The following is a 54,433-nucleotide window of genomic DNA, read 5'->3' as shown; positions in this document are numbered from 1 at the left end:
CCCGATGACGTCCTGACCCATCCGGGCCAGGTCACCCAGCATGGACAGGCCGGCGGAGATGAACTCCTGCAACCGGCCGTCGTCCGCTGCGGCGTTGATGAACGACGCCGCGCTGTCGGCGGCCTCGGCGAGACCGCTGGCCAAGCCGGGCAGGAAATTCGACCCGACCTCGGCGATCCGCAGCAGCATCTCGACGATCGGGCCCAGCGCGCCGGAGAGGTGCCCGGCCGCGCCGGCCGAGTTGAACAGCAGCGTGACCAGCGATATCCGGTTCGCCTCGGTGTCGAGGCGAGACAGCGCCCCGTAGAGGCCACCGCTGACCTGCGACGCGATCTCACCGAGACCGTCACGCAGCGACGGCAGGTACCTGGTGGCCAGCGAGCCCACCGCACCGGCCAAGCCGACGAAGAACTTCTCCTGCACGCCCAGGCGCAGGTTGTTGAGCGCGGGGGCGACCTTCGCCAGTTCCAAGACGAACGCGCGGGCGCTGGGCGACAGCTTCGACAGCGCCTCGTTGAGCTTCTCCTGCTCGGCGGCGGTGAGTGTCCCGCCGGCGGCGAGCTTCGAGTAGGCGCCGAACGTCTCCGAGATGGCGTCGCCGACCCCGGACAGGGCCAGCTTGAGCGCGGCGAGGATGCCGATGCCGGCGCCGACGGCGGCGGGCAGCAGGCCCGCCGACTGGGCGGCGGTAGCCGCGGCGGCGGCGAACCCGAGCACGTTGGTAGCGGCGGCCGCCGCCCCCGCCGACACGACGGCCAGGCCGAGGCCCTTGATCAGCGCGCCGCCGAGCGACGCGGCTGCGGAGACTGCCTTTCGCAGGCTCCGGGTCAGCGAGCCGGTGTGGACGTTGATGTTGACGCGTGTGCTCTTCAGGCCGTCGATGGCCCGGCGAGCAGGTTTGGTGTCCGCGTCGACGCGGATCTTCGGCCGAGCCTTCTCGGCGGCCTCGTTCACCGACCGGCGTAGCTGCGTCGCAGACACGGCTACGGCGATCTTGACCTTGGCTCGGGCCTTCTCGGCGGCCTCCTTCACCGCCCGGCGCAGTTCCGTGGCGGTGACCTTGACCCCGACGGAGGCGACCACCTTGCTCTTGGCGGCCGCCTCCTTCACGGCCTTGCGCAGCTCAGTCCGCAGCCCGGTCGTTTTGACCTGGACCCCGATCTTGGCCTTGACCTTCTCCGCGGCCGCGTTGACCTTGGTGCGCAGGTCCTTGACGAAGCCGCGCAGGTCAGCGACTACCTGGACGTCAAGCTGTCCGGCGTCCTCACCCTGCCCCGGCTGCGTCACCTTCTCCGACCACCCTCACCCTGCCGGCAGCGGCCATTCGACGGGCCATCTGCGCGATACCGACCGAGCCCGGGGGGTGCTGGTTCCTACGCGCGTCGTGCGGTCTGGGGACGGTGATCGGCTTCTTCCTGCGGTGATCACTGGCCAGGACGGACATCTCCTCCAGGAGGAGAGCCAACAACTCCTCGTGCGCCGACCACGGCTGTCGACCCTCGCGGGGCTGCTTACACGCCGCGTCGGCGGGAAGGCTCCGTAGGAGCACCCGGACGCGGCGGAGTCCGATCAGGCGCGGGTGGTGCGCTGGGAGCCAGATGCGGCGCGCGTCGATGCCCTTGGCGTGGCCGGCGAAGTCCGCTTCGACGTCGTCCCACCGGCGGTGGAGGAAGAGGACCAGCCCAATGCTTCCCCCAGGCTCACCCCGTACTCCGCGAACGCGGTCTTCGCGAGGAGCAGGTACGCGCCGAGGCCGGGCCGGGCCTGGATCCACCGCTGCCACTGCTCCTCACCGAGCAGCTTCTCGAAGGCGCTCCGCAGTGCCCGGAGCGTCGCGGACACCAACTGCGGGTTGGTGGAGATGCGCTTCACCAGCGCACCAAGATCGACGTCGTCGGACTTGAGGCCGTTGCCGCCTTCCTCGCCGAGGAGGTCGACGATCAACGCGATCAGGTCGTCGAGCTCACCGTCGAACAGCGGGTCGAGGACGTCGGCGGGCAGCTCGCCGGGCAGCGTCCACTCCTGCCGCATCAGGATGAGCGGGATCGGCTCGGGCTCGCGCCGGGCTGCGTCGAGGTCGATGACTCTGGTGGCCACGGGTTTGCTCCTTCGTCGTAGGTCGTGGGCGTGGATCAGGGAGTGACCGGCGGGGCGAAGGCGCTGTCGTTGGTGATCATGTACCAGGCGTCGACCTCGTCACCGCCCAAGATCGTCAACCGCAGCGGCAGCTTCGTCTCGGGCGTCTTGTTCAACTCCAACTCGACCTCGGACTGGTTGAAGACCCGAGGCGCGATGAACCGGTACTGCTTGCCGCCGTCGAAGACGTCGAGGATCGCCAGGACCTCGTCCCTGTTGCCAAAGCCGGGCGGCGTGAACTTGTAGAGGTTCGGCGTGCCGCTGATCGACGCGATCTGCCCGCCGCCGTACACCGACTTGAAGTTCGCGCCGGTCCACTCCAGCAGGTCAACGTCCATGCCGGCGGCGTCGCCGGTCTGCAGGATCTTGACCGGGAAGTCCGACTGGTGGGCGTTGACCGGCTCGAATTCAGGGCTGGTCCGGAACCGGCACGACTCCGGGTTGGTCAGGCCCACCGGCAGGATGCCGTTCGTGGGCGCCTCCAGGCCGGTGGGCACGGTCGAGCCGGTCGGCCCCAGCCACAGCTTGACCCGCTTCGCCTGGACGATGTTGTTGGGACTGGTCACCGCTGCCTCCACCGACTGGGTTTGGTCGAGCGCACGGTAGGAGCGCTGGGAGGCTTACGTCTCGCGACCTCAGCTCAGCCCGAGGTGTTGTCCGGGTGAGCCACGATGAACAGCCGGTGCGTCCAGCACGGCTGCTGCGAGGCCCTGTCGGGCGCCCACCTGGCGGTGCCGACGGTGTACGCGTCGACGACCACCGGTCGGCCCGGGACGTGGTCGTCGTCGGCGAGCCGGGCCAGCACGATCATCGCGCCGTACAACAGCCGGTGGAGGGCGGCCTTGCCCGGCCGGCCGTCGGGATGCCCCCACGCCTCCACCTGCAGCTCGCGGCGGACGGTCCACAGCAGCCGGCCGTCGTCCCCGCCGGGCAGGGAAATCACCCGCAGGTGCGGGAACGGCGGTTCGTTGAGCCCCGACACGTGGTCCGGGCCACCGAATCCCTCGGCCACCACTGCGGAGTGCTTCAGCACGTCGATGGCCAGGGCGACGGCGTCGACGTCCGCGACCGACATGCCGCTCACCGCTTCGCGTGTCCTGCCCACCGCAGCGCGGAGGCCCGCTCGGCGGTCACCTGAATTGTGGCCCCGGGCAGGTATTCCTGACCGTTGTGCGTGTGGTGCGTGGTCAGCTCGACCTCGACCAGGTCGGCGTTCTCCGCCGGCTCGGCCGCCCGCGCGACGGCGGCGGGTCCGCTGGTCGGCTCAACCTCTGCGGTGGGCGTGGTCGGGTTGGTGGCTACGGCCAGGTCAGCCGCCGCGGCCACGGTCTTGTCGATGCTGCGGGTCATGGTGCACCTCCGTCGCAGGGTGGACGGCGCGCACAGTAGGCCCTCGGACGCTCTTACGTCCGGCGGCGGCCGGCAACGCTGTCGTGCAGCTGGCACAGCGCGGCGACCAGGATCATGTCGGACGAGTAGGCACGGTAGGCCGGCCGCGAAGGCTTCCGGTCAGGCTCGCTGAGCGCGTCGACGAGCCCGTTCGCGTACGCGGTGATGCGGATCAGCGGCAGTCCCGGGCGGTCCGGGCCCAAGATTCGCTCCTCAAGCACCGCCGTGGTCTGGTCGAGGATGTGGGCGAGCCGCGGGTCGCGGCGAGCGTCATCAAGGACCCCTTGGCCGTACTCGGCGCGCAGCTCGTCGATCGGCAGTAGCGGCCGGCCGCCGGAGCGGGGGGACCATTTCTTGCGCGACACCATCCGGGTGGCGACGAAGGCGAGGAAGCGGCCGCCGTCACCGCGGCGGGCGCCGAGGTGCATGTCCCACTCGATGGCCAGCATCAGGACGAGTCCACCCGCCAGAGCGAGCAGGAACCAGCTGCCGATCCACGTCGCGCCGGCGATGAGGACCAGCGCCCCGAGGGATGGCAGCAGCAGCCACGCGGTCAGCCACCGGGAGGCCCGCCACCGGTCGTGGCTGAGAACCAGGAGGGTCGGCGTGCTGAGTGCCCCGATGCTCGCCGTGAGCAGGAACAGGTCCGTGAGGGCGTGATCCCGATCCATCCCGCGACGATAGTGGTACGGGTCGAGGCTCGCAGGTGCCCGTTACCGGGCACGGAGTCGAGCGGCGACGTCCTGCACCGCTCGGCCCATGTACCGGGCCGGATCGTCCCGGTCGGTGCCGAATTCGGCGTCGACGACTCGGGGGCCGACGGAGGTGACGTGCCCAACCACCACCGCGCCGTGCACCTCGACCAGGTGCGCCTCGATCCCGCGGGCGATGCCCTCTGGGTCCTCGGACTCCGTGCAGCGGCACTGCGCGGTCAGCCCTGGTGTGGCGTCGCGATCGCGGGGGTGGCGCAGCTGCTGCCTCGCCGGCGCCCCGTAGTGCGTACGGTCGTAGTCCGGGCTGTCGAGCACGTACCGCAGGTTCGCGGGCACCTCTTGCCCGTGAGCGGCGCGATGCTCGGGGCGGACCTCGTCGTCGGCGCTGCTGCGCCAAGTCTTCGTCGGCGGGGCGTGTTCCTTGGCGGTGTCCGCGACCTGGTGAGTGATGGCCTGCACCCGGCGGGCGACCATCCGCGCCACTACCTGATCGAGGCCTTCACGCGGTCGGAACCGGGTACCCACGGTCCACCTCCGGAGGGACGGCGACGGCCTGCACGTCGATGAAGTCGACGTCGGGCACGCCGGGCACCATGTGCAGCCGGGGTTCGCCGGTGACGGTCCACGTCAGGTCTTCGGCGGGCTTGCCGACGGTGTCCCCGGAGTGCACCGGCCACACTGCTGGGTCGAGCCGCAACTTCCACGACCCGTCGGGCTGCTCGACCGCTGCGCCGTCGACCAAGTCCGTGACCGTGTCGTCGGCGCCGGGGATCGGGATGCCGTGGGCGTCGCGCGCGGCCGGGTGAGGTCGCCTGCGTACCAGGTAGAAGCCGTCCGCGAGCTGGACCGCCATCGGATCCACCCCCCCCTCGTCCCGGTGACCGGGGCGGCAGGCCCCGTGATGCCTGCCGCCCCGGCTACCCGCTCGCGCGCCTGCCGACTGGCGGCTGCGGGCTCGACCCCCCCGGGTCGGCGCGAACAGTAGGGGAGCCCGACCGGTTGTGTCTCGCTGGCCGCGCCCGCGCCCCGGATCGCAGCGCTGCCGGATCGTCCCGGGGGGCTCAAAGGGTGCGGTCGCTGCCGCCTCGTCGGCCGGGCCGCCACGGTGGACGGGTGTACCAGCGCAGGCTCGAAGGGCTCCAGCGAGGGCCTGCTCGGCCGTGATCTCCGTGTCACGGCACTCACGCTGTGGCGGCACGTGGACGCATTTCAGTGACCCGGGTCGACGCACACCCGAAGTCGGCTAAGTCACCGGATGCACCCAAGGAACAGCCTCTACCTGCGGAAACGTCCACAGGGGCAGGTGGGTCAGGACGCGTCCGCAGAGAGCGACGGCACACCACGCAGAACGACCAGTAGGATGCTGTTTCGGCAGACGTTCCTCCCAAGCCGCGGGAGCAGATCGGGTCGTCCTCAGGGATCCCGGGTGCGAACCGAGACCCCGGGAGATGGAGGTACGTCATGTCGAACCGGACCAGGGTTCGCCGGCAGTCACGCCGGAGCGCCCCCAGGCCCAACCGCTTCCCCCGTCCACGGGTGAAGTGGAAGAGCGTCGCTAACTCGGTCTCGCTGGTTCTCAACCTCGCGGCCCAGGCGGTGAAGCTCTACCGGTCCTGGAAAGGCCTGTAGCCGCGCCTGATGGCACGGCTACAGGACCGGTGAGGGACGCTCCACTCGACGCTTCGCGGGCTGAGGGTGGGGCGTTCTTCGTTGTGCGCCGCACGTCGTAGCGGTCTACTTCTGCGACGTGTCACCGCTTCCGCAGTGTGTCATAAACACCTGATTAGAAGTAGAGAACCCGTGTACCCAACTTCCAAGCCGAAGTGTTATGCGATACAGTCCCGGCCGCTCTGACGTGCGGATTCGCCGGTTGTAACAGTAGCTCGGAGTTCAGTGCGTCTTCTGACACACCGGCCGCTCGTCTCATCCGCAGCCACCCGAACGGGCCAATCCTGCGCAAGCCCTCCGACCAGGGTTTTCGTACAGGCGTTTTCCTAGGATGGGATACGCAGCGTGCGGTGCGCCGCTCAGTACGGGCGAGGGACGGTCCAGCCGGGCCGGGTGTAGACCCGCCTGCCAGCCAGCCGCCACCGGTCCATCGTCGACATCGGCGGCACTCCGGCCGTCGGTGCGCCGGCTGTCGGGGGCGACGACTCGTAGCTCACCGACTGGCCCTCGGCCGACACCGACTTCACCCGCCGGCGCTGGCCGCCCGCATCGGCCAGCAGCCGAACGCTGGGGTGGGCGTAGGCCGCCGACGCGGTGATCCACCGGCGGATCGGCCCGTACTCCGGCTCCCGGGAGTCTCGACCCCACAGGTACTCCACCGTGTAGAGGCCGGTCGGCTGCAGGTGCGCGTCGAGCTCGGCCGTCACCTGCACGATCGACGCGACCGGATCCTCACCGAGGGGCCAGGTGCCGTCCCAGCCCGGCTCCAGGCCGGTCTCGGTCCGGCTGAGCGGGACGAGCGGGTAGCCCAGGTACGCCTCGGCGTCCGCCGTGGCGTCGCGGATCGCGTCCGTCACCGCCGCCACGACGTTGTCGTCGTCCGGGGCGAGCCCGGCCCGTCGGGCGACCTCGCCGACGTCGACGACGAGCGCCGGCTCGCTGGGTGCGGTCACGGCGGGAACGGTAAGGGCCGGGGACAGCTTGTGTCCCCGGCCCCAGATGCCGTCCGCTACTCGCGCTCGGCTTCGCCCTCTACGGCCTTCTCCTCGGCGACCAGCGCGGTGGCCACCGCGCGGTGCACCTCGGCGCCCGCCGGGTAGAGCAGCGACTGAAGCACCGTGGTGATGCCCGGCCGGCGGAACCGCACGTGTACGCGCCGCTTCGCGACGACCACCAGCTTGTCGCCGGTCAGGTCGAACACGTCGGCGATGCGGACCTGGTGGCCCTCGTCGTCGACGTAGCCGAGCGTCTCACCGGCCGGGGCCGGGGGCTGCGGCGCCGGCCTCGGCAGCTCGGGCGGCCCGGCGGGCGGGTCGAGCGGCGCGACGGGCGAGTCCAGCACCTGCCGACTCCCCGCCGGCGGTTCGATGTGCGCCGGCGGCTCCAACGGCGACGGTGACTCGACCGCCGGCGCGCTGGTCTGCTCGTCGGTGGCCGGGGGTGTCAGCGGCGATGGGACCAGATGCCCGGCGGGCGCCGGGGCCTGCTCGGCCTGCTGCTCCGCCGAGGGCTCCAGCGGCCCGACCGCCGTCGACGTGCCGGCCAGCGCCACGCTGGCCGGCTCCCCGGCCGCCGCGGCGGTGGCCTCCACGGCGGCGGACCGCTCCTCGGCTGACGGGGTGGCGGCCGGCGCCGGCTTCGCCTCGGTGGTTTTCCTGCGCTGCGGTGGCATGGCGATCTCCTCCTGGTGGCTGCCCGGGCACCGTAGGCAGCCGCGCCGGCTTACGTCCCCCACGCACACGTCGGGCCCGGCAGGATCGCTCCTGCCGGGCCCGAACGGTCCCCGCTGCCCCCCAGCGGCGGTGGATTACTCAGCGACGTACAGCGTCCCCGTGACGAAGGCCTCCGGCCGGTCGACGGTCAGCGCCAGCCGCTCGCTCGCCCGGACGGTGAGCGCGCCCCGCTCGAACTGGTCGCGGTTCTCGGTGCTGATCTCGATCGCCAGCTCACGCCGGTCGAACAGCTGGCAGCCGAGGCCGAACGCTCCGAGCAGGTACCGGCCCTGCGGGATCGCGGTGGTCGCGACGACCGGGAGCCGCCACACGCGGGTGTCCGCGCCGAGAGCGATGGAGGTGACCAGGGTCAGGCGACCGGTGTTGTCCTCCTCCAGCTCCATGTCCTCCCAGTCGAGCGGGTTGACCACGACGCCGGTGGCGTCCATCTCGGCCAGCTGCACCCGGGTGATCGCTCGGCGCAGCGTGGTGGTCTTCACCTCCGTCGGCGCGGCCGGCGTGCCGTCGGTGGGCTGGTTGTACGTCTGCACACCGGTGGTCTGCAGGATGCCCCGCATGTTCGGGTTGGCGCCGTCGCCATTGAGGATCTGGTCGTCCTCGGACTTGCGCACACCCTCGCGCATGTTCCGGTCGACCACCCCGCGCAGCCGCGGCTCGTCTTCGAGGACGGTCTTGTGGATGTAGTCGACGTGCGCGACCTCGGCCATCGGGTAGACGACGGTCTCGAAGGTGATCTTCGACTTCGGGGCGAGGCCGAAGGTGTCGGTGTCGTTGCCGACCGGCGCGCTGACGCCGTCGGCCGCCGACCGTTCCCGCACCGGCCGCGCCGCGTTGACGAAGCCCGTCTGCCGGATGCCGTAGATCATCGCTGCGGTCGTGGTCTCCGGCGGGAACAGGTCCCGCAGGTGGGTGCGCCGGGGCAGCTTCTCCACCAGGGGGCGCTGCTGCTGCGAACCGAAGCCCTGGGCGGTGTAGGTGCCCGCGCTGAGCGACCAGACGTCCTTCTGGCCCGGCTCCTGGTCGATGTCGCTCCACCACGAGCCCTCGCCCCTGTAGGTGAAGCCGTGCGGCGACGGCGCGGACTTGTAGCTGGTCCACGAGTCGGAGTCCAGCATCCGCTGGCCGACGCTCTTGTACTCCGGGCCGGGCTGGTTGGCGCTGCGGGCGGCCGGCTCACCGTCCATGCCGTTGAGGTAGGCGTCGATGTTCGTGAAGCCGGTCTTCGCCTGGATGATCTGCTGGATCTGCTGGGCCTCGGTGAAGGCCTGGAGGAACGCGGCGTTCTTCGCCTCGTCGACGACGATGGTGCCGTCGCTCTTGACCTCGAACGCGTCGGTGATCTGGTCCGCGACGGCCTTCTTCTCCTTGAGCGCGCGGTGCAGGGCCTTGATCTCGTCCTTGTCGATGGTGTCGGTACGCATGATCGGTTTGCTCCTCGGGGCACGGTCCGCGCAGGGATGCGCGGGAGTGTGGTCTCGTGCGCCCGGGTTGCGGTTTCGCGTCGGCCCGGCCATCGCCGGGACGCGCCCGCAGGCCACAGCCCTAGGCTGCGGCACACCGTAGGGACCGATCGGGGTTAGCGTCTCGCGCAGCGGAAAGCCGGGCCCACCTCGCGGTGGGCCCGGCTTCTTTGAGCAGGTCAGCCGATGGTGGCGAGCATCCGCTTGATCTCGTCCGGGTCGATGGCAACCTTCCGCTCCACGTCCTGCGGAACCCCGGTTTCACCCGTCGTGGCGTCCACCTCGGCGGTCTTGGTGTCCGTCTCGCCGGTCGTCTGCGCCTCGCCCTCGGCAGCCGGCGACTCGGTGGTCTTGCCGCCGGCGTCGAGCGGCGCCCCGTGCACCAGCGCACCGATCCGGTCGAGGGTGCCGGCGAGAAGTTCGTCCTCCTCGGACCAGGTGCCGTCACTCTTCGTGCCGACGGTGTCGAGGGCGAGCACCCGAGCCGCGTCGTCCAGCACCAGGGCGGCGACGGACTTCACGCCGGTCGACCCGGCCGGCTGGATGGTGGCGACGATCTCCACCTCCTCCGGTGTGCCCATCTCCACCTCGCCGTCGCGGATGGTGTACGGGATCTCGAAGGTCTTGGGGTCGCTGTCGCCGCCGTGCCGGGTCGCGACGACCCGGTCGTTCCAGGTGCCGACGATGTATACCCACACGTCGTCGCCACCGCGACGGGCGCCCAGCAGCGCCTCAGCCGCCGAGCGCAGCCGATCGCGGCGCTCCTCGAAGGACCCTGCCAGCACGTCCATCACCTTTACTTCCACGTCGTCGACCGACCCGCCGGCGGCGGGCTCAACCGAGGCGAACAGCTCCTCGTCAGCGGTGTCACCGTCGTCCAGGCCGACCATGTCGTCGTCCCAGCCCAGGGACTTACCACCGGTGTTCTTGTCCTTCTGGGCGGCCTTACGGCGCCGCTGCTCCGCGTTCCACTTCCGCCGGCGGGACCGTTCCTCGTCGCGGGCGCCGTCGAACGTCTCTTGCCAGGCGCGGCGCCGATCACCCTCGGCCAGCTGGAGCTGCCGCCGCTCGTCGCCGGACGCCTTCTGGACCTGCGCGTCGGCGGCTGCGCGGCGCTTGCGTTCGGCAGCCTGCTCGTCCTGCAACGCTTGGTCGACGCGGTCACGTCGCTCCTGCTCGGCGGCGCGCTCCTTCTCCAGCGCCGTCGCGCCCTCAGGCGGCTTCTTCTTGCCACCCCCACCCCCGCCGCCGGACGGCTTGACGTACTTCGGGTCTCCGGCGAGGACGCGGGACAGCCAGTTCGGGGGAAGGCCCTCGGCGGTGCCGCCCGGGCCGGCCGGCGCGGCCCCGCCGCTGCCGGTGGCGGTCCACTGCCCGTCGGATGCCCGGGGCTGGGTCGGGTCGAACTTGAACCCCAGTTCGTCGTCGACGAAACCGGCCGGCTCGTCCTGGTCGACGTCGGTCATCCCACCGGCGGTCTTCACCCCGAGGGTCGTCGACAGTGGCGCGGCGCCGTGCAGCACGTCGGACCACTCGAACAGGTCCACCTCGGTGAGCAACCGCTTGCCGCTCTTCTGGTCACGCCGCGCGCCACCCCTCGCCGGCCGGTACCCGATGGACCACTGCCCGTCGGGGCCGAAGAACTTCGCCGTCTCGTAGGCGTCCCGACCATCCTGCACGGCCAGGTTGTACTGGCCTTTCACGTACAGGGCGCCGGCCGCAGCCGGCCACGGGTCACCGTTGGGCAGGGTCGCCGGCAGGCGTTCGTCGCCAGGCGGCCATTCCTCCTGCACGAGAGTCTTCGCCACCGGGCGGGCCCAGTCGTGGAACCGGACACCCTTCATCTTCCGCTTGGCGAGGGTCTTCGCGTACGCCCCGGGAACGACGATGTCGTCCTGCTCGTCGGCGATGCCGGTGATCGACACCAGCGCCTCGACGATGCCCTTCTCGTCGTCGTGCCCCAGCAGCGAGCCGGTGACGGCGGACTTGTACTCGAGCTGCTGCATGGGTGCCCTCCGGGTAACACGCTCGTGGTCGTGGGCATCGTGGCCGACCAGCTCGGCTACCGTCTCGGACCGGTCTGCACCTGGTACGTCGGCTCGTCAGGCGGGCACCGCCGGCGCTGGGGTGAACCGGCGAGCAGACCACCGTGACTGGCAGCGGCAGCCGATGACCTCCTGAGCCGGGCCGAGCGGATCGCGGGGGAACCGCAACGCGGCGTCGCCGACGGCGAAGGTCTGCCCCACCTTGCGGACCTGCCCGTCGACGTCCGCGTGGCTGGAGCGCACCAGGTTGTCAGCGCGGGTACGCCAGGTAGCCACCACCTCCCAGCCGAGCTGGGCGAGCAGCTTGCCCGCGGCGTACCGGCCGGCCTCCAGCGCGGCCGGCGCGGCCGTGGCGGCGAGCCGCCGCGCCCACCCCGCTACGTCCCAGCCACGCACCTGAGCCACCATGTCGTCGAGCGTCAGCCCATCCGCGTCGAACTGGCTGATCCTGGCGGCCAGCTGCGCGGCCGCGTTCCCGGCGGCGACACCGACGGCGGCGGCCACGGTGCTCACCGCCGCGGCGGTCGCAGACGTCACCGCGCCGGCGGCGAGGACCGCGCCGGTCCCGCCCGACGGTTCGTCTACGGGTGCCTGTCCGGTCAGCGTGACGCCCATCGCGCCGGCGGCGGCCGCCCCAGCGCTGGCGAGTAGCGGCCCCACTGCCGCCTCGGCCTCCCGCCGCCACGTGTCCGGGTCGACGGCCTGCTCCGCGTTGAGAGCCTTCCTCCCCACTCGGGTATCCGCCGGCATGGTCGGGTCCGGCTGCCAGTGGCGGGTGCCCTTACGGGTCTTCGGTGACTGGAGCCGGGCCACCGTGCGCTCCACCCACCTGGTGGCCAGCCCGGCGAGCGCCGCCGCGACCAGCGCCTCCGCCTGGTCCTGCGCTGACCCGTCCACGTCGGAGTGCGACCAGTCCAACAGCGCGTCTGCGGCGGCCTTCACCTGCCGCACGTCGACCGGGTGGCGGCGGGTGGGAGGCAGCCCTTTGCGTCGGATGGTGTACGGGGCGCGGACCTTGCTCTGCGGGCCCGCCGGCGACTCCCCGCCGCCGTCGGCGGTCCTCGCGGTCGCGGCGGTGGGCTTCGCCGGCCCTGTGGGCTTCGGTGGCGCGGGAGGCTTCCCGGCGCCCGGTTGGCTCTGCCCGGGAACTGGTTTGCCAGGTTGCCCTCGCTGCGGTTCCCCGTCCGTCTCGCCGCCCTCGGCGGCCTCCTGCGGGGCGGCCTGCTCCTCAGTCGGCGCGGCCGGCAGCTGCACCCGCTTCGCGGCGCCGGGGCTCTGATCCAGCGGCGTCTTACCCTGCGGGAGCCACAACGCCTCGGTCTCCGGGGTGGACACCACAGTGATCCCCGCCAGCTCCGCGTACGACTTGATCGACCGCAGGCCGGCGGCGACCTCCTCGCGGGCCTCCAACCGGCGGGTGCGCTGGGGGAGTTGGAGTTCCGGGACGTCCTCGGTGTTGAACCACGGTTCGAGGTCCTCGTCCTCCGGGTCGTAGAACGCCACTGCGATCAGCCGCAGGATGCTGGCCATGGTGATCGACCAGAACATGTAGCCCTCGGCCTCGGCGTTGGCGTACGTCCGCTCGGCCGCGTTGCCCAGCTGCGACTCGGGGACGCCCAGGGCGGCGAGGGTTTCGATTTTGGCGTTCTTCGCCAAGTTCTCGTACTGCATGTCGCGGGGGTGAGCGGACAGGTCGATGTACGCCAGGCCGTCAGCTGTGACGACGGAGACCTTCCCGGCGTCGACCGGGCCGCTGCCGAAGCGGCGCTCGAGCTTGCCGCTGTCGGTGTTGTTCATGTCGCCCTTGACGGCGATGATCGCGCGGGTCTGCCCGTCGTTGCTCATCCACGTCACGTTGACGAGGCGGCCCAGGTCGTCCATCTCCACGGACAGGCCGGCGGCGGTGATCGGGATGGACGAGGCGTACGGGTCGAGCGGGTGCGGGTTGCGGATCCACCGCACGTGTTCGACGGGCACCGCACGGACCGATCCGTCCAGGGTGGTGGTCTCGAACCGGTCGATCATCTTCTCGTCGCGGGTTGGCACCGGCTTCGTCCGGCCGGGCGGCAGCAGTTCCAGCCGACTGACGTCCCCGGCGCGGGTCAGTGGGGCCTCGACGAACACGCCGCGTTCGGACAGCAGGAACTGCGCGGCGATCCGCTTGCGCAGCGCGGGCCCGGACTCCAGGGCGTTGGCCTTCGGCCCGTTGAGCAGCCGGTACATCGGGTGGTCGTCTACTACCTTCTCCGACCCGGGGTACCGGTACTCGAATCGGCGGTCCATTACCTTGTTGCCGATGGTGTCGATGCCCTTGTACATCCAGATGGACCGCTCGTAGGCCTCGGCCACCGCGCGCTCCACCGGCCAGGTGCGGCGCCGGGACCGTAGCCTGCCGGCGAGGCCGTACGTGCTGTCCCACGCCCCGGCTGACGACGCGTACCCGTAGGACTTGCCTTCACCAGCAGCGGTGCTCTTGCCGCGTAGGAGTGGAAACCAGCTCACAGGTCACCCCCGGCCCAGGATGAGGCCGATGCCGGCCAGGACCACGCCTGAGAGAGCGACGCCGAGCAGCGGGTGGACGAGGAAAGCGACCGCCAGCACCGTGCCTGCTCCCACGAGTAGGCAGGCAGCCCCGATCGCCTCACGGCGGATCGCTGGGTTGCGAGGCGGGTGAGATGGCTCCGGGCGCGTGGTCACGGCCCGGACGTTAGGTCCAGCTCGCGGCTACCGTCGCGCGCCGCCCACGCCCATGATGTCGGTGAGCGCGGGCATCGGAGGGCGGCCGTAGTCGAGGGGCTGCTCGTGTTGGCTTTGGCATTCGGTGTAGAGGCCGCGGTGGATCGGGCACTTCCTGTTGCGGCGGGTGCCGATCGGTCCTCCCCGCAGGTGGGCGTTGCCCTCGGTGACGACGATGCACCGCTCGTCGGCGACGTCGTCGTAGGGGCGGCGGCAGGACTGGCAGTAGACCTCAAGGACGTCGATGCTGACGGTGGTGTTGATCAGCAACGTGCCGAGTTTCACGGTACGAGCGACGATCTCCGCTGCGACCGGAACGGTGGTCGCGGCTACCCACGTGTGGTTCATGTGGTCCCCCCCTTGACACATCTCGCGGCACCCGGGGGGCGGTACGGCATGTCGGCAAGGGCCTGCCGAGATGCTAACAAGACCCGCCGCCTGACTTCGTCCCCGCTGGGTGCGAACCGTCACGGCACACGCTTTGTTCATCTATGAGCGCGTGCACTCTGTACTGGCGGCAGAGCATAATGTGATCAGCTACCGTCCCGTCAAGGGGACTGGACGCACGCGGGATTTCCGTCCACCACATTTGACGCTTCAGGGGAGCCGTGGCAGGCTCTGCCGCTATGCGAGACAGCCACATGCCCCCGGACGAGCTGTTCGCCGCGCGCCTCAACTACCTGTTCGAGACCAAGCGGCGGCCAGACGGAAAACCGTGGGAGAACTCCCAGGTCGGGGCTCAGTGTGCGCTGTCCCGACAGCAGATCCACAACCTTCGCCACCCGACCGGCTCCGGCCGCGGTCCGAAGTACGACACCATCACCGCCCTCGCCAGGTTCTTCAAGGTCGACCCCAACTTCTTCTTCCAGCAGGCCGAGGATCCAGCGCCGGCGGCGTCCACTGAGGACGAGCTGACGAGCCGCCTGGCCGGTCTCGGGGTGACGCACGTGGCCGCGAATCAGGTCGGGGAGGATCTCGCCCAGATGCGCAAGACGGTGCTGGAGGTCCTTGCGACGATCGAACGCCTGGAAGCGGCGAATGGTCAGGGCGGCACCAGCCCTCCAGCGTAGAGCCGCACCAGCAAAGGGGACAACGACCACGGGACGGACGGTGAGCCTTGGAAACCCCAGCGGGTGATCTCCTTGAGAGATTGACGCTACCCACACCCTGGAACCTGACGGCCTTGGTCGGGCAGATCGCTCGCCTCCGCGGGCGAACCATCCAGCTCATTCCCGCCGAGATGCACGGCATGCACGGGCTCTGGGTCGCCACGCCACGCGCCGACTACATCGCCTATCCGGCCCGCTCCGGGCCGTTCAAACGAGCCGGCGTCGTGTTGCACGAGATCGCGCACATGGTGCTGGAGCATCCATCTCGGGACCTGGCTGAGCTGGAAGGCCTGATCAGCGAGAGCCCGTACAACCGGCACCACGAGGTCGAGGCGAACGAGTTCGCCGCGGCGATCCTCCACCGTGCCGACTCTCCACCAGCGCCACCTCAGCCGGTCGACCAGGACCTGCTCTGCGTCATCGACACTTTCGGATCGGACACCCCCACCTATGATCTTCACGGCACTCGTGGCTTTAGCGGCGCTGTGCGCCGGCGCCTACACCGCATCTACCCTGCGCGGTGGTAGTCGCGTCCCCTCGCGCACATGGATGGGAGTCGCGCTGCTCTGCCTCGCGCTGGCGCTGGCGGTCTTGACCCCTGACATCCGCACCGGCCTGAACGACCTGGCCGGCGTGCCCCACGTCTCGCGGCTGATCTCACACGCCCTCACCATGTGGGCGGCCACCGCGGCACTGTGCATGCTCGTCTACTGGACGCACACCCCGCAGACCACCCAGCGGGCCGTCTACATCCGGCAGGCCATCGCCGCCGCCGCCACCGCTGTGATGGCCACACTGTTCGTGATCGCCCGTACCCCGGCCACCAACCAGGAATGGTTCAGCACCTACGCCAACCGGCCGCCGATCGCGCTCTACATGATCGTGTTCGGTGGGATGCTCACCTACACCCTGATCGACCTGGCCCGCCTGTCGCTGCGCTACGCCCGCCGCCTCACCGGCAGGCGAGTCACCCGGCTCGGGCTGCACCTGTTCGCCGCCGGCGGCCTGGTCGCCCTCGGATACTCCGTGACCATCATCGTCGTCGCCGTTATCGAGCTGGCCGGCGGTGACTTCACCGCCGACTGGACGAAGTTCTCGTACGTCTGCCAGCTGCTCGGCATCGGCCTCATCGTCATCGGGTCGGTCCTGCCCGGAACCGCCAACGCCAGCGCGGCTGCCCTGCACCGTGCGCAGGACGCCCACCAGACCGAGCTGATGGAGCCGCTGTGGCGGGCCATCGTCCAGGCCCACCCGGCGATCCCGCGCCGCCAGCCCCGCCCGACGCACCTCTGGGGGCGCATGACGGCCTGGGCGGCCAGCTGGATGGGCGACGGACGGTCACTCAGCCGCCGGGTCCTGGAGATCCGCGACGGTTACCTCCAACTGGCCCCATGGTTCGACGGCCACGTGCAGACCCGCGCCATCGCCCTCGGCCGGCAGGCCGGACTGTCCGGGCTGGACCTGCAGGCCGTCGTAGAGGCGGCAGTCGTCGCCTTGGCGCTGGACGCGAAGGCCCGCGGCGAAGATCAGGCCGGCACCGGTGAGGTGGAGCCGGGCGGCGAAGACCTCACCGGTGAAGTGCGGTGGCTCGGCCGTGTCTCTCAGGCCCTTGACCGCTCCCCGGTCGTCGCCGAGCTGCTAGCCGAGCGGGAGCACGCGCGGCTGGAAGGTCGCAACTGGGTGTCCAAGACCCTCGACGACCTCGGGTTCGGACAGGCGCAACAGTGAGCGTTCAGGCAGACACCAGTACACCGACCAGCACTGCCGGGCGGACCGCGCACCTGGTTACGGAGGTGCTCCAGCCGGCGGTGTGGGCGGCGATCATGCCCGTCGTCGTCGCCCTGGTCGCGTCGCCGACCCTGACGGCCGGCGCCGGGTGGGGTGCCCTCGCCGCACTGTTCTCGGCGGTGATCCCGTTCGGGGCGATCCTGTACGCGAAGCGCACCGGCCGGGTCACCGACCACCACATCAGCCAACGAGAGCAGCGCAAGGGCGTACTCCTGGTCGGCATCGCCTCGGTCCTCGCCAGCCTGGTGCTGTTCCTGCTCCTCGGCGCACCCCGGCCGCTGATCGCGATGATCGCCGTCATGCTGGTCGTCCTCGGCGTGTCGACGGCGATCAACCAGGCGTGGAAGCTCTCGGCGCACTCGGCCGTGTCGGCCGGGTCGTTCGCCGTCCTCGCCCTCCTGATCGGACCAGGTTTCGCCGCCGGGGTGCTCGTGGTGGCGCTGATCGGCTGGTCCCGGGTGTATCTCCGGGCGCACACCATCGCCCAGGTCGTGGCCGGCGCGGTGCTCGGCGCGGCCCTCGCGGCCGCCGTGTACGCCGCCATCGCCTGACCCTTGGTGCGGCCCGCGTCCGACGGGGGTGGACGCGGGCCACACCAAGGCAGGTTAGGCCAAAAGCCGAGACCGCTGTACCTCCGGCTCGTACACGGCCAGGCACACGGCCTCGGCCCGGTCCGGCGAGCGGATGCCGCGGGCGCGCATCTTGTCCTTGGACTCCACCACCGTCTCGCCGGCGTTGTTCGTCGAGTAGCGGGGCGCCGACAGCTGCGCGATCGTCCGATCGTCGACCCGCAGCCGCAACATCGACTCGCCGTCCTTGCGCGGCACCAGCAGCGACCGCATGGCCAGCCACAACTCGTCGCGCTTCTTCGCCGGGCGCAGCGTCGCCGCATCGTAGGAGCGGCGCACGCTCTCCCGCACGTCGACCTTGACGATCTCCGCCTTGTGCTTGCCTTCCTCACCCCAGCGCTCCAACTGCGAGTACACCGCCCACCCGACGCCGATCACGTCGACCTTCACCCGCACCGGCGCCACCGTGCCGAGCCGGTCGGCGAGCTGCTGCGCCCGGTGGATCTGCTGCAAGACGCGCCCGGCGACGTCCACCGCGTTGGCGTTCGCCGACCCCGCGCTGGCGTGCTCGATCGTCAGGAGGTCACCGACGCATCGGGACACCACCACCTCGTCGCCGCCGTCGGCAGCGACGTCGACGCCCAAGCGCACCCAGGCGCCGCGGCGGACCAGGAGATCGCGGCGCTCCTCGGCCAGTTGCAGGGAGTTCAACGGCACGTAGGCTTCGTCGCCGGGCTCGTCCGAGTTGTAGGCGGTCTCCACCCACATGCTGGGGATGAGGGTATTCGGGCCCCCCTTGGGGAACCGGGCGTGGACCTTGGCCTCCACGTAGCGGCTGTCCGGACCGTGGTCCTCGATCGCGTTGGCCACCCACGCCTCGTCGACCAGGTGCGACGACAACCGGTGCGGTGGCACCGCAGGCGGGCACGACCGGCACATCGGTGTCTCTTCGCCGGTGAATGCCGGTGTCGAGTACGCCGACAGGCGGATCTGGTTGACCCGGTCTGCCAGGCACAGCTTCTCGAACCACGAGCCCTCGTCGTCCGTGGGCGGGTTCCCGATCACCAGCATCCGCGAGTTGGAGCCGGTCATCAGACCGGCCATGTTCCGGCCGATCTTCGGGGCGATGCCGCCGCCCTCGTCGACCACCAGGAGGAGGTTCGGCGAGTGGATGCCCTGCACGGCGTCCTCGGAGTTCGGCGCCGCGGCGATGCCGTACGCGACCACGTGCTCCAGGCCCTGCGAGTCGGCGAGGGTCCACTGCGCCTGGTCGACCCGCCCGGGCAACCCGGCCCGGGTGACCCCGCGCCGGATCTCCGGCCACACCTGCCGCAGCACCTGCCGCCAGCGGGGCGCGATCGTCACCACCACCGCCGTCCCCGGCGGGTACACGCACGCCCAGTACGCGGCCGCCAACGACGCCGATTTGGTCTTGCCGGTGCCGAACGCCGACGGCACGGCGGTCTGCTGGTGCGTGGTCAGCGACCGGAGCAGCCGCTTCTGCCCCGACCACACCGCATCTCCGAGGACCTCCTCGACGAACCCGACGGGGTCGCCCTGCCAGAGGGCGTACGCCGTGCCCAGCTCTGTGTGGGAGGTGGCCAGCAGCACCGCCAGGTCCTGCTCGTCCAGGTCCGCCATGACCCGCTTGCGTGCCTTCGGTGGCACGGACAGCAGGTCCGACAGCAGGGCACTGCCAAGGGCGGAGCGGCCCTTCGCCGCTGTGCCCCTCGCCTTCGTTCTCTGCTGCACCGTCTACCCGACTCCGGACGCGACCTGGGGGGTGTCCACCCGCACAGGGTCGCCGCCGGGCAGCCCTTACGTCGCTGCTCTACTCGCTCGTCTCGTAGCCGGCATAGGCGTCACCGAACGGCTGCGGCACCCAGTCCTCGCCCGGCCGCCAGTCGCTCGGCACGACCTCGATCTCCACGAAGAGCTGCTTCGGGTTGGAGGGGCGCCGGTAGATCGCGTGGATGACCCGGCGGGTGTTGTCCGGCAGCAGCACCTCCCGCTCGCCCTCGTTCAGCGTCAAGTCACCCTCGACCCATAACGCCGGCTGTCCCTCCGGGATCTTGATCATCCACTGCACCGGGTTGTACTCGAAGTACGCCTTCGCCCCAACGGACGTTGAGTGGAAGGTCGGCACGTCAAATGTCTGCCCGACCAGCCGCTGCAACCGCTCGTCGTCGTCCGGCTCGCCGAGCTTCCCGATCATGCTTTCGAGGATCTTCGGTGGGCTGCCCCGGAACACCACGAACGACTCCGGCGCCGGGGATTTCGCGATCGCCGACCGGACCGCGGTGATCCTGTCCATCGTCCAGTGGTCCGGCTCGGTGCCGTCCTGGTCGAAGGTACGCAGGGCTTCGTTCATCTCCTGGTAGCGGTCGCCCGTGTAGTCGACGACCGCCTCTCGCTCCTCATCGGTCAGGTCCGGTGGCTCCAGGTTCTCGACCGCCCAGTCGATCGCGTCGTCGTCGCTGGCGAAGCGGCGGGCATCGCGCATCCCACCGCGCTCCGCCGGCGTCGGCCGGCGCGGTCCGCCGGCACCAGCCAGACCGCCGGGGACGGCCGAGCCGGCGCCCGGCTTGCGGGCGAACCGGCCGTCCCCATCACGCGGGTGCAGCTCCTCCCGGAAGTTCTTGCCCGCCACGCTGTATCGGGCGACCAGCAAGGGCTGAGACACGTTGGCGGCGATCACCCCGGGATGGTGACCGCCGCCAGCACCTAACGTCGCTCAGCTGCTCTGCTTCTTCTTCCAGGTCTCGTACTGCTGCTTCGACAGGTAACCGGCGAACGCGTCACCGATCGGCTGCGGCTTCCAGTTCGGGCCCGGCTTCCACCCCTTCGGTACGACCTCTACCTCGACGTACCACTTGTGGTCCTTGGGGTCGACAGGGTTGCGGTAGACGCCGTGGATCACGCGGTGGGTGTCCTCGTCGAGGAGTACCTCTCGCTCACCGGTGTGGGAACTCAGCTCCGGCCGGTTGACGTACAAGGCCGGGTGGCCCTTCGGAACCCGGATCATCCACTGGACCTCGCTGATATTAAAGGCTGCCTGCCGGCCGATGGACGTGGAGTGGAACGTCGGTGAGGTGAACGTCTTGCCGACCAGCGCCTTCATCGAGTCCGGGTCGGCGAGGTCACCGCCGAGCCCCTTCAAGATCGCGGGCGGAGAGCCACGAAAGACGATCATGTCCTCGGGTGCTGCGGCCTTCTTGAACGCCGACCGCAGCCGCTTGATCTTCGTCTTCGACAGCTGGCTGCCGCTGCCTGGCACTCGAAGCTCGCCGTTGATCGTGGAGTAGCCGGAGCCGGTATACGACTTGATGGCCAACTCTTCGTTGTGGGTCAGGTTGGGCTTGGGCATGTTCTTCTTGGCCCACGCGTCGCCCTCCTTGTTGGCCCAGAACCGGAGGGCACCGGCCATGCCGGCGCTGCCCGACGCTCGCCGTTCCAGTTCCCGCTCAAGCTCCCGGATGGCGGCGGCCTGCAGGGCCTTGGTGTTCATGAACTCGAGGTTCGATGCGACCCACCCGGCGGGTTCCTTGTGCGTCTGGATGTGCTCCTTGACGCTGGGCCAGCTCTGGTGCTCCTCACCCTTGTCGGCGAGCTTGTTGAGCCGGTTGACCGCGCGAAGCCACTTCTGCCGATCGGCGTAGAGGCCCTCGCCGTCGGCGAGACGCTGCTGGAGCACCGCGCTCGTGATCGGGCTCTTGGGGTCCATCAGCGCGGCGAACGCGTTGGGCTCCCACTTCTTGCGTTCCTTCTTGATGAACCGGCCACGGGCGTCACGTGGGTGCTGGGCCGGATTCCAAGCCTTCTCGTCGACCTCGTCGACGGGCTGGACAACGAAGCGAGGTATGGAAAAGGCGGGCACGACCGGGATCGTGCCCGCCTCTTCAGGCTTGCGTCGCGGGTTAGGCGAGCAGAGCCTTCGCCGCCGCGGCCGGAGTCGAGTACTGCTTCGCCTCGCCCAGCTGGTACGCCGGCCCGTACACGTCGGGGTGGGAGAGGACCTGGGCCGGACCGCCGTCGCGCTTGTACGCCTGAAGGACCTGCCACACGTAGGTGGTCGCGGCGGCCACGTCCGTCCCGCCGGCGGTGGTCGGCACCCAAGCGGCGGCCGTCTTCCCGTCGGTCCAGACCAGCCCGAGGACCTTGCTGCCCGCGCTCACCGGCGCGGCCTGCACCGGCCCGGCCGGCCTGGTGGGGAACACCTCGGCCTGCGCGACCACGGTCAGACCGGCCTCGTCTTCGCTGGCGTGCCGGCCCTCGACCGTGCCAGTCTCCGTGTCGTCTGCCATCGGTACCCCGCCTCCTCGTTCTGCCATCGCCCACGCGACAGCGCGGGATCACCCTGCCTGGGATCTCGGTCTTGCGTCAGCCGGCGACGGCCTCGCGGTACGCATCGCCGAGCAGCTGGTAGTCGTCCGGGCTGAGCCGGGAGTCGGCGTTCACGGTCGCCCACGAGTCAACGCCGGGCACGGGGGAGTCGGCGACCCCCCACCGCTCGGCGTCGGACGCGGTCGGCGCTTTCGGCCACTCCCGGATCCGGAAGTCCTCAGCCACCTCGTCCACGGTCAGCTCACCAGCCGCCAGCAGGTCGAGCAGCTCTCGTACGGTCCGCTGCGTCATCTCAGGTCACCTCCTCCTCGTCGTCGTCCGTGTCTCCATTGTGACTGGCCTCGACCAGCTGCGGGGGCCGGCCGTGGACGCTGTTGTCGTACACCGCCCAGCGGGCGAACCGGTCGCGCATCTGGTCGAACGTGTCCCGGTTGATCGTGCGGCCGCCGCGGCCGCGCTGTCCCCGGATGACGTCCGGTGGCACGTACCGGCCGCCGAGCCCTTCGCCGCGGTGCCACGCGTCGACACCCCTGCGGTAGCGGTCCAGCGCCCGCGCCACCGACGTCTCCACCGGGATGTCGACGAACACCGCGGTCGCCTCGCTGTAGCCGTGCTGCCGCAGCTCGACGAGCCGATCCTCCAGCACCTGCGGCGACGACATGGTGATGTCCCAGATGATGTTGCGCCGGTCCCGGTACGCCATGTCCGCGACCAGGTCCGCGATCCGGCCCGACTCGTAGTGCACCAGGGCGGCCCGCTCCATCGGGGACAGGTCAGGGTGGCCCGGCACCTGCGGGATCATGCCCCGGCGCGCGAGTTCCTCCTTGATGTCGTCGGGGTTGATGGTGAAGTAGTCGTCGGGGTTGATGCCGGCGTGGTCGCGCAGCGTGGTCGTCTTCCCCGCACCGCCCAGGCCGCCGGCGACGACGGCCCGGCCTTCGGTCGGCACCCGTGCCGCCGCGGCGTACAGATCCCGGGCGATCTCGCGGTGTGCGCGATCCCGCTCCGCGTCCCACACACCGTCGTGTCGATGGGTGATCTCCGTGGCGTGGCTCGACCGGGCCTGTCGGATCGTCTTCGCGACCCATTCCTGCCGGGCCGCGAACTCCTTGTCGGTCATCGCGGCCGCGCTGGCCCCGCCAGGTCGTCTGGCGAAGCGACCCCGCTGGTCGCGGGGGTGGAGATCCTCGCGGAACTCCTTGCCGGCGGGGACGACGACGAACCGGGTCAGCATGATGGGCGGCCTCGACGTCACGGCGGGATCCTCGCCGAACCGCGCCTCTTACGTCCTAGCAGCCACCCTGCGCAGCAATTGCCGAACTTTAAGCACGTTCTGTGAAAAGGACGATGGCAAAGGGCGGGAAATGCTCGGCCGGGCCGAACGGCATAAACTTCAGTCCGAAAGATCACTGCCGACGTCACCTGGGTGCAGCCAGGACCCGTCGTCAAAGTTCACCTGAACCTGGGTAGCGGCCCTCGGATGCAGCCAGAGTGCCGCCGCCGGAGACGCTGCGTCTCCAAACACCGGACGGCACCCGGGTTGCAGCCGGATGCCGTCACGAACGAGTCCACCCGAACCATCCGCCTGATGACCGAAAGGACGTCGTCAGCATGACCGTACTCCCTCTGCCGCCTTCGTCGCCGGCGCCCGAGCCGCGGGGCCGGGCCGTCGACTGCCACAAGGCATTGTCCTTCGCGCTCGTCTTCCTGACCGCGCTGCTGGTGGCGAGCTGGACGGGTTTCATCGTCTGGGCCAGCACCCAGGAGGTGGCCGACGCGGTCCTTCAGTCCGGCGTGGCTTTTGCCAGCACCGTCGGACTCTGCCTCGCGGTCTGGGCGGCGTACCGCCAGCGCTGACCACGGGAGGCCCCGGGATGGCCCGGGGCCTCCCCGGTCACGCGCCGGGCGTGGAACTGGTAGCCCTACCGGTCTTGCGCCAGCGAGAGAGCAGCTCGACCACCTGGTCCAGAGCTGCGCGCATCTCGGCGGCGTCCGGGTCCTCGTACTTGCCTCGGTCGAAGTCAATGCCGCCGGCGTCGTCGGAGGTGTGATACTCGGTTGGCCCGTCGAGGATTTTCCGGGCAGTCTCTGCCCGGGAGAGGACGGTACGCACCTGGGTCAGGGCGCGGGTGGCCTCAAGGCCTCGGGTGGTTTCCACTGTCTCCTCCTACTGCGGGTCGCTCACCCGCACACCTATTGTAGCAGGATGGGCGCGGCCGGTGGTGACGGCCGCGCCTCGACCTCTACGACGCTGGTGATACGGCAACCGATGCGCTCGACGAAGCTGATGGCGTCGGCGAAGGAGTGGCGTTCGCAGGCCGGTTCATGCACCCGTTGACGTACGACTGCTTCCGCGTGGCCTGGTACTGCTTGTCTTGCAGCTCCTCGTAGGTGCCCTCGCGGTCGGTGTCGGTGCTGACGTACATGTCGGCGCACGACGCGTCGGTCGCCTCGACGCCGCGGCGCTCCATGGATGAGCGTGCTTCCTTGCCCTGCTTGTAGACCTTGTCCAGGGCTTCGAGCCGCTGCTCGCTCGTGCTCTTCTTCTCTGAGCAGCCGGCCATCGTGAGACCGGCGCAGACCAGGGCGACGACAGCGATGAGTTTCTTCATGAGTTCGCACCGTAGTGGATGGGCCGGACGTCCGGAACGGCGAAAGCGCCGCTGGCGCGGTGCCGGCGGCGCTTCCGATGAGGTGAACCGACCTTGCATCAGGACTGGAGCGCGTGGCCGGTGCCGTCGACGAGGTCGCAGTCCTTGACGTGGTCGACGGCCTGGTCCTCCTCACCTTCGCGGAAGATGTCGCCGCATCCGTCGCAGGACCAGACGACCTTGCCCGGGGCGTCGTCCTCATCCTCGCTCAGCTCGTTCAGCAGGCCCTGGATCTCCTCATCGGTCGGCGGACCGTCGAAGCACTGCCCGTGCACCTCCTGCGTCAGATCGAACCGGTCGCTGGCGCGACAGACGGAGAACGAGCTGCCGCCGTAGCGCCAGCGCTCCTCCTCGATGAGCACCTCGACGCCGGCCACCGTACGGTGGCCGTGGTCCACGGTCTCGTCTACCCAGTCGCCACTCAATGTCAGCTCCTCGCGATCGTGGTGGATGCGGCCCGCCCTTCGGTGGGCGGCCGTCCGGGTCCGGGTGCGGCGGGAGCCGGCGGCGTGGGGCCGCCGGCTCCCGCACCGCTACAGGCCGAGCAGGGTTTGGGCGTGGACGATCGTGGACTCCGGCAGCGACACCGAGCGCCGAGATTCGACGCCAACGATGACCACCGGGCCGGCCAGGCGCATGTGCGTCGCCCACAGGGCGGCCTCTTCCAGCGCCTCCTCGGGGTCTTCCGGCGTCTTGCCTGGGAACCGGCCTTCGGCGAAGGTGCGCTTCATCGTGATCAGCAGAGCCGTGGCGCGCAGGTTCAGCCCTGCGCACTCGCCGGCGTTCTCGTCGCAGAGGAAGTCGATGCCGTCCAGGACGGGGATGTGCTGGATCGGTCCCTTGATCAGCGCTCGGACGGCGTCGGAGCAGTCGCCCTCTGAGTCCACCGGCAGTTGCTGCTCGACGACCGGCTCGCCCATCAGGCCCGGGATGAACAGTGCTCGGACGGTCGGGTGCCCGTCAGTGTCGGCTGGCGGCGGGACCTGCCGGGCGCCGTCGCGGATCAGGGCCTGCTCGGCCGAGATGATGGTCTGGTCGATGTTGTCGAGGATCCCCATGACGCCTCCCAAACTGGCGGGTCGCTCACCCGCACACATACAGTTTAGCAGATGTGATCATGGATCTCAATTCGTCGGCCACGTACGCCACTGCCACCAGGCCCGCGACGGAGTCGGCCCACGCTGCCCCTGGTACCTCGACCCGTACACCGTCGACCCGTACGGAGCCGACGCCGGCGACGACAACCGGAACACCTTGAGCTGCCCAACCTTCATCCCCGGCCATAGGCGGATCGGCAGGTTCGCCGCGTTGGACAGCTCCAGCGTCACGTGACCAGAGAACCCCGGATCGATGAACCCGGCAGTCTTGTGGATCACCAGACCGAGCCGCGCCAGGCTCGACTTGCCCTCCAACTGCGCCGCCAGGCGGGCGCTGAGCGACACCACTTCGAGTGTCGACGCGAGCACGAACCGCCCCGGGTGCAGCACGAACGGCCGGCCGGCCGGAACCACCACCTCACTCGTCAGTTCATCCTGCCGAACGGATGGGTCGATGTACGTGTGGAGGTGATCGTTGAAGACCCGGAACAGCTTGTCCAGCCGCACGTCCACAGAGCTCGGCTGGATCAGCTCCGGCGCCCACGGGTCGAGAGTGAGCCCGCCAGCCTCGATCTCGGCGACCAGCCCTCGATCCGACAGTAGCGTCACCGCGTTCTCCCGACTGGCTTACCGTGCCCACGTGCCACCTCGCCGGCTTTCGCCGGCCGTCCACGAACGGGGCTGTCGCACACCTCGTACCGGGCCGGGTCGAGCAGCGCGGTGTGCCGCAGCTGGTCGCCATGCTGGCCGACGATGACCAGGCAGTTGGCGCACAGCAACGTCGGCGGTTCGGTGCTGGGGCGGCCCTTCACGCTGGCGATCCTCCCGGCAGCTCCCGGCTTGCGTCCTTCTCGTCGACGAGGCTCCCGTCGACCACGGAGCGGCCCCCTTCCACCAGCCAGGGCCCGCCAACGGAGCGCAGGTCGCGCAGGAACCGGTCGAGGTCCTCGCCCTCGAACAGCACGCACGGACAGTTGCAGACGTCCCGGTCGCGGCACTCCGGTCCGGCTTCGGTGCAACGCTTCATCGCGCACGCCGCGCAGAGCCGGAACGGCGCCGGCGTGCTGCCGGTGTCGACGAACTCCACCATGACCCGCCGCTGGGGCGGCCTGCTCACCGGTCGCCCCCGCCGATTTGCGCCTGCAGGACGCTGCAGGGCCACACCACGAGGGCCTCACTCGAACCGATCTGCGGCATCGCCGACCGCCGCTCCCCACTGCACCGGCCGCAGGCCAGCCGCCGACCGTAGTCGATCAATGGGAACCGGGTGGGCCAGTGGTCGTCGAACAGTTGGTGCAGATCCGGCCGCGGGGGCGTCGCGATCGCGGGCGGCTCCATGGCGAGCGTGACGACGCTCGTCTCTGTCCGCGCCTGCGGGTCGTCGACGATGCTGGCCAACGCCTGGTAGACGACAACGCGGCGGGCTGCCCGCTGCTCAACGCGTATCTCGTGGACGCAGCTGGCGGCGTCCTCGATGCCGTGCGCGGCCAACCAGTCGCCTACCGCTGTCGCCTCCTCGATAGGGGCGTAGAGGGCGTGGTAAGCCGGAATGGTGACGATGGTTGGCCCGGGCTCGTCATCGCCGAGGCGATCACGGCGCCGCCGCTCGCGCCGGCGTGCACGCTCCTGCTGGAGCTCGCGGTCGCGGCGGGCTCTGTCGGCAGCCTTCTCCGCGTCCTCCTCGTCGAGGATGCGATCCCAGCCGGAGGGATCGGCGGCGTACGCCTGGATCTGCGCACGGACCGCGGCCTGCCGGTCGGGGTGCTTCATCGAGAGCCCGGCCGGCCCCCAACTGGCCCAACGGTCGCCCGGCTCTCCGGCACATGGGTACGCTCCGCCGATCTGGCGGCCGTCGATCTGGATGAGGACGTCGGCGTACGGCCCGTCGTCGTCGGAGTACCGGGGGATGACCTGTGTGACGAAGGCTGACTGGCCCATGCTGCACCTCCCGTAGGCGGGTCGCTCACCCGCACACATGGATAATATCGGAGAGAGGCGCATGATCGCCAGGACTACACGATTGCCAGATCCCCGACCCCAGCACACCCCGCGCCACCTGCGCGGAGTTTGTGCGCCACGCACAAAGTCCTGCTAGCCTGGGAACCGCAGGACGCCCTCCGGGGCTCCCGCGCCCGCCTTGAGGCCCGCTTACGCGGGCCTCTCGTGCATCCGGGGTCAGGACTGCGTCTGCATCGGATCCCAACACCACGAGTGGTACCGCCGCGGCTCAACGAGCGCCCACAACTGTTCAGTGACCGCAGCCGCCCGCGGGTCAGTGCCGGGGATCTCCAGGCGCTGGAACAAGAAGGTCACCAGGTCAACGGCCTGGACCAGGCGGCTCGCGTGCGACGGCGCGAAGTGCAGCGTGTCGACGATCCGGGTCAACTTCCGCGAGCGGTAGCCGCCGGTGCCTGACACCCGGTACCGGCCGAGGTCGGCCCGGTGAGCGGCCTGGTCCTGGATCTCGTCGGCGATGACCAGCGCGTACTCCTCCCGAGAGGCCGCGTACCCGTCGACCCGCTCCAGCACGTGCGACAGCACCACCTCGTGAGCGGGCCGAGGCGACGTGTACCGCTTGATCAACTGCTGGCGCTTCACCCCACGCAGGATCACCGCCACGCCGTCCTGGCCGCCGATCGCCGCCATCGCGGCCCTGTAGACCGCGATCCGGGCCCGAGGCGGAACGCCGCGCCAGCCCTTGCGGCCGTGGAAGAGGTCGTAGCCGTGCAACTCGGCGTCGACCGGCACCCCGTACGTCTTCACCGCGTCGACCACCACCTCGTCGAGTGCCTCGCTGAGTGGGATCGCCGCGGCATCGGGCACCATCAGCGCCCCGATCCAGTAGACCCGGGAGGTGAACGACTCGTCGACGTAGGTGAGCAGCACGAGCCGAGCGTACGACGCGCTGCGGGCAGACTGGCGAATCGTGCGGGCGCTGGGCGGGTCCACCTCGACGGCTAGCGGATCGAGTGCCAGCGTGCGTACAAGCTCAAGCCGAACAGCGAGGTGAACAGGGCGGCCATCGTCCAGCTCCACCATGCACCGGGAAACATGACGGCACCGACCACCCCGAGGACGACGCAGGGCACCTCGGCGACGATCATTGGCAGGCGGGCCATCGACGGCAGATCGATGTGAGGATTCGTCATGGCCGGGATCGTAAAGCCTGGGTCGAGCGGATCCATTCATTCCTGCTCGGGTCAGGGATCGCCGAAGTAGCCCTCCTCCTCACCGAGCAGCAGCGGCACGTCGTACACCGACCCCTCGGGCAGTGCCCGGACGTAGCGGACGCGGTGGCGCCACCGCTGGTGCTCGAACGCCACATCAGCTTCGATCTCCACGACCACGATCGGCTCCACCTGTACGTACCTCAGCGGTGCTGGCCGGTCCAGCTGGCCGGACCAGGATGCGGGCAGCGGCTCCGGCCAAGGGTGCAGCACGGGAGCGCCGCGGCGTTGCGCTGCCCGCAGCGGCGACAGCATCCCGCCGAGCTCCTCGCCCTGGTTCGCGCTCAGCGGATGGGTACGGCCGGTATACCGCAACCGCCCCCGCCGGTCGCGCCGGCCGAGCAGCACGGTCTGCGGGTGCCGGAGACTGCCGGTCACGCCGCCGACGATCGCCTCGGTCACGAGCCGCGTCCGGAACTTCGACCAGCCCCGCCTGCCCGGCTCGTACCGCCCGGCCAGCCGTTTCGTCACCACGCCCTCAATGCCCGTGGCCACGGTCCAGTTCGTCAGCCAGTCCCACACCTCGCGCATATCCGCCGTCTGCGGCGTCAGGGTGAGCTGCGAAGGCGCGTCGACGAGCAGCTGCTCCAGCCGGGCCCGCCGCTCCATCAGCGGCAGGTCCACGATCACCTCGCCGCCGGCGTCCGCGAGGAGATCGAACAGCACGTAGTGCGCGGGGCAGTCGCGAGCCAAGCGCAGTAGGCCGCGGCCGGCGGTGATCCTCCGCTGGAGCAGCGCGAAGTTCGTCCGCCCGCGCTGCCACACGATCAATTCGCCGTCCAGCACCATCCCAGGCGGCAATGTCCGGACGGCTCGGGTGATGTCCGGGAAGTAGGTGCTGAGATTCCGGCCGGCCCGCGACTGCAGATACACCCCGTCGTCCTCCCGGAAGGCGACGCACCTCCAGCCGTCCCATTTCGGCTCATGGATCAGGTCGGGGCCCTCGGGCACCTCGTCGACGGGCGTGGCGAGCATCGGCGCGACCGGCCGGCGCAGCGCCGGGTGCGCCGCCGCGCTGGCCCGGCGCCGGGCCGGGCTCACCGCCCGCGCCGGCCGTGAACGCTCCTCACCTTCGCATCGTGGGGGAGGGGACACCCTGCGGGGGCGAAGATCGGCAGAAACGAATGTTCGTGCTGGCGCGCGAGCACCCTGCGGGGCAGGATCACCGGCGTGCTGATCGCCCCCGTCCCCGGCGTGAACCGGGAACACCTACTCGACACGCTGAACAGCTTGTACAGCTCACTCGTTTCCGTGCAGGCCGCTGGTCCGATCTCCGCCGTGCAACGAGCCCTCCGCTACCTGGAATGGACGCATGAGACCCGGCGGATGCTGCGGCGCCAGATCCATCCGGAAAGCCTGGAGTACCTGATGCCCGGCAGGAGCTACGAGGTGGTGCTGACGGCGGCCGCCGCGATGCGCGACGTCACCCGCGCAGCCGCCGAGTCTGACGAAGACAGCTACTCCCGATCCGCAGCGCGCGATGGCTCGCGGCAGCTGAACGGGCTGCTCTCGATGCTGATGGGCGAGCAGGCCGAAGCGCTGAACGCCGCCCGGGATGCGCTGGCCAGGGAGATGCAGCGCTTCCAACGCGACGGCGTCCTGGTCGTGCTCGACACCAACATCTACATGGAACACCCGCAGCAGATCGAAGAGATCGACTTTGCCGCCCTCCTGCACGCCGGCTTCGAGCCGATCCACATCCTGGTGCCCCTCGTCGTCGTCGACGAACTCGACAAGGGCAAGCGGGCCGGCTGGAACGGGTGGAGGGCCGCCTACTCACTGTCCTACATCGACCGGGTCGGGCAGCAGGGTGGCCTGATACGAGAGAAGGACATGAGCCACGACGAGACCGCGCGAGGCCAGGTCACCATCGAGGTGGTCCTCGACCCGCCCGGCCACGTCCGGCTGCCGAACAACGACGACGAGATCGTCAGCCGCACCCTCGCTATCAAGACTCTCGCCGGCAAGCAGGTCAGACTGGTCACCTACGACACGGGCATGGCGATGCGTGGCCGAGCGGCGGGGCTCCAGGTGCGCTGGCTCGAGCAGCCACCGAAGGACAAGAAGAGGCAGGCACGACGCCGCCATGGGGAAGAGGCCGACGATGGAGAGCGGCGAGGCGAGCGCGGCCCGGCGGGAGCCGCCGGCTGAGATCGGCCCGCTGGCGGTGATCGTCTTCGAGGTGGCCACTGCCAGACGGGTCGGTGCGCAGCTGCGGTACGGCGGCGGACCGCATCTTGACGAAATTCGGTACGCGGTGTATCGCCTGACGCTCGCCGCCGGCTCCGAGGATCCTCCCGACGACCTCACCCAGAGCCGCGCATAATTCCGATTATGTCCGCGAGTCGGGGCGGAAGCTGTCACTCTGCCGGCCCTAGAGTCAGAACATGAGCAACCTCGCCGCGGTGAGCGACCGCGCACCGGAGACAGCCCTTACTGATCTGGCCGCCGCGTTGCGGGACGCGACGGCGAACCTCGACGCTCACATCGAACAGCGCGCCCAGGAGATCGCCGCCCCCCGCATCGCCGAGATCGAGCAGGACGCCGCCGAGCGGGTCGCGGCCGCCGAGTCCGAGCGCGACGTGACCACCAACCGGTTCGCCGGCGTGGAGCGCGAGTTCCGCCGCCAGTACGCAGCTCTGGAGGCCCGCCGCGACGAACTCGCCTGGGCCGCTCGGTATCTACCCGCCAGGCTGCGGGACTTCGTGCTCAGGAGTGATGCCCCCCGGCACCTCTACCCGCAGCCCCGGGAGTCGTTCGCCGCTGCCGTCGACCGGGCCGCCGCCGAACTCGGCCTCACCCCGTACGCGGAGGAAGCGCGCTGATGGGCACCCTCACCGACCTGCTGACTCTGGTGGCCACCGAACCCACCCTGCTCCCGCCGGCACCGCTGGCGGCGGTCACGGACAGCACGCACCTGGACCACCGCCGCCTTGATGAAGTGCACACCTGCCTGGGCTGCGGCCAGCGCGCCCACTCGGCCCTGGTGGCAGAAACGAAGATCGGACCTCGGTGGCTGGACCTGTGCGACGAGTGCACCTACCGGCTCCACCAGGAGGACGACGCCCAGTGACCGACCTGGCCACCTTCACCACCCGGGCGGTCGTCGCCGGCGAGCAGGACGCCCTGCGCGACTTCACCGAGCGGTGGCTCGCCAACCGCCGCCTCTCCGAACACACCCGGACCGCGTACCGGCGTGACGTCGGTTTGTGGGCCACCTGGTGCGCGCAGCGCGGCATCAACCCGTTGCAGGCCACGTTCCTCGACGTCAACGCGTGGGGCCGGCACCTGGAACAGCCCAACGAGAGCAGCGGGAAACCGGCAGCGCCGGCGACGGTCGCCCGCCGCATGTCGGCCGTGTCCAGCTGGTACGACTTCCTCGCGAAGCTCGGCGCCGTACCCCATAACCCGGCGGCGGTCGCCGACCGGCCGTACGTCGACCGGGACCACTCCCCCACCCAGGGGTTCAGCGCCACCGACGCCGCAGCGATGCTCACCGCGGCCGCCGCCGGCGACAGGTGGATCGGCGCGGCCGGGGAGGCCATCACCGCGGTGCTCGTCGACATGGGCGTCCGGGTGTCGGACGTCTGCGGCCTCGACGTCGAGCACCTGGGCCACGCCGACGGCCACCGCACCATGCAGCTGCTCAAGATGAAGGGCGGCAAGAGGCGAACGCGCGCCGTGCCACCAGCCGTGGCCAAGGTGCTCGACGCGTACCTCGCCCACCGCGCCGCTCAGGAGCAGGTGCCCGTTGACGACCTGCACGGCGCCCTGTTCCTCAACGCCCGAGGCCAGCGGATCGGCCGACACGAGGTGGGCCGGTTCGTGCGCCGGCTCGCCCGAGCCGCCGGCATGCCCGGCTGGGACAAGATCAGCCCGCACAGCTTCCGCCACGCCTGGAACACCATCGCCCGGCAGCGCGGCGCGGAACTCGAGGACCGGCAGCACGCCCTGGGCCACGCCGACCCGCGCACCACCCAGCGCTACGACCGCAACCGAGACTCCCTGGACCGCGACCCGTCATTCCTGGTCGCAGCGGCGACGTCCACCGACCGCCTGTAGCCCAGCGATCCAGGGACGTTAGCGACCTCAGCAGGCACGCTGCCCCCATGATCATGTTCAACACGCTCATGGGGGTAGCGGCAGGCGGGGCGCTGATCCTCGTCCCGCACCTCTGGGCCGTCCTGACCGGCCACCCGACCGTCCTTCCAGGCACCCGGCGGCCGCCGAGCGCCGACGGCTGGGCCAGTGCTTTCGGAGTCCTCGGCGGGATCCTCACCCTGCTGGGCCTCGTCATGACGGTCACCCACCCCCTGGCCTCGGCCGCAGAGCACATCGACACCCTGTTCGGCGAACCGTCGCTCCTGCTCGGACTGATCCTGTTGGCGGCGGCCTGGTTTCTGCAGCGGCAGCCGCCTGACTGGGCCCGCGATACTGACCGTCTACGCGACGCCCTCACGCCCATGGCCTGGGTGTTGGCGGCCGCCGGCGTGGTCCTCGCCTGGTGCGTGGCCGCGATCGTCCGGTTCAACGCCGTCGGGGCGGCGCCGGTCGCCGAGCCGATCACGGGGTTGCTCCACGACTGGCCGTGGGTCGAGAACTCGTTCTTCGCCGCGCTCTACGGGCTGGCGGCCCTTGGTTGCCTTCTCGCTCCGGCTGCTGTTCGGGGCGGGCGGCTCGCGTCGAGGGCGTTGTACTGGTCCTGGACTACCTCGGGTGTGGGGTTTCTGCTGTTCGCGGCGATGAACTTCTACACGCACACCGGGATGCTGATCAACATCAATACCGGTGCTGGCCACTCCTGGTGACGTCGAAGACCGCCCACCGGTGACCCCGGGTGCCGCCGCCGTACCCGCCGCCCGCCGACCAGCGATTCCTGGTCGGCGGGCGGACGCCGAAGGCTCAACTGCCCTGCCTGGCCGCCCTCTCCGTCGCCTCATCCTCGGCGCAGGTCTTGTGGCACGGCCTACCGTCCTGGTCCCGGGTGAAGGCGCCGGATCCGCAGATGCGGCACGGCTGCCGGTCGCCGGCGGCGTAGCCGCTCCAGTTGAAGGTGACGCGCGCCTTCGCGGCAGTCCCACCGAGGTCGAACACCACCGCGCCACGCGGATCCCGGGGAGCGGCCGGCGGCCGCCGGTGCCCCGTCTCAACGCCGTAGTTGCAGTCCAGATCCAGCTCCCGGGGTGTCATCGTCACGGTGCCGCCCGGGCTCGGGTCCAGCTCGATGTCGGTGACCGGCCGCTGGCCGCTGCGGTCGTTCAGGTACCGCTCCATGTCGTCAGAGGTCACCCAGTAGTACAGCGACCGACCGCGGGTGTCGGCCTGCTCAAGCGATCGCCAGGCACCAGACGCCGCCCCGACGACCAGGTCGTCCAGGTTGAGACCTCGGGCGGCCTCCAGGTAGACGTGCAGCTGCCCGCACGGGCGTCCCCGGGTCACCGGGCAGCGCGCGTCCCGTCGGCCACACCGCTCGATCTCGGCCGTCCGGGCACCACCGGAGACGAGCAGCTCCGTGCCGGCGCGTACCCAGCCGGCGTTCGTCGACGGGATCGTGGCCCACGGTGCCCGGTGCTCGACCTGCACCGCGGCGTTGTCGGTGGTCCACATCGGCATCAACCCGTCCTCGCGGGCGATCCGGATCCGCTTTTTGATCGTCGGGACCGACAGCTTCGACACCTGCAGCTCGTGCCCGAGCTTGAGCCCGCCCTCGCCGCGCACCAGCACGTCGGTGACCCGCTTCCCGGTCGGCGAGCGCGCCTCCACCTCGACGGAGAACCCGGCCCGTTCCGAGACGATCGCGACCCTGTCCTTGAGGGCCTTGTGCTTGTCGGACTCGACCGCGTCCGGGTGGTTGCGAGCGGCGGACTTGTTGAGGTGCACGGCCTGGCGCAGGCCGGTCCCATCGAGGTTGCCCTTGAGGTACATCCACTCGGGGCAGTCCGGATCCTCTTTCCAGCAGGCGCCCATGCACCGCAGCTCACCCGCGTGGATCGTCCGCGACCGTAGCTCGTGCCACAGCCCCGGCCGGTCCGGATGTCCCAGATCCGCTCGGCTCAGGTTCAGGTCGATCCCGAGCCGCATGTGCCGCACAGCTTCCGCCATCCAGGCCCCCTCCCACTCGTCCTATCACCATGATGAGTGGTGGTACCGACGGGATCCACCGTCCGCGACGACAGCCCCGGGCTTCCCAGGGCCGTCGTGGTAGGGGTTGAAGGTCTACGGGGTCGGCTGCGCGGCGCCAGGCAGGTCCTCGGGCGCGAGGTAGACAGCCATGCCCTCCAGGATCGACTCGTCGCGCTCGCTGTATTCGAGAGGTACCTGATCCCCCGGATCGACGCCTGACGTGCGGGCCAGCTCGACGAACCGGAACAGCTCGCCCCAGCTCAGACCGTCGTCAAGGGCGAGCGAGAGCTTAAGGTTGACGGCCTTCTTCTCGAACTCGGGCACCAGGGGGTTCCTCCGAATCAGGGCGCATATCTCAGGGACGAAGCGGTTCACTGACGACGATGCTGGAAGTGCCAGTCCGTCAGTTCCTGCATGGTGATGCCGGCCGCGTTCCACCGTGCCTCGTGCTGCGCCTTGCGTGCTTGGCCACGGCGACCAGTGCACGGTGACCCGGCGGACGCTTTGCACTTCGGGCACGCGACTTGCTGGACCAGCTCAACTCGGTTCATGGTCATCCTCCCGCAGCACATCGGACGCTCAGTCCACGGTCGGCTCGCCAGAGCCGGGGAACTGCTCACGGAGGCGGTCGTAGCGGGCCTTGGCGAGCTTCGCCGCGCTGCCCTCCGCGTAGCCCAGGGCGACGCCGATGCGGTGCCACCCCTCGCCGAGCTGGCGGGCCCGGGCAACCAGTTGCAGCTCCTGGTAGTCGACTGCACGTCGCACGGCCGCACCCTGGCTGAGAGCGTCCAAGCAGTCCTGCGCGTTCGGCTCCGGGGTGCCGAGCGCCCTACGCAGCTGCTCTCCCCTCTCGAATGCACGCAGCACCTCGGCGGCCGCGTCGCGCTCCAACAGCCGGGGTGCCGAGTCGGAGTCGCGGAACCGGGCAGTGAGTCGGCTCAGCGCCTCACCGGCAGCATCGTCGGGGCGCCGCGCGGTGGGCGTGGCCGAAGATCTCCGGGCTGATTCCACTCGGCGGCTCCTCGGGTCGGGATGCATGTGAGGGTACGGGGACGGGCCGACGCTGGCCCATCCCCGGCACCGCTCAGCCGCTTCTTCAGCTCTCGTTGATCTCGCCGACCGGCACGTCGGGATACAGCCGCAGATATGCATCAAGGTGCTCGGCGACGTGCGCCCGGCCCGTGTCGGTGAGGCACACCAACGGCAGCGTCTCCGGGTGGTTCGGCCCGTAGTGGCGACCCCGTGCAGGCACGTCGACCAGCTCGACCAGGCCGCCGCCGGGATACGCCTTCAACCGGTCCACGACGGCCGTCGACCGGGCGATCTTCTTCACCGCGTGGGCGCCGAGCCCGACGGGGATCGCCCGGATCCGGTCGGGCACCTCCACCCGATGCTCCGGCGTCGACATCCGGTTCCAGCTTTCGTAGTCGAAGATGAGGCGGTCCCGGAACGGGCACCGATCCTGCTTCTCCATCCATGTCAGCCTGGCCAGGAGCCGCCAGTCTGGCTCCCGCACCAGGTGCCGGGGGCGTAGGGACGGCGAGTGATCGGCCAGACCGGAGTGCGCGCCGGCGAGGACCTCAGGGTCGACCACGTTGACGTCGGGGTACAGCTCTCGGTAGCAGGCGTGGTGTACCTCGAAGTGGCGCCGGCCGGCGGGAGTGATGTGAACCCAGTAGCCGCCGCCCACGCCGTGGCTACGAGCGCTCGCCTCGGGCAGGAACTCCCTGATGTAGCTCCCGTCGCGCTGGTTGTCGCGGAGCTTCTGCAGGGCCGTCCAGGAAGGGGTGCGCTCCGACATGGGGGTGTCGCGAGGTTGCAGGCCCATCGTCATGCCGCCCTCGCCGGCCCGGTACAGCCTGGCGAGGGACTCCCACAGCCATTCGGCGAGCAGCCCGGTCGGCTTCTTCACCGGCTTGGCGTCGTCTGGCAGCGCGGCGCGGGCAGCGGCCCGGCCTGGGGTGGTCAGGGTGACGTAAACGCACTCCACGACCATGATGCCCAGGTCAGCCCACCCGTGCTCGGTCGTCACCAGGCCGCGCCGGGTTAGAGCCGCCAGTGTCGCCCCTGCACCCGAGTCGTGCTCCCCAGCCGCACGCAGGACGTCCTGGATGGTCGTGTACCCGAACAGACCCCGTGGCAGCTTCAGCGAGAACCGCAGCTTCCGCCACTCTGCGGCCGGCGGCACCTCCACCCGGTTGCGCCGCTTCCCGGCGATCTCCCGCTCTCGCTCCTGGTCGGCGTTATAGATGGCCGCCAGGTATGTACGCTGCCGGTCGTTCAGGTCAGCCCACGCCGCGGCCGCCTTCGCGGTCATGACGTGGGCTTCTGGCCGAACAGAGCATCGGCGACCTCAGCGTCGGCCGCCCACGACTCACCGTGACCTCCTCGGAACAGGCGGAGCGCTCCCCGGTGCCGCACCAACTGCCGGGCGAGGTACCCGTACCCGATGGCCATCGACACCAGCGCGGTCGCCAGCGGCAGCCACCGCGGCGCCGGCTGCAGCACCAGCTGCGCGACCGCGCCGGCCGCCGACACTGCGGTGATGGCCACGACCATGAATACCGCGGCCCGGGCGACCCGGCCGCGTCGGCGTAACTGCGCGACTGCGCCGGTCAGGAGGACCCCGGGGACGATGCCCATCACGGCGATCGCGAAGCCGAACCGGTCGACCGTCATCGGCGGTGCCCCGCTCGCAGCGCGGCCGAGAGCGCCAACAGGACCAGGAGGACGGCGCAGATCAACACGAGCGCGCCGTTCTTCGCTCGTTCGCCGAGGATGATGCCGCCGAGCATCACCACCGCGGCGAACAGGGCCAGGTAATCCATCAGGGTGCGTACCCAGCGGGGCCGGCTGGGTGTCGGGCTCGTCTTGTCGGGCACCGGGTGCTCCTTGGGTCGGGATGAGTGTGACGTTACGGGGGCGGGCCGACGCTTGGCCCGCCCCCGCGCTGGTCACTCTTCGGCGGGCAGCGGCACGTTCATGGAGGCGAACCAACGGGCCAGGACCTGCACGACGTCAGCGCCGGGTAGCTCGTCGTCCGCCTCGGGCGCCATGTCGACGAGGTGCTGCCGGAGCGACAGGATGGCCCGGCCATCCCGGGTGGCCGGGTCCGGGAACGGGCCGACCTCCTCAGCCGGGGTGGTGTCGCCGAGGATGGCTCGTTGGACGGCGAGGCCACGGTGCTGGTCGGCCAGCTGGGCGAGGAGCTTCTCAACCTCGTCGGTGAGCCGCTTGATCTGCTGCAGGTGGCCAGCCCGGCGCCCGGGGGCGAGGTGCCAGTCCTGGTAGCCGATCAGCTCGTCGAGGTCCTCGCGGGCCTGCCAGTGGTTGACGAGGGCGTGCACGACGTCGGCGGTCCGCTTGGCGGTCGCCTCCGGGGCCCGGCCGCCGGCTGCCCGGCGGACGGTCATCCAGCCGTAGGGGCGCTTCGGGTCCATCTGGCTGGGCCGGAAGGTCGGCGCACCGCCCAGCTCGACCTGGCAGATCACCGGTCGGTCGGGCAGCTCTTCGTTGTAGAAGTAGCGGATCTGCCCTTCGAGGAGTCCGAACACGACCTGCACGCTCGGCTCGTCGCGGACGTAGCGGTTTGCCGGCTGGATGGTGAACGTTCCGATCCCCTCGACGGCGTACACGACGCGGCCGTACTCGTCAGGAGTCGTCGTGAAGGACAGCTTGCGGCCGCCGGCGGTGGTGGTGGTGATCGTGGTGACCTCGGACATGCAGCCTCCCCATCTAGGCGGGTCGCTCACCCGCACACACCTATTCTATCAGGTGGTGTTCTGTGTAGTTGACCCGCCCTCCGCCCCGGGGGTGGTCAGCCGGGCAGGTGCCACGACACTCGACCGGTGGGCAATTCGATGTAGGCGACGATCAGGCGGGGGTCAGTCGGGTCGTGGTCGACGCCGGCGGAGAGGCCGACCTCGTGTGCCAAGGAGAGGGCCGCCCAGATCAGCGCCTGCCGCGCGGGTGACCGGGCGTCGCTCTGCCAGGTGGCGGGCGCCGCGATGTCAGCCAGGACGCGGGCCAGGCGGACCTCGGCCGGCTCGGCGGCGCGCAGCGCGGCCAGGATGTGGTCTAGCTGCTCGGGTAGGCCACGTAGGTGCCACGTCAGGAGCCTGGTGCTTGGGTCCTGGTGCGCGACTCCGTGCGGTCGCAGCGGGCCCGGGCCGGACCACTCGGCGAGCACGGTTTCGACGGTCGTGATCAGCGCGACAAACTCCGGGTCGTCCTGGGTCTTCGGGGGTCGGGGCCGTTTGGTGGTGGGCATGAGGGCTGGTTCCTCCTGGGTGGTCGGGGATGATTGGGATGGGTGCGGGCCGGGGCCATTAGGGGTGGTCCCGGCCCGCGCGAACCCCTCACGGTCTGAGGGCGGTCAGGCTTGTTTGAGGTGGGTGATCACCGGGTTCAGCTGGTCGGGGTTGTAGCTGGTGGCCGTCAGTCCTGCAGCCCGGTCGCGGCGGCTCGGACCGTGGCCAGCCATCCGGCGGGGTCGCGGGGCGGGGTGGACATGCCCGACATGATCCGGCGCAGCGCCTCCTCATGGTCGGAGTATCCGACCTCGCCGAGCCGCTCGTCGTCGCGCAGCACCAGGGCGACGGCGAGGGTTTCGCTGGTCGACCAGCCCTGGTAGCGGCCGCCGTGCGACTGCACGTACCGGACCCGCCGCACGGTCTCCTTGCCGAAGGTGTCGGTGACGAGCGGGAGCGCCTCATCCATCACCTCGGCCCGGCGATCCAGCTCGTCCTGCTTCCGCCGGTACGCCTCGACCTCGGCGGCCAGCCGCCGGCAGCCCTCGGTGTGGCCGTCCTCGTTGTCGGAGGGGTAGCCGTTGTACGGGCCACGGTCGGTGATGCGCTCGCCGCAGCCGCGGGGGCCGCCGCAGGTGAAGAACACGTACCGGTCGTAGCTGTAGCTGGAGACGGGCCCGGCGACCAGCTCGAACGCCCGTTCCCGCCGGACGTAGTCCTCGGACCACTCGATCTCCAGCAGGTCGGCGATCTCGTCCCACGAGGAACCTTCGCCGCGCAGTCCCTTGGCGAACGTGTACGCCTGGTTCTGCGCCAGCCGGGCGACGGACAGCGCGGCCTGCAGGCCGGCGAGGGGCTGCGGCTCGGGGAAGCCGTAGTCCGACTCCGGCCGGATCTTGCGGGTGGTCATCTGGTTGGCCGGGACCGCCGCCTTCACCGCGCGGTCGACGATCTGCCGGACGGCTGCCATGTCCACCGCCTTGGATTCGGCGGTGCTGCTGTTGGTGCTCACTCTTTCCTCCTGTGGTGCTCGTTGTAGTGGGGCTGACGGTACGGTCCGGGTCCGATCATTCATGCCTCGATAGGAGGCATGACAAGGTGATCTTGGGGCTTGCCTACTGCCGCTGGTGCCCGGCGGTGCCCTGCCGGGCGGCGATGTGGTCGGGGACGTCGGGGCCGTGCTCGCAGGTGACCATCCGACCGGTCTGGCTGGGCACGACGCAGCCGTCGCCCAGCTGGGTGGTGCCGGCCGCGTTGGCGGTCGCGTTCGAGGTGCCGGGTCTGGTGCTCTTTGCCATGATGGTCCTGCTCCTCTTGTGGGAGTAGCGGTCGGCCCCCGGAAGCTGTCCAGGCGAGGGGGGCCGCCGCGCCGCCGATCTGGCGGTCACCGCGCGTGTCCCGACCGAAGCCGGGGCACCGCGGAATCCGTCACTCGGTTACGCCGGCTTGTCGTCGGCCGTGTTGGCGGTGGCCAGGTCTGCGGCCAGCCGGCCGACCTTGCGCAGTCCAGCCGCCGTGGTGGTGTATGGGTCGGTGGCGTACCCGACGCTCCACTCCTCGCCGGCGTCGGCGGGCCTCCGGTCGACGCGGTACTGCACCCCGCCTTCCTCTTCCTCCTGCACGGCCTCGATCACCAGGGCGCCGCCGTTGCGAGCGGAGATCTCCACCGTGGCGCTCGCCAGGCCACCCCGGGCATCCAGCGTCTGATCGACCGCGTCCCTGTCCGCGGTGACCCGCCGCAGCTCGGCGGCCGCCGCCGGGTCCAGCGGCTGGGCGGTCGTCTCCATCGCCGCCTGCTGGGCGCGGGCGTCGGCCAGGTCCCACTTCCCGGAGTGGTGGTTCTCCAGCCCGGCGCGGTACCGGTTGCGCAGCTTGTGGGTCTCCCGCAGGTTGGCGCCGGTCACGCCGGCGGGCGCGGCGTACAGCTCGTCCAGGCGTGCCTGCTCGGCGTCGGTCCGCATCCGACGGCCGTCCAAGTAGGCGTACCGACGCTGCGGCCGGATCGCCTCCAGGATCTCCATCTCCCGGTACTCGCCCGGCGTCAGCCCGCACACCAGCGCCGCCTGCTGTTCGAGCAGCGGAGGCAGGATCGGGTTCAGGCTGTCACCGCCGCCGTACTTCAGCTCTTCGATCCGCTTGACCTGGTCGCTCGTCTGTCGGCGCCCGTCGGTCCGCTCGATCTCGGTGATCTCCGCGAACTGCTCGGGAGTCACGCCGCAGATCTCGGCGGCGTCGGCCTCCCGGCCGGGCTCCCAGCCGTCCTGGCCGGCGGCGTCGATGCGCCGTTGCCGCTCGTCGTACACGGCCCGGTCCTGCGGGCTCAACTTCGCCGCGACCTGCTCGTAGTCGCGGCGTCGCCGTCCCTGGACCGTCAGCCGCTGCTGGACCTGCCAGTCCAGGCGGATCTTCTCCTCCCCCTGGCCGGGGAACCGCTGGCTCTCCAGACGGGTCTGCTCGTCGTACAGGCGAAGGCTCTGCTTCAGCAGCTGCCGGTACTCCTTGTCCCCTGCGGTGGCCGTGGCGATCATCTCGTCGATCCGGGCCGGCAGCGTGGCCGCGTCGACGGCGTCCAGGACGACGGTGACGTCGGCCCCCGTGTCGACGGTGAGCTCCTCGCCGTCCTCGACGACGGTTGCCTGCGATGGCGCGTGGCCGCCACGCCACGCCGCCTTGTCGTCCGGGTAGACCGGCGCGGCGAGGTGGACCTGGCGGCCGTCGGGCGTGTCCACGGCGGCGCCGAGCATCAGTTCCCCGTCGGAGCCCGCCACGGATCCGCTGCCGACGACGTGTTCTCCGTCGCGGAGCACTATCCGATCAGCCAACCGCAGCCGATCCTTCAACTTGGTCTCCTTCCCTGAGGGGCTGGCCGCGTGTTGGGCGTCGCCTTGGGCCGATGCTCCTGTGCTGGTGGTGCCGTACGCGGCCGGGTCGGCCATTCCCCCGAGGTCGGCGGCATGCACGGCCAGGTCTTTGTGGCCGCGCATGGCGTCGACGAGCGCACGGACGGCCGCCATGCGCGCCTCGGCGCCCGCGAAGCGCGTCTCGGCGGCGGCGACCCTGGTGTTGCTGGCGTCGAGGGCCTGCTGGGCCTGGTCCTTGATGTTCTGGGGGAAGTCGCAGCCGGCGACGCCCGCGACGAACTGCTCGTCACGGGCCCGGTCCTCGCGGGCGCGGTGCAGCGCGGCCGCGGCGTCGTCATGCTCGACGGACGCTCGGATGAGCATCGCCTGGGTCTCGGTGACGCCGGTGTCGACGTCCACCACCTCGCCGGTGGTCGTAGTGACCATGCCTGCACTCTCCCATGATCGGCGGGTCGCTCACCCGCACACACGTAGACTACCAAAAGAGTTGGGGCCCGTCGATCCCTCAGATCGACGGGCCCCAACACGGACTCTCACCGCAGGTCGGCGAGCACCTCCTCCAGCCCGTCCGGCTTCACCAGTACGTCACGAGCCTTCGACCCCTCCGACGGGCCGACGATCCCCCGGGCCTCCATCAGGTCCATCAGCCGGCCCGCCTTGGCGAACCCGATTCGCAGCTTGCGCTGCAGCATCGACGTGGAGCCGAACTGCGTGGTCACCACCAGCTCGACGGCCTGCACCAGCAGGTCCAGGTCGTCACCGGCGTCCTCGACGGCCTTCGCCGGCGTCGAGGACGCCCCGACGACGTCCGGCCGGAACTCCGGCTCCCGCTGCTTCTTGCAGTGCGCGACGACCGCGGCGATCTCCTTCTCGGTCACCCACGCCCCCTGGAAGCGGACCGCGCGGGACGCGCCCATCGGGATGAACAGGCCATCGCCCTGGCCGAGGAGCTTCTCCGCGCCGGGCTGGTCCAGGATGACCCGCGAGTCCGCGAGGGACGACGTCGCGAACGCCAACCGGGACGGCACGTTCGCCTTGATCAGACCGGTCACCACGTCGACCGAGGGACGCTGGGTGGCCAGCACCAGGTGGATGCCTGCGGCCCGGGCCAGCTGGGTGATCCGGACGACCGAGTCCTCCACGTCGCGAGGCGCGACCATCATCAGGTCCGCCAACTCGTCCACGATCACCAGCAGGTACGGGTACGGACGCATCTCCCGTTCGCTGCCCGGCGGGGCCTTGATCTCGCCGTTGCGGACCTTGCGGTTGAAGTCGTCGATGTGCCGGACCCCGTTGGCCGCGAGGTCGTCGTAGCGCATGTCCATCTCGCGCACGACCCAGTCCAGCGAGTCGGCCGCCTTCTTCGCGTTCGTGACGATCGGGGTGACCAGGTGCGGGATGCCCTCGTAGCCGGTCATCTCGACCCGCTTCGGGTCGATCAGCAGCAGCCGCACCTCGTCCGGGGTGGCCCGGCTGAGGATGGACACCAGCAGGGAGTTGAGGAAGCTACTCTTCCCGGCGCCGGTGGCCCCTGCCACCAGCAGGTGCGGCATCTTCGCGAGGTTCACCACCAGATAGCCGCCCTCGATGTCCTTGCCGAGCGCCACCACCATCGGGTGCCGGTCCTTGGCGGCTGGCCGCGATCGCAGCACGTCCCCGGCGGTCACGATCTCCCGGTCCTTGTTCGGGATCTCCACGCCGACGGCGCTCTTGCCCGGGATCGGGGCGAGCAGCCGCACCTCCGACGACCCGACGGCGTAGGCGATGTTGCGCTCCAGCCGGGTGACGACCTCGACCTTCACCTTCGGGCCGAGCACCACCTCGTAGCGGGTCACGGCCGGACCCCGCTTGAAGCCTGACACCTTGGCGTCCACGCCGAACTGCTCGAACACCTCGGTCAGCGCGGCAACAACCTCGTCGTTCGCGGCCGTGCGGGTCTTCGCCGGGAGCCCGGCGGCCAGGAGGTTGGTCGGCGGCAGCCGGTAGCCGTCCGGGAGGGTCAGCTGTTCCCCGCGCAAACGAGCGGGGACCGGCTGCGCCGGAGCGCTCGGCCCAGCCGGGGAGACCGGCGCCGCCGGCGACACCGGAGCGGACGAGATGGGAGCGGGCGAGACGGGAGCAGCGGCCGGAGGGCCCGTGGGCGCGTCGTCCGCGTCGACGTCGTCCAGTTGCCCGTCGGACTCGTGCTCGTCGACGGGCTCGTCCGCCTGAACCTGGCGGTGTCGGCGACGCTGCACCGCGGACAGGCCGTTGCGGCTGGCGGTGTGCGCTCCCACCGCGATCAGCCCGAAAGCGAGGAGCAGCGACAGCAGCAACGCGGCGACCCACGACTCCGTGACCCGGGCGAGGAGCCCGCCGAGGCGGCCCAGGAAGCCACCGGCGGCGCTGTCCGGCCGTCCGGCCAGGATGAGATCCAGCAGTCCCGCGCCGGCGACGTAGAGGGCTGTCCAGCCGACGATGCGCGGGCGGTGGAACAAGCCGACGGGGCGCATCAGGCGGACAGCCCGAACTGCGAGGAGCGCGGGCACGAGGTAGGCGACCAAGCCGACCAGCGCGGTGGCGGCGACGGTGGCGTACTCACCGACGGGACCGGCCCGGTGGAACCACACCGCGGCGGCCGCGACCACCGCGGTGGCGGCCGTGAGGAGGCCCGCGCCGATCCGGCGGTGCGCGGGGTCGACGTGGACGCGATCGCCGTAGCGGTGGTGCAGCCACCGGCCGGCCAGCAGGCTGCCGGCGACGGCGAGTGTGAGCGCCTTCTTGCCGTTGCCGAACTTCCGGCTGGGCCGTCGGGTACTGGGGCGCTTCGGGTTGCGGGTGGTCGTCGGGCGCCGTGCCGGCGTGCGGCCGGTGCGGCTTGCCGGGGTACGAGTGGTGCGTCTGGCGGCCATGTCGGTCCTTCCCGGGAGGGGTCGCTCACCCCTGCATCCATTCAACTGTATGAACTGACGCCCCCGGTGCGCAACCACTTGCGCGCCGGGGGCGTCGGTTTCGTTCACATCTGGCGCAGCGCGGGCAGGTGCTGCGGCCTGATCACCGGCCGGTCTGACCCGCAGCCGAGGCCAGCCTCGCCGTGACCGCCCGCGCGTGCCGTACCCGCGCGCATCCCTCCTCGGCAGCGCAGGACGCCGCCTGAGACGGCACCTCCACCCGGTAGCCCCGCAGGTCCGACGCCACGGCGGAGACGAGCTCTTCCAGATCGCCCCGTGGGGGCCGGCATTTTCCGTCCTGACCGCGGGCGTGGCCACGGGCGTTCCGGCCTGCCCATTGCCGGTCATGCGGACCCCGGTTCTCGAACCGCTCGTCGAACTCCATCTCGTACGGACGGTGGCAGCGGTCGCAGTGCCAACCCACCATGGCGGTCGTCTTGCCCGTGGGCGTACCGCGCCGGTTCCAGGCCAATCCCTCGTCGACCGTGTACTCGTAGAGGGTGACCTTGGCGCCGTCGACGCCCTCGAACTCGTCGAGGATGCCCGTGCCCCCGGGGTACCAGGTCGCCGCCGGGATGATCTTCTCCCAGGGGCCGTAGCCGCACGATGGCCAGCCGCCGTAGATGGTCGCGTCCGCGCCGCCGGGCAACACGGCCGTGCCGCTGCGGAAAGCCTCGATCGTCGACGGTTCCGTCAGCAGCATGACGCCGAACTGCTGCGACTCCAGGAGCGCGAGCCCGTACGGCTGCCCCGGACGGCGGTGGTCCTCGCGGAGCGAGTCCTCAAGGTCCGTGCGTGCGTCGCTGGGCTCGGCGGGGACGATCACGGTCATCGCCACCCGGTAGAAGTCCACGCCCTGGATCCGGCCGTTCGGGCCGTAGTGGTGAGTGTTGCCCGCCAGCAGATTCGACTGGTAGTTCGGGACGAACACCGGGGTGATGCTGCTGTTGGGCGTGTTCACGTCGCTCATGCCGCAGCCTCACCCTGGTTGTTGGTGGCGGCCAGGTACCCGGCTGCCTTCTCGTCGTCGAGCTGCGCGGCGATGCTCGCCGCCGTGGCGTAGCCGGCCTCCGGAGCGAGGCCGGCGTAGCGGCGCCACTGTGCCGCGCGGTGCTCGTGCAGCACAGTGAGGCGTGATGGCTCGCCACCCTCGTTGATCTGCTCACTGGTATCGACGATGTCCGCCCACACGGCCGAGCGGCGCAGTTGCTCTCGGGCCGCCTGGTCGCCGGCCGTGTCCCGGTCCTGGTTGCCGGATGTGATGTTTCCGCTGTCCACCGTGCTCCCTTCACGTCAGCGGGTCGCTCACCCGCCGCTCGATGGCGGCCCGGCCCGGTGCCGGGCCGCCAGGTCGTTCGTTATCCGCGCAGCGCGCGGACCTCGCTCAGCAACTCGGTGATCGCCCGGGCCACCTCGGCCCGGTCCGCGAGCACCTGCTCGGCGTTCGGGACCTTCGCCGGCGCCGCACCGAGCCGGTCGATCTGCGTACGCAGCTGCGACTGGTTCCGCGAACCGGGGCTGATGACCTCCACGAGCTGGGCCAGTGGCCGACCCTCGTGGACGTGCAGGTGCCCGGCGGCCGCCGTGCGCTCGACGATCACCTGCCGGCGCAGGTCGTACAGCTCCTTCGCCAACTCGTCGGCCTTCTCCGCTCGGTCCTCCGGGCTCGCGACCTTCGCGACCGCGGCGACCTTGCGGCGCAGCTGCGCCACGGGCACGTCGGTGACCGGCTCGGTCCTGACCTGCGCCGGCACCTGTCGAGCCAGCCGGCGCTGTTCCGCCTCAAGCGAGGCGATCTTGGCGGTGAGGCTCCGGCCGTGACGGGCCAGCCGCAGCAGTTCGTCTCGCAGGGCCGGGCTGTCCGGCGCCGGCGGAGTCTCGTCGAGCCGGGTGCCGCTGGTGCCTGCAATCCGGGCTGCGGCCACCGTCGGCCACCCCCGGTGCGAAACCATGCCGGCCGCCGCCTGGTTACGCATCTTCACGACCCGGGCCAGGTCGGCCCGGACGGTCCGCAGCAGATTCCCGATTGCCTCGACGCGCTGCTCGGGGACGTCAGGCAGCCCTTCGACCGGCGGCAAGGGCGAGGCCTTCGCGGCCTCCCACTCCCGGCCGGCCGCCTCGGTGGCGTCCTGCCGTAGGGTATGCAGCTCCCGGCCCAGTTCGGCCAGCTCGGCCAGCTTCGCGGCCGGCTCGGCGACGTTCGGCGGGTTGGTGTTCTCGGCGAGCGCGGCGCGCAGCGGCTCCCGGTTCTTCGCCCCCAGACGCAGGGCTCCCTCGATGCGGCTGATCGGCCAGTCGTGGTGCACATGCAGGGCCGCTGCAACGACGTCGCGTTCCTGAAGCACATCGCGGTGCGCCACCGCGGCGTCGGCCGCGACCACCTCCGCGTACATGGCCCGATCGGCCGGGTCGCGCCGGCGTAAAGCGGCTGCCAGCTGCTTCCGCAGCGTGGCCAGGTCGACCTGGGCTGACATTCTGATCACTTCCTCCATTCCGATGGCGGGTCGCTCACCCGTACACATAACACGATACAGGCGGGGTTTGTGATTGTCACGCGCCGATCTACGGTCAGTCCGTGTCAGCGGCGCCGGTGAGCACCGCGATCAGGCCACCAGCGCGGATCGACGCTCGACTGGAAACAGACTGGTGGGGCCGGGCATCGCCCGGCCCCACCAGGTCGGTCAGGATGCCTCAAGGCCCGACGAGTGCCCGAACATCCGGACGTGCAACTGCTCAAGCTGCAGCTCGATCTGCTCCAGCCGCCGGGCCCGGTCGAGGGCCTTCCGGCGCGCGCCGATCTTGATCTCGCGCTTCAGCCACTGGCGGATCGCGATGAGCAGTCCCTGGACCTTCACGTGGTCGCGCCAGATGCTCTCGATGTCCTCGTGAGTGTCGGCGCGGTCCTCCAGGCGGCGGATCCGTGCCAGCGCCTGCTTGTAGGTGCGCTCGTCGACGACGGCGAACACGGTGCCCGGGTCGCGGCGCTTCTCGCGCAGGTTGGACCACAGGATGACCGAGCCGAGCACGATCCCGACGACCAGGGGGCCGGCGAGGGCTCGCAGTACCAGTTCCATTTCCATGTTGACCCCTTCACTGTAGGCGGGTCGCTCACCCGCACACATGGACTGTATCGCGGCGGGGGCGGCCTGTCACCCCCGCCGCCCAAGGTCATCCACCTGCCACTGGTTGCCCAGATCCCGGTCCCGCACCTCGTCGTACCGGTTGTAGTCGTCCTCCAGCCAGGCCATCCGCACGTTGCTGACCACGAAGGTGCCGCCGTTGCCCTCCTGCTTGACGACCAGGTAGGTGGCCGTACCGCCGTCCCCGTTCGGCACCGCGCCCACGTACGGCTCGTGCCGCATGTCCCCATCCCAATCCACTTTCGCGTCGGCGAGCGCGAGGATCGCGCCGACAGCCCACCGCGCTCGGCCGGCAGCGGCCTCACCGTCGGACAGCCAGGCGGGCAGCGGGATGAGGCCGTCGAAGAAGTCCATCGGACTGTTCAGGGCGTAGACGTGCATGTGCAGCTCCATGGGGCGACGAAGAGACTGGGGTTGTCCAGCATAGGGAGATACGCCGGCGCCGCCCAGGTCACGCGGCGAGCGCGTAGTCCTCGACGTGACCGCCGCCAGCGCGCAGGACACGCCCACGCCACCAGAGGGCGTAGTCGAGGCAGTTAGCCTCCGTCTTGTGGCCCGGGTCGCAGCCCGGCTCCCGGCGGCCGGCCGCCGACCACGCCATCGAGTCGCTGGACGCGAGGTGCTGAGCGCTGAACTCCAAGCCCTTCACGCCGAAGCCGAAACCGTGCACGGCGATCCCGTCAGCGGCGAGCCTGCTGATGAGCAGGCTCGTCCCGAGCAGGCTCGTGCGCCGGCACACCGACCCGATCCCGACCCGGGGCTCCTTCGTCAGGTCGACGCCGGCGGCCGCGAACTTGTCGACGCAGCGCAGGTACTCGACCGTCCGCCAGCCCTGAAGGACCGGGATGATCGGCAGGTCCGGGGCGAGTGACCGGAGCTCGACGAAGTTCGCCACAGTCAGGTCCTGGTGCTGCTCGACCGTCCGACCGGTCTTGGCCAGCATCGACGGCTCGCACATCCAGTCCTGCTGCGACGCGAAGTCCAGCTGGCCGACCTCGTCGACGTAGCGGCGCACCGCGGCGACGTACGGCTTCGGGGTGGTGCGCCACTCGTGGAACATGGACAGCTCGGTGAACCCGCCGGAGTCGAGCGCCCACGGCGCGATCGCCCTCGGCAGGGTCTTGCGTTTGGTCAGGCGCCGGTGGGAGATGAACAGCGGCACCGGCACGGTGGCCAGCCAGCCCGGCATACCGGTCCCCAGGTAGAACCGCACGTTGCCCTCCGATCCGTGGGCGGGTCGCTCACCCGCCGAGCTCAAGCAGCCAGGGCCAGATCCCGCTTGGGGTACGGCTTCGTCTTGACGTCCAGCACCGTCTTGCGCTTCTGCCGTCGACCGCCGATCTTGAAGGCGTACCGGTGTTTCCCGCCGCTGATCTCCCACCGCTCGGCGGCGGTGGCCAGCGCGGCCGCCAGCCACGCCTTGCGGCTCTCCTTGCTCACCAGGTCCGCCATGGTGGGCGGCATGGCTCCGAAGTCGACGAGCCTCGTGACCACTCCCCGAAAGCCGGATTCGGCGCCGATCACCTTGCGCAGCGTCCGGTCCGTCATCCGCGTGCTGTCGGGAAGCACCGCCTCCTTCACCCGGCGTGAGAGGCCGTAGTAGTCGCCGCCGCACCCCTGATAGGCATCACCCCAGTGGCCCGGCATGTACTCCTCCAGTTCGCCGGCGTCGTTGCGGCGGGTCCGCGGCGTGGGGTCGGAGTAGGCGACGACGCCTCGGAAGCCGTCGCCGGCGGCGAGCTTGAAGGCGCGGCGCATCGCGTAGGACTCTGCGTTCGCCGGGACCTCGTCCAACAGCACCAGGCGGCCGAGTTCCGCCGACTGGGCGTAGGGCTCGAGGTGCGGGAACGGCAGGGTCAGCACCCGCTCCTGCATCGGCGAGGACAGCACGATCACGCCGACGAGGCGACGGCCCTCGGCGAGGTCCAGCAGCCCGTAGCGGCGAATCGCGGCCACGAAGGTTCCGCTGTAGTGGTGTTGGGCGACGAACTCTTTGGCGAGGCTTTCCTCGATCGGCTCTACGGCGTACCGGCGCTTGTCGAAGCCGCCTTCCGAGACGTGTCGCCAGCTGTGCTGGCGTCGGTTCCAGCGCTGACACCACCCGTCGAGACTGGCCGGGGTGGTGGTCAGTGCCAGTGGCGTAGGCATGGGACCTCCCGTTCGCGCGGGTCGCTCACCCGCGTTGCGCGAGGGCGGCAGCTGGGCAGCTGCCGCCCTCGCGGTGGTCGCGTCAGGTGCTGGGCAGTTCGGCGATCGCGGCGCGCAGCTGGGTGATCGTCGCGGCGAGCTTGTCGGCGTCGGCGATGCACGCGACCTTGGCCCGCTGGAGCTGGGCGGCGGTCGTGGCCCACGGTCCCCGCATCTGCATCCAGGCGTTCCGCGACGCGGTGATGATCTCTGCCGCGTAGGCCGGACGGTGCGCGGCGCGCAGGAGCCGGTCGGCGCAGTCGCGGGCGGATCGGCCGTTGGTCTTGGTAGTCATGTCGCGGTTGGTGTGCCGGTGGCCGCACTCGACGACGACCTTCCGGCCCAGGCGGACGACTCCGGTGTAGCGGTCCTCGTCCCGCTGCGTACCAGGAACGAGGATCAGGTATTGCGGCCGGGTAGCGGCCGGAGTCTCCGGCTCGGGCCCTGGCGGGGCGGCCGGGGCCTCGCAGATGCCGAGCATCCAGCAGAGGCATCCGGGCCGGCCGCACTCGGTGTTGGTCAGGCTCATCGCGGGTCCTTCCGTGTGGGTCGCTCACCCACTGGTCAGGCGCAGGCGGTCTTGAGGGCCGCGTAGTGGTCAAGGCGCTTCCGGGCCAGCTCCTGGCTCTGCGGGGTGGACCTGGGCTCGCGGAGGATGGCCTCGCAGTCGTAGACCATCTGCTGCAGGGCGGCGCCGTTCGCGGTCTGCCGGCGGGCCTCGATCAGGGACGGGTAGTAGACCCACTGCTGGGTGGGCCGGTATTCGGTATGCCAGGGCGTGGATCCATCCTCGACCCACACGTACAGCCACAGCCCGTCGTGAGAGACGGCCTCGTGCTTGTTGAGCTTCCGGACCGGAGTGAGGTCGGTCGTCGTGCCGTGCATGCAATCTTCCTCCCATGCGCGGGTCGCTCACCCGCACACAGCAAGTTTAGCACGGGCTTTGATCAACGATCAAGCGACGCCAACGCCTCCGCGACCGACTCAAACGACGCCGGCTCCCCCAGCTGATACGCCGGCGCGAACCGCGCCCCGGCCGCCACCACCCGGTCGGCCGGCACACCCTCGCCGTACAGCGCGGCGAGCACCCGGCCCGCCCACGCCGATGCCTGCGCGGCACCCGGCCCCGGCACCGGCCGGAACCCCGCCGCCCCGTTGCTGTCCGCCCACAGCACCCCGACGGCCCGGCCCGCAGCGACGTCGACCACCGCGGCCGCCTGGACCGTCCCGTCCGGGCGCACCCCGTACCGGCCCTGACCGCCGTCCGGGCGCAGCTGCAACGTCTGCTCGTCCTTGCTCCACCGCTCACTCAGACCCATGGCTCACTCCACCCACGCGTTGCTGCCGTCGCCGTAGCCGGCGTAGACGTCACCGTACGGGTCGGGCGCCCAGCCGGGCCCGGGCTGCCACTCGGCGGGAACGACCTCGGCCTCCACGAACCACTGACCGGAGATGGTGCGTGACCCGCCCCACGGCGGCCGGTACTCGCGGTCCGGCCCCCGATAGACCCCGTGGACCACCAGCCGCTGGCCACGGCCCAGCAGGAGCTCCTGCTCCCCGTCGACGGTGTCGAACGGCGGCACCCCCAGGTACAGGCCCGGGGTGTCGCGGGGCACCCGGATCAGCCACTGCACATCCGCTGCGGCGAACTCCGCCGGAGGTTCCGAGCTGATGGACGTGGACAGGTAGCCGGGGTCGGTGAGGATCTGCCCGACGAGCCCGTGCATGCCGTCGTCGTCGTCCCGGCCCTGCACCCCAGCCGCCTCCAGCGCGCCGGCGCCGGTGCCGCGGGTGACGAGGATCGGCTGCGGCAGCCGGCTCTTCGCCATAGCGGCGTCGAGCGCGGAGACCTGGTCCCGGTCGTCGTCGGTGGTGGCCACCACCGCGCGCAGCGCCTGGTTGATGCCCGGGTCCTTGATGTAGGCGCGGGCGGCGTCGATCTCGTCGCCGGTGAGCCCGTCGGGCGCCTGCATGTTCCGCTCGGCCCACACCGCGCCGTCGGCGGTGCCGTCCCAGCGGCGCACGCCGTGCCGCAGTCCGGCCGGTTCCCCGGCCCGGTGCGCCAGCTCGCCGTGAAGCATCTGCATCAGGGCGGCCTGGGCGTCGCCGGTGAGGTGCGGCAGGGTCGCCTTCACCGCGCCGTCCGGATCCGGCGAGCCGATGATGCCCGCCAGGTAGGTGACCGCCAGCTCCTCCGTCTTGGCGCGCTCCGCCGCGGCGTCGAACCAGTCGGCGGCCGCCGCCCACTCCGCCCGCTCTTCGGCGGTGCCGTCGCCGGCGGCGAGCCGGCCACGCAACTCGGCCACGGTGACCCCGGAGTCCGGGTCGAGCAGCTGGCGCACCGTCTCGGTGTCGAGCGGCTCGGCGGGCGGGTTCGGCCGCAGACCCGAGCCCTCGACGTCCCGGGCGGCGACCATCGACACCCACCCGGCGCGGGTCCGGACCTGTAGCTGCCCGCCGCCCGGTGTGGCCATCACCTCGCCGACGGTCTCGCCGACGCCGGGCGTCCACGCCCGAACCCAGGTTCCGACCTCGATGAAACGACCGCGGCTGTCGCGCGGGTGGTCGCCCTCCTGCCAGTCTTTGCGGAGGACCCAGCGGGCGAGCAGGACGGTCACGAGACGGATCGTCCCGGCGTGGGCGGGCTTGCGTCCTGCCGCTACTCCTCCCGGCGCACTGTCACGACCTGGTCACCGGAGGCAGCGTCGCAGCACTCGGACCTCAGCGTTCTCGGAGGTGCGGGGGTACTTCACACTGGTCCGACGGGGTCGCTCCGGGGAGGTCAGCGTGCCGAGTGGCAGCGGTAGTGAGCAGCGGCGTTCGGGTGAGCGCTCGCGCAGGAGATGGACCCTGCGTGAGAAGGTCCCCATCGGCTTGGCGGTCCTGTCCATGCTGGCGGCAGCCCTGGACCTCCTGAGTGGTGGAGCCGTCAGTGGGCGGTTGTTCTCGCGGACTCCGCCGGAGCCAGACCAGCTCAGGTACAGCGCGACGATCGAGAACAACCGGAAAGCTCTCTTCGAGGGCACTCTTTCCGTCACCACCAGCGGGATCGTCGTGGTGGGCAGATCGTTTCCCATCCGCGTCTTCCTCTGTGGGCCTGACGCCCGAGACCTCGAGTGTGTGACACCTACGGAGTCGCCGCGGCCAGGCGTGACACCGACCGATCGGCGCGTCGCACAAGCGACAGGTGTTCCACTCGGGGGGCGTGTCGAAGGGCGCTTGACCAGCACCGATTCACGAATCAATATCGGCGCGTCGAGCACGTGGACCATCGTGCCGTTGACCAATCGAGCCGACGTGGGCCGGTGGATCTGGTCGGTCAAGGCCAGCGAACCAGGCGACTACGAGCTGCTCCTGGAGGTTGCCGTGCTTGCCGGGGGCACTGCGGAACCGCTGGTGCCCCCGGAGAGCGTCGTCATCCGCGTGACCGCCGAACGCGTCCCGGAGAGCGAAAGGGGCAGCCCTGCACCGGCCCAGAGCGGCACCGGGTCCACGCAGCTCACCGACGTCGCCGCGCCCCCGGCGCGCGCACCAGACTCCACTGACGCGAAGGGCATTGCCGACTCGGACACCGGCTGGACGATCGAGAAGGTGATCCTCCCGATCGTGTTGGCGATCTTCACCCTCGCCGGCGTGATCATCGCAGCCTGGCTGGGCAGCAGATCGCGGCGGGATGCGCCGCCAGGAACCGCCGTAGGCGGATCTACCGCGCCTCAGGCAGCCTTCAACGGACGAGCTGCGCCTTCCCCGGCTCCACAGCGTCCGGCTCAGCGCGGTCCCGGTGGACGTGGCGCATGACGGTGCGGACGTTGATCCCGAGCACCCTTGCCGCATCTACCTGGTTGCGGCGGCTCACCCGCACCACGTGATCGATTGCGGCGCCGCGCTCCGCCACGCCCAGCTTCCGCCCCGGGTCTTCCTGCCGCACGGCGCGGTGCACGACCACCTCGTCGACGTCGACCAGGGAGCGCCACGGCTCGTCGACGATCGGCCGCCAGCCGTGCCGCGCGGCAGTACGCCGGGCGTAGGTAGCCGCCCTGCCAGTCGGGGCCGGGTACGTGAACAGCTCGTCGTACAGGTCGGACACCGCGACGGCCAGGTCGTCAGAGACCCGGTCCCGCTCGCCGTGAGCGATCGCGGAAACCGTCATGATCCGCCGCTCCAGCCGCTCGGCGAGGTACGTGAACGTCCACCCGGTGGCCACCAGCGTCCGCAACAGCTCGGCGACCGGCTCAGCGTCGACCAGGCTGGGTTGCCAGCAGCCATACGCGATGGCC

The 54,433-nt window shown here is 70.5% G+C and carries 68 protein-coding genes (1 of these 68 cut by a window edge); 12 read left to right on the top strand and 56 right to left on the bottom strand.

The window, feature by feature from the left end:
* The 14 genes from OOJ91_RS33845 to OOJ91_RS33780 all read right to left on the bottom strand — a co-directional run.
* Positions 1-1,287, bottom strand: partial view of a phage tail protein gene (locus OOJ91_RS33845; protein WP_266251684.1) — the start only. It extends 2,028 nt beyond the left edge of the window; only the first 1,287 of its 3,315 coding nucleotides appear in the window; its start codon is at positions 1,285-1,287; its stop codon lies beyond the left edge, outside the window.
* 282 nt (positions 1,288-1,569) lie between these two features.
* A complete protein-coding gene (locus OOJ91_RS33840) occupies positions 1,570-2,097 on the bottom strand; it encodes a hypothetical protein (RefSeq protein ID WP_266251682.1) in 528 nt (175 codons plus the stop codon).
* Between the two features lie 35 nt (positions 2,098-2,132).
* On the bottom strand, positions 2,133-2,702 hold the full coding sequence (locus OOJ91_RS33835; RefSeq protein WP_266251680.1) for a hypothetical protein: 570 nt from the start codon (positions 2,700-2,702) through the stop codon (positions 2,133-2,135).
* 74 nt (positions 2,703-2,776) lie between these two features.
* Positions 2,777-3,211 (bottom strand): hypothetical protein, encoded by a 435-nt coding sequence (locus OOJ91_RS33830; RefSeq protein WP_266251678.1) that lies wholly within the window; start codon positions 3,209-3,211, stop codon positions 2,777-2,779.
* Positions 3,212-3,216: 5 nt separating this feature from the next.
* Positions 3,217-3,486 (bottom strand): DUF7210 family protein, encoded by a 270-nt coding sequence (locus OOJ91_RS33825; RefSeq protein ID WP_266251676.1) that lies wholly within the window; start codon positions 3,484-3,486, stop codon positions 3,217-3,219.
* A gap of 53 nt (positions 3,487-3,539) precedes the next feature.
* On the bottom strand, positions 3,540-4,196 hold the full coding sequence (locus OOJ91_RS33820) for a DUF6401 family natural product biosynthesis protein (RefSeq protein ID WP_266251674.1): 657 nt from the start codon (positions 4,194-4,196) through the stop codon (positions 3,540-3,542).
* A 42-nt stretch (positions 4,197-4,238) separates the two neighbouring features.
* Positions 4,239-4,763, bottom strand: coding sequence for a hypothetical protein (locus OOJ91_RS33815; RefSeq protein ID WP_266251672.1), 525 nt, complete (start codon positions 4,761-4,763; stop codon positions 4,239-4,241).
* The gene (locus OOJ91_RS33810) at positions 4,738-5,091 is read right to left on the bottom strand and encodes a hypothetical protein (protein WP_266251670.1); all 354 of its coding nucleotides are present in this window, start codon (positions 5,089-5,091) and stop codon (positions 4,738-4,740) included. The genes OOJ91_RS33815 and OOJ91_RS33810 overlap by 26 nt, the downstream gene beginning before the upstream one ends.
* Before the next feature lie 1,174 nt (positions 5,092-6,265).
* The gene (locus tag OOJ91_RS33805; RefSeq protein ID WP_266251668.1) at positions 6,266-6,859 is read right to left on the bottom strand and encodes a hypothetical protein; all 594 of its coding nucleotides are present in this window, start codon (positions 6,857-6,859) and stop codon (positions 6,266-6,268) included.
* A 56-nt stretch (positions 6,860-6,915) separates the two neighbouring features.
* Positions 6,916-7,578 (bottom strand): hypothetical protein, encoded by a 663-nt coding sequence (locus OOJ91_RS33800; protein WP_266251666.1) that lies wholly within the window; start codon positions 7,576-7,578, stop codon positions 6,916-6,918.
* 135 nt (positions 7,579-7,713) lie between these two features.
* Positions 7,714-9,060: a phage major capsid protein gene (locus OOJ91_RS33795; protein WP_266251665.1), complete on the bottom strand. Its 1,347-nt coding sequence runs from the start codon at positions 9,058-9,060 to the stop codon at positions 7,714-7,716.
* A 218-nt stretch (positions 9,061-9,278) separates the two neighbouring features.
* Complete coding sequence (locus OOJ91_RS33790) at positions 9,279-11,105, bottom strand: hypothetical protein (protein WP_266251664.1); 1,827 nt, start codon at positions 11,103-11,105, stop codon at positions 9,279-9,281.
* Between the two features lie 96 nt (positions 11,106-11,201).
* A complete protein-coding gene (locus tag OOJ91_RS33785) occupies positions 11,202-13,646 on the bottom strand; it encodes a phage portal protein (RefSeq protein ID WP_266251662.1) in 2,445 nt (814 codons plus the stop codon).
* A gap of 222 nt (positions 13,647-13,868) precedes the next feature.
* Positions 13,869-14,228: a hypothetical protein gene (locus tag OOJ91_RS33780; protein WP_266251660.1), complete on the bottom strand. Its 360-nt coding sequence runs from the start codon at positions 14,226-14,228 to the stop codon at positions 13,869-13,871.
* A 278-nt stretch (positions 14,229-14,506) separates the two neighbouring features.
* Here OOJ91_RS33780 and OOJ91_RS33775 point away from each other — a divergent pair, with 278 nt between their 5' ends.
* The 4 genes from OOJ91_RS33775 (at position 14,507) to OOJ91_RS33760 (ending at position 17,328) form a co-directional block, all read left to right on the top strand.
* A complete protein-coding gene (locus OOJ91_RS33775; protein WP_266251658.1) occupies positions 14,507-14,950 on the top strand; it encodes a hypothetical protein in 444 nt (147 codons plus the stop codon).
* Between the two features lie 113 nt (positions 14,951-15,063).
* Positions 15,064-15,516 (top strand): ImmA/IrrE family metallo-endopeptidase, encoded by a 453-nt coding sequence (locus OOJ91_RS33770; RefSeq protein ID WP_266251656.1) that lies wholly within the window; start codon positions 15,064-15,066, stop codon positions 15,514-15,516.
* Complete coding sequence (locus OOJ91_RS33765; RefSeq protein WP_323178601.1) at positions 15,440-16,717, top strand: MAB_1171c family putative transporter; 1,278 nt, start codon at positions 15,440-15,442, stop codon at positions 16,715-16,717. The genes OOJ91_RS33770 and OOJ91_RS33765 overlap by 77 nt, the downstream gene beginning before the upstream one ends.
* Positions 16,714-17,328, top strand: a complete 615-nt coding sequence (locus OOJ91_RS33760) for a phosphatase PAP2 family protein (protein ID WP_266251653.1) — start codon at positions 16,714-16,716, stop codon at positions 17,326-17,328. Before OOJ91_RS33765 ends, OOJ91_RS33760 begins: the two co-directional genes overlap by 4 nt.
* Before the next feature lie 54 nt (positions 17,329-17,382).
* On the opposite strand, the gene OOJ91_RS33755 is transcribed toward OOJ91_RS33760, so the two are convergent.
* The 6 genes from OOJ91_RS33755 to OOJ91_RS33730 form a co-directional block, all read right to left on the bottom strand.
* The gene (locus OOJ91_RS33755; protein WP_266251651.1) at positions 17,383-19,098 is read right to left on the bottom strand and encodes a hypothetical protein; all 1,716 of its coding nucleotides are present in this window, start codon (positions 19,096-19,098) and stop codon (positions 17,383-17,385) included.
* A gap of 79 nt (positions 19,099-19,177) precedes the next feature.
* Positions 19,178-20,029 carry an ADP-ribosyltransferase gene (locus OOJ91_RS33750; RefSeq protein WP_266251650.1) on the bottom strand — a complete coding sequence of 284 codons (852 nt, stop codon included), beginning with the start codon at positions 20,027-20,029 and terminating at the stop codon, positions 19,178-19,180.
* A gap of 51 nt (positions 20,030-20,080) precedes the next feature.
* Positions 20,081-21,223, bottom strand: a complete 1,143-nt coding sequence (locus OOJ91_RS33745; protein WP_266251648.1) for an ADP-ribosyltransferase — start codon at positions 21,221-21,223, stop codon at positions 20,081-20,083.
* A 40-nt stretch (positions 21,224-21,263) separates the two neighbouring features.
* Positions 21,264-21,650 (bottom strand): hypothetical protein, encoded by a 387-nt coding sequence (locus OOJ91_RS33740; protein WP_266251646.1) that lies wholly within the window; start codon positions 21,648-21,650, stop codon positions 21,264-21,266.
* 76 nt (positions 21,651-21,726) lie between these two features.
* Positions 21,727-21,981 carry a hypothetical protein gene (locus OOJ91_RS33735; protein WP_266251644.1) on the bottom strand — a complete coding sequence of 85 codons (255 nt, stop codon included), beginning with the start codon at positions 21,979-21,981 and terminating at the stop codon, positions 21,727-21,729.
* 1 nt (position 21,982) lies between these two features.
* Positions 21,983-22,945, bottom strand: a complete 963-nt coding sequence (locus OOJ91_RS33730) for a zeta toxin family protein (RefSeq protein WP_266251642.1) — start codon at positions 22,943-22,945, stop codon at positions 21,983-21,985.
* A 356-nt stretch (positions 22,946-23,301) separates the two neighbouring features.
* Between OOJ91_RS33730 and OOJ91_RS33725 the strand changes: the two genes are divergently transcribed.
* Positions 23,302-23,547 (top strand): hypothetical protein, encoded by a 246-nt coding sequence (locus tag OOJ91_RS33725; RefSeq protein WP_266251640.1) that lies wholly within the window; start codon positions 23,302-23,304, stop codon positions 23,545-23,547.
* 37 nt (positions 23,548-23,584) lie between these two features.
* Here OOJ91_RS33725 and OOJ91_RS33720 read toward each other — a convergent pair whose 3' ends face one another.
* The 11 genes from OOJ91_RS33720 to OOJ91_RS33670 form a co-directional block, all read right to left on the bottom strand.
* Positions 23,585-23,848 carry a hypothetical protein gene (locus OOJ91_RS33720; protein WP_266251638.1) on the bottom strand — a complete coding sequence of 88 codons (264 nt, stop codon included), beginning with the start codon at positions 23,846-23,848 and terminating at the stop codon, positions 23,585-23,587.
* 85 nt (positions 23,849-23,933) lie between these two features.
* Positions 23,934-24,302, bottom strand: coding sequence for a hypothetical protein (locus OOJ91_RS33715; RefSeq protein ID WP_266251636.1), 369 nt, complete (start codon positions 24,300-24,302; stop codon positions 23,934-23,936).
* Between the two features lie 98 nt (positions 24,303-24,400).
* Positions 24,401-24,766: a hypothetical protein gene (locus OOJ91_RS33710; RefSeq protein ID WP_266251634.1), complete on the bottom strand. Its 366-nt coding sequence runs from the start codon at positions 24,764-24,766 to the stop codon at positions 24,401-24,403.
* 108 nt (positions 24,767-24,874) lie between these two features.
* Positions 24,875-25,399 (bottom strand): hypothetical protein, encoded by a 525-nt coding sequence (locus OOJ91_RS33705; protein ID WP_266251633.1) that lies wholly within the window; start codon positions 25,397-25,399, stop codon positions 24,875-24,877.
* A gap of 66 nt (positions 25,400-25,465) precedes the next feature.
* Positions 25,466-26,047, bottom strand: a complete 582-nt coding sequence (gene dcd, locus OOJ91_RS33700) for a dCTP deaminase (RefSeq protein WP_266251631.1) — start codon at positions 26,045-26,047, stop codon at positions 25,466-25,468.
* Positions 26,044-26,250, bottom strand: coding sequence for a hypothetical protein (locus tag OOJ91_RS33695; RefSeq protein WP_266251630.1), 207 nt, complete (start codon positions 26,248-26,250; stop codon positions 26,044-26,046). The genes dcd and OOJ91_RS33695 overlap by 4 nt, the downstream gene beginning before the upstream one ends.
* The gene (locus tag OOJ91_RS33690; protein WP_266251629.1) at positions 26,247-26,528 is read right to left on the bottom strand and encodes a hypothetical protein; all 282 of its coding nucleotides are present in this window, start codon (positions 26,526-26,528) and stop codon (positions 26,247-26,249) included. The genes OOJ91_RS33695 and OOJ91_RS33690 overlap by 4 nt, the downstream gene beginning before the upstream one ends.
* A gap of 23 nt (positions 26,529-26,551) precedes the next feature.
* Positions 26,552-27,376, bottom strand: coding sequence for a hypothetical protein (locus OOJ91_RS33685; RefSeq protein WP_266251627.1), 825 nt, complete (start codon positions 27,374-27,376; stop codon positions 26,552-26,554).
* A gap of 237 nt (positions 27,377-27,613) precedes the next feature.
* Positions 27,614-28,324, bottom strand: coding sequence for a DUF3800 domain-containing protein (locus tag OOJ91_RS33680; RefSeq protein WP_266251625.1), 711 nt, complete (start codon positions 28,322-28,324; stop codon positions 27,614-27,616).
* Positions 28,325-28,395: 71 nt separating this feature from the next.
* Complete coding sequence (locus OOJ91_RS33675; protein WP_266251624.1) at positions 28,396-28,623, bottom strand: hypothetical protein; 228 nt, start codon at positions 28,621-28,623, stop codon at positions 28,396-28,398.
* A 15-nt stretch (positions 28,624-28,638) separates the two neighbouring features.
* Entirely contained in the window at positions 28,639-29,706 is a 1,068-nt protein-coding gene (locus tag OOJ91_RS33670) for an ATP-dependent DNA ligase (protein WP_266251622.1), read from the bottom strand.
* Between the two features lie 129 nt (positions 29,707-29,835).
* On the opposite strand from OOJ91_RS33670, the gene OOJ91_RS33665 reads away from it, so the two are divergent.
* From OOJ91_RS33665 to OOJ91_RS33640, 6 genes are all read left to right on the top strand, one after another.
* Positions 29,836-30,816 (top strand): PIN domain-containing protein, encoded by a 981-nt coding sequence (locus OOJ91_RS33665; RefSeq protein ID WP_266251620.1) that lies wholly within the window; start codon positions 29,836-29,838, stop codon positions 30,814-30,816.
* On the top strand, positions 30,770-30,991 hold the full coding sequence (locus OOJ91_RS33660) for a hypothetical protein (protein WP_266251619.1): 222 nt from the start codon (positions 30,770-30,772) through the stop codon (positions 30,989-30,991). The genes OOJ91_RS33665 and OOJ91_RS33660 overlap by 47 nt, the downstream gene beginning before the upstream one ends.
* Before the next feature lie 61 nt (positions 30,992-31,052).
* A complete protein-coding gene (locus tag OOJ91_RS33655) occupies positions 31,053-31,490 on the top strand; it encodes a hypothetical protein (RefSeq protein ID WP_266251618.1) in 438 nt (145 codons plus the stop codon).
* Positions 31,490-31,738 carry a hypothetical protein gene (locus OOJ91_RS33650; RefSeq protein ID WP_266251616.1) on the top strand — a complete coding sequence of 83 codons (249 nt, stop codon included), beginning with the start codon at positions 31,490-31,492 and terminating at the stop codon, positions 31,736-31,738. The genes OOJ91_RS33655 and OOJ91_RS33650 overlap by 1 nt, the downstream gene beginning before the upstream one ends.
* Positions 31,735-32,727, top strand: coding sequence for a tyrosine-type recombinase/integrase (locus OOJ91_RS33645; RefSeq protein ID WP_266251613.1), 993 nt, complete (start codon positions 31,735-31,737; stop codon positions 32,725-32,727). The genes OOJ91_RS33650 and OOJ91_RS33645 overlap by 4 nt, the downstream gene beginning before the upstream one ends.
* A 47-nt stretch (positions 32,728-32,774) precedes the next feature.
* Positions 32,775-33,473: a DUF981 family protein gene (locus OOJ91_RS33640; protein ID WP_266251610.1), complete on the top strand. Its 699-nt coding sequence runs from the start codon at positions 32,775-32,777 to the stop codon at positions 33,471-33,473.
* A 94-nt stretch (positions 33,474-33,567) separates the two neighbouring features.
* On the opposite strand, the gene OOJ91_RS33635 is transcribed toward OOJ91_RS33640, so the two are convergent.
* The 24 genes from OOJ91_RS33635 to OOJ91_RS33525 form a co-directional block, all read right to left on the bottom strand.
* Complete coding sequence (locus OOJ91_RS33635) at positions 33,568-34,767, bottom strand: competence protein CoiA family protein (RefSeq protein ID WP_266251608.1); 1,200 nt, start codon at positions 34,765-34,767, stop codon at positions 33,568-33,570.
* 114 nt (positions 34,768-34,881) lie between these two features.
* Positions 34,882-35,112, bottom strand: coding sequence for a hypothetical protein (locus OOJ91_RS33630; RefSeq protein ID WP_266251606.1), 231 nt, complete (start codon positions 35,110-35,112; stop codon positions 34,882-34,884).
* Positions 35,113-35,159: 47 nt separating this feature from the next.
* Positions 35,160-35,345 carry a zinc finger domain-containing protein gene (locus tag OOJ91_RS34655; RefSeq protein WP_439117163.1) on the bottom strand — a complete coding sequence of 62 codons (186 nt, stop codon included), beginning with the start codon at positions 35,343-35,345 and terminating at the stop codon, positions 35,160-35,162.
* 22 nt (positions 35,346-35,367) lie between these two features.
* On the bottom strand, positions 35,368-35,799 hold the full coding sequence (locus OOJ91_RS33625) for a hypothetical protein (protein WP_266251604.1): 432 nt from the start codon (positions 35,797-35,799) through the stop codon (positions 35,368-35,370).
* Positions 35,800-35,884: 85 nt separating this feature from the next.
* The gene (locus OOJ91_RS33620) at positions 35,885-37,105 is read right to left on the bottom strand and encodes a hypothetical protein (protein WP_266251602.1); all 1,221 of its coding nucleotides are present in this window, start codon (positions 37,103-37,105) and stop codon (positions 35,885-35,887) included.
* Positions 37,102-37,467 carry a hypothetical protein gene (locus OOJ91_RS33615; protein WP_266251600.1) on the bottom strand — a complete coding sequence of 122 codons (366 nt, stop codon included), beginning with the start codon at positions 37,465-37,467 and terminating at the stop codon, positions 37,102-37,104. The genes OOJ91_RS33620 and OOJ91_RS33615 overlap by 4 nt, the downstream gene beginning before the upstream one ends.
* Positions 37,464-37,670, bottom strand: a complete 207-nt coding sequence (locus OOJ91_RS33610; protein ID WP_266251597.1) for a hypothetical protein — start codon at positions 37,668-37,670, stop codon at positions 37,464-37,466. The genes OOJ91_RS33615 and OOJ91_RS33610 overlap by 4 nt, the downstream gene beginning before the upstream one ends.
* Positions 37,671-37,742: 72 nt before the next feature.
* The gene (locus tag OOJ91_RS33605) at positions 37,743-38,510 is read right to left on the bottom strand and encodes a hypothetical protein (protein ID WP_266251596.1); all 768 of its coding nucleotides are present in this window, start codon (positions 38,508-38,510) and stop codon (positions 37,743-37,745) included.
* A 95-nt stretch (positions 38,511-38,605) separates the two neighbouring features.
* Positions 38,606-39,058: a hypothetical protein gene (locus OOJ91_RS33600; RefSeq protein ID WP_266251595.1), complete on the bottom strand. Its 453-nt coding sequence runs from the start codon at positions 39,056-39,058 to the stop codon at positions 38,606-38,608.
* Between the two features lie 167 nt (positions 39,059-39,225).
* Entirely contained in the window at positions 39,226-40,050 is an 825-nt protein-coding gene (locus OOJ91_RS33595; RefSeq protein WP_266251594.1) for a hypothetical protein, read from the bottom strand.
* Between the two features lie 103 nt (positions 40,051-40,153).
* Positions 40,154-40,336 (bottom strand): hypothetical protein, encoded by a 183-nt coding sequence (locus OOJ91_RS33590; RefSeq protein ID WP_266251593.1) that lies wholly within the window; start codon positions 40,334-40,336, stop codon positions 40,154-40,156.
* Between the two features lie 138 nt (positions 40,337-40,474).
* The gene (locus OOJ91_RS33585) at positions 40,475-42,325 is read right to left on the bottom strand and encodes a hypothetical protein (protein WP_266251592.1); all 1,851 of its coding nucleotides are present in this window, start codon (positions 42,323-42,325) and stop codon (positions 40,475-40,477) included.
* 107 nt (positions 42,326-42,432) lie between these two features.
* Positions 42,433-44,790: a DNA translocase FtsK gene (locus tag OOJ91_RS33580; protein WP_266251591.1), complete on the bottom strand. Its 2,358-nt coding sequence runs from the start codon at positions 44,788-44,790 to the stop codon at positions 42,433-42,435.
* A 142-nt stretch (positions 44,791-44,932) separates the two neighbouring features.
* Complete coding sequence (locus OOJ91_RS33575) at positions 44,933-45,799, bottom strand: hypothetical protein (RefSeq protein WP_266251590.1); 867 nt, start codon at positions 45,797-45,799, stop codon at positions 44,933-44,935.
* A complete protein-coding gene (locus OOJ91_RS33570; RefSeq protein ID WP_266251589.1) occupies positions 45,796-46,107 on the bottom strand; it encodes a hypothetical protein in 312 nt (103 codons plus the stop codon). Before OOJ91_RS33570 ends, OOJ91_RS33575 begins: the two co-directional genes overlap by 4 nt.
* 80 nt (positions 46,108-46,187) lie before the next feature.
* Positions 46,188-47,303, bottom strand: a complete 1,116-nt coding sequence (locus tag OOJ91_RS33565; RefSeq protein WP_266251588.1) for a hypothetical protein — start codon at positions 47,301-47,303, stop codon at positions 46,188-46,190.
* Between the two features lie 207 nt (positions 47,304-47,510).
* Positions 47,511-47,909 (bottom strand): hypothetical protein, encoded by a 399-nt coding sequence (locus OOJ91_RS33560; protein ID WP_266251586.1) that lies wholly within the window; start codon positions 47,907-47,909, stop codon positions 47,511-47,513.
* Between the two features lie 69 nt (positions 47,910-47,978).
* Positions 47,979-48,350 carry a hypothetical protein gene (locus OOJ91_RS33555; RefSeq protein WP_266251585.1) on the bottom strand — a complete coding sequence of 124 codons (372 nt, stop codon included), beginning with the start codon at positions 48,348-48,350 and terminating at the stop codon, positions 47,979-47,981.
* A 70-nt stretch (positions 48,351-48,420) separates the two neighbouring features.
* Positions 48,421-49,182 carry a DUF7221 family queuine tRNA-ribosyltransferase-like protein gene (locus OOJ91_RS33550; protein ID WP_266251584.1) on the bottom strand — a complete coding sequence of 254 codons (762 nt, stop codon included), beginning with the start codon at positions 49,180-49,182 and terminating at the stop codon, positions 48,421-48,423.
* A 41-nt stretch (positions 49,183-49,223) separates the two neighbouring features.
* The gene (locus tag OOJ91_RS33545) at positions 49,224-50,117 is read right to left on the bottom strand and encodes a hypothetical protein (RefSeq protein ID WP_266251583.1); all 894 of its coding nucleotides are present in this window, start codon (positions 50,115-50,117) and stop codon (positions 49,224-49,226) included.
* Between the two features lie 82 nt (positions 50,118-50,199).
* On the bottom strand, positions 50,200-50,685 hold the full coding sequence (locus tag OOJ91_RS33540; protein ID WP_266251582.1) for a hypothetical protein: 486 nt from the start codon (positions 50,683-50,685) through the stop codon (positions 50,200-50,202).
* 35 nt (positions 50,686-50,720) lie between these two features.
* Positions 50,721-51,041, bottom strand: coding sequence for a hypothetical protein (locus tag OOJ91_RS33535; RefSeq protein ID WP_266251581.1), 321 nt, complete (start codon positions 51,039-51,041; stop codon positions 50,721-50,723).
* A 62-nt stretch (positions 51,042-51,103) separates the two neighbouring features.
* Positions 51,104-51,475 (bottom strand): hypothetical protein, encoded by a 372-nt coding sequence (locus tag OOJ91_RS33530; RefSeq protein WP_266251580.1) that lies wholly within the window; start codon positions 51,473-51,475, stop codon positions 51,104-51,106.
* A 3-nt stretch (positions 51,476-51,478) separates the two neighbouring features.
* Positions 51,479-52,774, bottom strand: coding sequence for an ADP-ribosyltransferase (locus tag OOJ91_RS33525; RefSeq protein ID WP_266251579.1), 1,296 nt, complete (start codon positions 52,772-52,774; stop codon positions 51,479-51,481).
* 601 nt (positions 52,775-53,375) lie between these two features.
* Here OOJ91_RS33525 and OOJ91_RS33520 point away from each other — a divergent pair.
* Positions 53,376-53,954 carry a hypothetical protein gene (locus OOJ91_RS33520; protein WP_266251578.1) on the top strand — a complete coding sequence of 193 codons (579 nt, stop codon included), beginning with the start codon at positions 53,376-53,378 and terminating at the stop codon, positions 53,952-53,954.
* Here OOJ91_RS33520 and OOJ91_RS33515 read toward each other — a convergent pair.
* On the bottom strand, positions 53,881-54,433 hold a 553-nt coding region (locus tag OOJ91_RS33515), incomplete at its 5' end, for a hypothetical protein (protein ID WP_266251577.1). The two genes, OOJ91_RS33520 and OOJ91_RS33515, sit on opposite strands and share 74 nt — an antisense overlap.

The sequence above is a fragment of the Micromonospora lupini genome, assembly GCF_026342015.1.
GTDB classification, from domain to species: domain Bacteria; phylum Actinomycetota; class Actinomycetes; order Mycobacteriales; family Micromonosporaceae; genus Micromonospora; species Micromonospora lupini_B.
The sequence above is the reverse complement of the archived record's forward strand: the minus strand, read 5'-3'. Positions and strand labels throughout refer to the sequence as shown.

What these genes read in the sequence shown, in the direction of transcription:
- OOJ91_RS33830 (WP_266251678.1), bottom strand. Translation starts at nt 3,211, where the DNA reads ATGTCGGTCGCGGACGTCGACGCCGTCGCCCTGGCCATCGACGTGCTG.
- OOJ91_RS33825 (WP_266251676.1), bottom strand. Translation starts at nt 3,486, where the DNA reads ATGACCCGCAGCATCGACAAGACCGTGGCCGCGGCGGCTGACCTGGCC.
- OOJ91_RS33820 (WP_266251674.1), bottom strand. Translation starts at nt 4,196, where the DNA reads ATGGATCGGGATCACGCCCTCACGGACCTGTTCCTGCTCACGGCGAGC.
- OOJ91_RS33810 (WP_266251670.1), bottom strand. Translation starts at nt 5,091, where the DNA reads ATGGCGGTCCAGCTCGCGGACGGCTTCTACCTGGTACGCAGGCGACCT.
- OOJ91_RS33800 (WP_266251666.1), bottom strand. Translation starts at nt 7,578, where the DNA reads ATGCCACCGCAGCGCAGGAAAACCACCGAGGCGAAGCCGGCGCCGGCC.
- OOJ91_RS33795 (WP_266251665.1), bottom strand. Translation starts at nt 9,060, where the DNA reads ATGCGTACCGACACCATCGACAAGGACGAGATCAAGGCCCTGCACCGC.
- OOJ91_RS33790 (WP_266251664.1), bottom strand. Translation starts at nt 11,105, where the DNA reads ATGCAGCAGCTCGAGTACAAGTCCGCCGTCACCGGCTCGCTGCTGGGG.
- OOJ91_RS33780 (WP_266251660.1), bottom strand. Translation starts at nt 14,228, where the DNA reads ATGAACCACACGTGGGTAGCCGCGACCACCGTTCCGGTCGCAGCGGAG.
- OOJ91_RS33775 (WP_266251658.1), top strand. Translation starts at nt 14,507, where the DNA reads ATGCGAGACAGCCACATGCCCCCGGACGAGCTGTTCGCCGCGCGCCTC.
- OOJ91_RS33765 (WP_323178601.1), top strand. Translation starts at nt 15,440, where the DNA reads ATGATCTTCACGGCACTCGTGGCTTTAGCGGCGCTGTGCGCCGGCGCC.
- OOJ91_RS33740 (WP_266251646.1), bottom strand. Translation starts at nt 21,650, where the DNA reads ATGGCAGACGACACGGAGACTGGCACGGTCGAGGGCCGGCACGCCAGC.
- OOJ91_RS33735 (WP_266251644.1), bottom strand. Translation starts at nt 21,981, where the DNA reads ATGACGCAGCGGACCGTACGAGAGCTGCTCGACCTGCTGGCGGCTGGT.
- OOJ91_RS33725 (WP_266251640.1), top strand. Translation starts at nt 23,302, where the DNA reads ATGACCGTACTCCCTCTGCCGCCTTCGTCGCCGGCGCCCGAGCCGCGG.
- OOJ91_RS33715 (WP_266251636.1), bottom strand. Translation starts at nt 24,302, where the DNA reads ATGAAGAAACTCATCGCTGTCGTCGCCCTGGTCTGCGCCGGTCTCACG.
- OOJ91_RS33705 (WP_266251633.1), bottom strand. Translation starts at nt 25,399, where the DNA reads ATGGGGATCCTCGACAACATCGACCAGACCATCATCTCGGCCGAGCAG.
- OOJ91_RS33690 (WP_266251629.1), bottom strand. Translation starts at nt 26,528, where the DNA reads ATGGTGGAGTTCGTCGACACCGGCAGCACGCCGGCGCCGTTCCGGCTC.
- OOJ91_RS33685 (WP_266251627.1), bottom strand. Translation starts at nt 27,376, where the DNA reads ATGGGCCAGTCAGCCTTCGTCACACAGGTCATCCCCCGGTACTCCGAC.
- OOJ91_RS33675 (WP_266251624.1), bottom strand. Translation starts at nt 28,623, where the DNA reads ATGGATCCGCTCGACCCAGGCTTTACGATCCCGGCCATGACGAATCCT.
- OOJ91_RS33660 (WP_266251619.1), top strand. Translation starts at nt 30,770, where the DNA reads ATGGAGAGCGGCGAGGCGAGCGCGGCCCGGCGGGAGCCGCCGGCTGAG.
- OOJ91_RS33655 (WP_266251618.1), top strand. Translation starts at nt 31,053, where the DNA reads ATGAGCAACCTCGCCGCGGTGAGCGACCGCGCACCGGAGACAGCCCTT.
- OOJ91_RS33650 (WP_266251616.1), top strand. Translation starts at nt 31,490, where the DNA reads ATGGGCACCCTCACCGACCTGCTGACTCTGGTGGCCACCGAACCCACC.
- OOJ91_RS33640 (WP_266251610.1), top strand. Translation starts at nt 32,775, where the DNA reads ATGATCATGTTCAACACGCTCATGGGGGTAGCGGCAGGCGGGGCGCTG.
- OOJ91_RS33635 (WP_266251608.1), bottom strand. Translation starts at nt 34,767, where the DNA reads ATGGCGGAAGCTGTGCGGCACATGCGGCTCGGGATCGACCTGAACCTG.
- OOJ91_RS34655 (WP_439117163.1), bottom strand. Translation starts at nt 35,345, where the DNA reads ATGACCATGAACCGAGTTGAGCTGGTCCAGCAAGTCGCGTGCCCGAAG.
- OOJ91_RS33620 (WP_266251602.1), bottom strand. Translation starts at nt 37,105, where the DNA reads ATGACCGCGAAGGCGGCCGCGGCGTGGGCTGACCTGAACGACCGGCAG.
- OOJ91_RS33615 (WP_266251600.1), bottom strand. Translation starts at nt 37,467, where the DNA reads ATGACGGTCGACCGGTTCGGCTTCGCGATCGCCGTGATGGGCATCGTC.
- OOJ91_RS33605 (WP_266251596.1), bottom strand. Translation starts at nt 38,510, where the DNA reads ATGTCCGAGGTCACCACGATCACCACCACCACCGCCGGCGGCCGCAAG.
- OOJ91_RS33600 (WP_266251595.1), bottom strand. Translation starts at nt 39,058, where the DNA reads ATGCCCACCACCAAACGGCCCCGACCCCCGAAGACCCAGGACGACCCG.
- OOJ91_RS33590 (WP_266251593.1), bottom strand. Translation starts at nt 40,336, where the DNA reads ATGGCAAAGAGCACCAGACCCGGCACCTCGAACGCGACCGCCAACGCG.
- OOJ91_RS33585 (WP_266251592.1), bottom strand. Translation starts at nt 42,325, where the DNA reads ATGGTCACTACGACCACCGGCGAGGTGGTGGACGTCGACACCGGCGTC.
- OOJ91_RS33580 (WP_266251591.1), bottom strand. Translation starts at nt 44,790, where the DNA reads ATGGCCGCCAGACGCACCACTCGTACCCCGGCAAGCCGCACCGGCCGC.
- OOJ91_RS33575 (WP_266251590.1), bottom strand. Translation starts at nt 45,799, where the DNA reads ATGAGCGACGTGAACACGCCCAACAGCAGCATCACCCCGGTGTTCGTC.
- OOJ91_RS33565 (WP_266251588.1), bottom strand. Translation starts at nt 47,303, where the DNA reads ATGTCAGCCCAGGTCGACCTGGCCACGCTGCGGAAGCAGCTGGCAGCC.
- OOJ91_RS33560 (WP_266251586.1), bottom strand. Translation starts at nt 47,909, where the DNA reads ATGGAAATGGAACTGGTACTGCGAGCCCTCGCCGGCCCCCTGGTCGTC.
- OOJ91_RS33555 (WP_266251585.1), bottom strand. Translation starts at nt 48,350, where the DNA reads ATGCACGTCTACGCCCTGAACAGTCCGATGGACTTCTTCGACGGCCTC.
- OOJ91_RS33545 (WP_266251583.1), bottom strand. Translation starts at nt 50,117, where the DNA reads ATGCCTACGCCACTGGCACTGACCACCACCCCGGCCAGTCTCGACGGG.
- OOJ91_RS33540 (WP_266251582.1), bottom strand. Translation starts at nt 50,685, where the DNA reads ATGAGCCTGACCAACACCGAGTGCGGCCGGCCCGGATGCCTCTGCTGG.
- OOJ91_RS33535 (WP_266251581.1), bottom strand. Translation starts at nt 51,041, where the DNA reads ATGCACGGCACGACGACCGACCTCACTCCGGTCCGGAAGCTCAACAAG.
- OOJ91_RS33530 (WP_266251580.1), bottom strand. Translation starts at nt 51,475, where the DNA reads ATGGGTCTGAGTGAGCGGTGGAGCAAGGACGAGCAGACGTTGCAGCTG.